Source organism: Kitasatospora sp. NPDC090308 (genome assembly GCF_044769485.1).
Taxonomy (GTDB): Bacteria; Actinomycetota; Actinomycetes; order Streptomycetales; family Streptomycetaceae; genus Kitasatospora; species Kitasatospora fiedleri.
Genome location: NZ_JBIVXY010000026.1, coordinates 1 through 55,140, shown reverse-complemented (window position 1 = coordinate 55,140; position 55,140 = coordinate 1). Strand labels below are relative to the sequence as shown.

48 protein-coding genes and 1 pseudogene (1 of these 49 only partly in view) are annotated in these 55,140 nt (G+C 74.2%); 19 read left to right on the top strand and 30 right to left on the bottom strand.

Features of this window, described 5'->3' with window-relative positions; translation table 11 throughout:
• Both ACIQVD_RS33090 and ACIQVD_RS33085 read right to left on the bottom strand, forming a co-directional pair.
• Positions 1–1,296, bottom strand: the 5' portion of a protein-coding gene (locus ACIQVD_RS33090; RefSeq protein WP_402292604.1) for a phosphomannomutase/phosphoglucomutase. It extends 93 nt beyond the left edge of the window; the window shows 1,296 of its 1,389 coding nt (coding positions 1–1,296); its start codon is at positions 1,294–1,296; the stop codon falls past the left edge of the window.
• Between the two features lie 112 nt (positions 1,297–1,408).
• Positions 1,409–1,771 carry a DUF3499 domain-containing protein gene (locus ACIQVD_RS33085; protein WP_030461916.1) on the bottom strand — a complete coding sequence of 121 codons (363 nt, stop codon included), beginning with the start codon at positions 1,769–1,771 and terminating at the stop codon, positions 1,409–1,411.
• A 130-nt stretch (positions 1,772–1,901) separates the two neighbouring features.
• Between ACIQVD_RS33085 and ACIQVD_RS33080 the strand changes: the two genes are divergently transcribed.
• Positions 1,902–2,348: a metallopeptidase family protein gene (locus ACIQVD_RS33080; RefSeq protein ID WP_100838009.1), complete on the top strand. Its 447-nt coding sequence runs from the start codon at positions 1,902–1,904 to the stop codon at positions 2,346–2,348.
• A 27-nt stretch (positions 2,349–2,375) separates the two neighbouring features.
• On the opposite strand, the gene ACIQVD_RS33075 is transcribed toward ACIQVD_RS33080, so the two are convergent.
• The 3 genes from ACIQVD_RS33075 to ACIQVD_RS33065 all read right to left on the bottom strand — a co-directional run bounded on the left by ACIQVD_RS33075 (position 2,376) and on the right by ACIQVD_RS33065 (position 8,353).
• Entirely contained in the window at positions 2,376–4,022 is a 1,647-nt protein-coding gene (locus ACIQVD_RS33075) for a DUF5719 family protein (RefSeq protein WP_400693513.1), read from the bottom strand.
• 5 nt (positions 4,023–4,027) lie between these two features.
• The gene (locus ACIQVD_RS33070; protein WP_402292597.1) at positions 4,028–7,855 is read right to left on the bottom strand and encodes a glycosyltransferase; all 3,828 of its coding nucleotides are present in this window, start codon (positions 7,853–7,855) and stop codon (positions 4,028–4,030) included.
• 225 nt (positions 7,856–8,080) lie between these two features.
• Positions 8,081–8,353: a WhiB family transcriptional regulator gene (locus ACIQVD_RS33065; RefSeq protein ID WP_014136066.1), complete on the bottom strand. Its 273-nt coding sequence runs from the start codon at positions 8,351–8,353 to the stop codon at positions 8,081–8,083.
• Positions 8,354–8,975: 622 nt separating this feature from the next.
• Here ACIQVD_RS33065 and ACIQVD_RS33060 point away from each other — a divergent pair.
• From ACIQVD_RS33060 to ACIQVD_RS33050, 3 genes are read left to right on the top strand one after another with little or no spacing between them, the layout of a single operon-like run.
• Positions 8,976–9,605, top strand: a complete 630-nt coding sequence (locus ACIQVD_RS33060) for a cysteine dioxygenase (protein WP_402292596.1) — start codon at positions 8,976–8,978, stop codon at positions 9,603–9,605.
• Positions 9,606–9,625: 20 nt separating this feature from the next.
• Positions 9,626–10,606, top strand: a complete 981-nt coding sequence (cofD, locus tag ACIQVD_RS33055; RefSeq protein ID WP_400693520.1) for a 2-phospho-L-lactate transferase — start codon at positions 9,626–9,628, stop codon at positions 10,604–10,606.
• Positions 10,603–11,916: a coenzyme F420-0:L-glutamate ligase gene (locus tag ACIQVD_RS33050; protein WP_400693523.1), complete on the top strand. Its 1,314-nt coding sequence runs from the start codon at positions 10,603–10,605 to the stop codon at positions 11,914–11,916. Before cofD ends, ACIQVD_RS33050 begins: the two co-directional genes overlap by 4 nt.
• Before the next feature lie 75 nt (positions 11,917–11,991).
• Here ACIQVD_RS33050 and ACIQVD_RS33045 read toward each other — a convergent pair whose 3' ends face one another.
• Positions 11,992–12,906 (bottom strand): DNA-3-methyladenine glycosylase family protein, encoded by a 915-nt coding sequence (locus ACIQVD_RS33045; protein ID WP_400693526.1) that lies wholly within the window; start codon positions 12,904–12,906, stop codon positions 11,992–11,994.
• 115 nt (positions 12,907–13,021) lie between these two features.
• Here ACIQVD_RS33045 and ACIQVD_RS33040 point away from each other — a divergent pair, with 115 nt between their 5' ends.
• Positions 13,022–13,810, top strand: a complete 789-nt coding sequence (locus tag ACIQVD_RS33040) for a TIGR03089 family protein (protein ID WP_400693528.1) — start codon at positions 13,022–13,024, stop codon at positions 13,808–13,810.
• 181 nt (positions 13,811–13,991) lie between these two features.
• Positions 13,992–15,716, top strand: a complete 1,725-nt coding sequence (locus ACIQVD_RS33035) for an LCP family protein (protein ID WP_402292595.1) — start codon at positions 13,992–13,994, stop codon at positions 15,714–15,716.
• 175 nt (positions 15,717–15,891) lie between these two features.
• On the opposite strand, the gene ACIQVD_RS33030 is transcribed toward ACIQVD_RS33035, so the two are convergent.
• On the bottom strand, positions 15,892–16,497 hold the full coding sequence (locus ACIQVD_RS33030) for an acyltransferase (RefSeq protein ID WP_400693534.1): 606 nt from the start codon (positions 16,495–16,497) through the stop codon (positions 15,892–15,894).
• Positions 16,498–16,562: 65 nt separating this feature from the next.
• Positions 16,563–17,603, bottom strand: a complete 1,041-nt coding sequence (locus ACIQVD_RS33025) for a glycosyltransferase family 2 protein (protein ID WP_400693536.1) — start codon at positions 17,601–17,603, stop codon at positions 16,563–16,565.
• 104 nt (positions 17,604–17,707) lie between these two features.
• Between ACIQVD_RS33025 and ACIQVD_RS33020 the strand changes: the two genes are divergently transcribed.
• Positions 17,708–19,288 (top strand): LCP family protein, encoded by a 1,581-nt coding sequence (locus ACIQVD_RS33020; protein WP_402292594.1) that lies wholly within the window; start codon positions 17,708–17,710, stop codon positions 19,286–19,288.
• Between the two features lie 78 nt (positions 19,289–19,366).
• Here ACIQVD_RS33020 and ACIQVD_RS33015 read toward each other — a convergent pair whose 3' ends face one another.
• The 3 genes from ACIQVD_RS33015 to ssuE all read right to left on the bottom strand — a co-directional run bounded on the left by ACIQVD_RS33015 (position 19,367) and on the right by ssuE (position 23,570).
• On the bottom strand, positions 19,367–21,925 hold the full coding sequence (locus ACIQVD_RS33015; protein WP_400693542.1) for an ABC transporter permease: 2,559 nt from the start codon (positions 21,923–21,925) through the stop codon (positions 19,367–19,369).
• 16 nt (positions 21,926–21,941) lie between these two features.
• Positions 21,942–22,727, bottom strand: a complete 786-nt coding sequence (locus tag ACIQVD_RS33010) for an ABC transporter ATP-binding protein (protein WP_400693545.1) — start codon at positions 22,725–22,727, stop codon at positions 21,942–21,944.
• A gap of 288 nt (positions 22,728–23,015) precedes the next feature.
• The gene (ssuE, locus tag ACIQVD_RS33005) at positions 23,016–23,570 is read right to left on the bottom strand and encodes an NADPH-dependent FMN reductase (RefSeq protein ID WP_100837995.1); all 555 of its coding nucleotides are present in this window, start codon (positions 23,568–23,570) and stop codon (positions 23,016–23,018) included.
• A 344-nt stretch (positions 23,571–23,914) separates the two neighbouring features.
• Here ssuE and ACIQVD_RS33000 point away from each other — a divergent pair, with 344 nt between their 5' ends.
• Both ACIQVD_RS33000 and ACIQVD_RS32995 read left to right on the top strand, forming a co-directional pair.
• On the top strand, positions 23,915–25,279 hold the full coding sequence (locus tag ACIQVD_RS33000; RefSeq protein WP_402292593.1) for an LCP family protein: 1,365 nt from the start codon (positions 23,915–23,917) through the stop codon (positions 25,277–25,279).
• A gap of 120 nt (positions 25,280–25,399) precedes the next feature.
• Entirely contained in the window at positions 25,400–25,870 is a 471-nt protein-coding gene (locus tag ACIQVD_RS32995) for a serine O-acetyltransferase (protein ID WP_111557088.1), read from the top strand.
• A gap of 33 nt (positions 25,871–25,903) precedes the next feature.
• Here ACIQVD_RS32995 and ACIQVD_RS32990 read toward each other — a convergent pair whose 3' ends face one another.
• On the bottom strand, positions 25,904–27,067 hold the full coding sequence (locus ACIQVD_RS32990; RefSeq protein WP_400693552.1) for an acyl-CoA dehydrogenase family protein: 1,164 nt from the start codon (positions 27,065–27,067) through the stop codon (positions 25,904–25,906).
• A 97-nt stretch (positions 27,068–27,164) separates the two neighbouring features.
• The gene (locus tag ACIQVD_RS32985) at positions 27,165–28,340 is read right to left on the bottom strand and encodes an LCP family protein (RefSeq protein ID WP_402292592.1); all 1,176 of its coding nucleotides are present in this window, start codon (positions 28,338–28,340) and stop codon (positions 27,165–27,167) included.
• A 141-nt stretch (positions 28,341–28,481) separates the two neighbouring features.
• On the opposite strand from ACIQVD_RS32985, the gene ACIQVD_RS32980 reads away from it, so the two are divergent.
• Both ACIQVD_RS32980 and ACIQVD_RS32975 read left to right on the top strand, forming a co-directional pair.
• Positions 28,482–29,825: a UDP-glucose dehydrogenase family protein gene (locus tag ACIQVD_RS32980; RefSeq protein WP_400693557.1), complete on the top strand. Its 1,344-nt coding sequence runs from the start codon at positions 28,482–28,484 to the stop codon at positions 29,823–29,825.
• Between the two features lie 64 nt (positions 29,826–29,889).
• Positions 29,890–30,297: a CoA-binding protein gene (locus ACIQVD_RS32975; protein ID WP_400693560.1), complete on the top strand. Its 408-nt coding sequence runs from the start codon at positions 29,890–29,892 to the stop codon at positions 30,295–30,297.
• Positions 30,298–30,304: 7 nt separating this feature from the next.
• On the opposite strand, the gene ACIQVD_RS32970 is transcribed toward ACIQVD_RS32975, so the two are convergent.
• On the bottom strand, positions 30,305–31,180 hold the full coding sequence (locus ACIQVD_RS32970) for a MerR family transcriptional regulator (protein ID WP_402292591.1): 876 nt from the start codon (positions 31,178–31,180) through the stop codon (positions 30,305–30,307).
• Complete coding sequence (locus tag ACIQVD_RS32965; RefSeq protein WP_400693564.1) at positions 31,177–32,370, bottom strand: dipeptidase; 1,194 nt, start codon at positions 32,368–32,370, stop codon at positions 31,177–31,179. The genes ACIQVD_RS32970 and ACIQVD_RS32965 overlap by 4 nt, the downstream gene beginning before the upstream one ends.
• A gap of 248 nt (positions 32,371–32,618) precedes the next feature.
• Here ACIQVD_RS32965 and ACIQVD_RS32960 point away from each other — a divergent pair, with 248 nt between their 5' ends.
• Together ACIQVD_RS32960 and ACIQVD_RS32955 are read left to right on the top strand one after the other, a co-directional pair.
• Positions 32,619–33,449, top strand: coding sequence for a Scr1 family TA system antitoxin-like transcriptional regulator (locus tag ACIQVD_RS32960; protein ID WP_402292590.1), 831 nt, complete (start codon positions 32,619–32,621; stop codon positions 33,447–33,449).
• Positions 33,439–33,654 (top strand): DUF397 domain-containing protein, encoded by a 216-nt coding sequence (locus ACIQVD_RS32955; RefSeq protein ID WP_402292589.1) that lies wholly within the window; start codon positions 33,439–33,441, stop codon positions 33,652–33,654. The genes ACIQVD_RS32960 and ACIQVD_RS32955 overlap by 11 nt, the downstream gene beginning before the upstream one ends.
• Positions 33,655–33,738: 84 nt before the next feature.
• On the opposite strand, the gene purE is transcribed toward ACIQVD_RS32955, so the two are convergent.
• Entirely contained in the window at positions 33,739–34,266 is a 528-nt protein-coding gene (gene purE / locus ACIQVD_RS32950; RefSeq protein WP_400693572.1) for a 5-(carboxyamino)imidazole ribonucleotide mutase, read from the bottom strand.
• 90 nt (positions 34,267–34,356) lie between these two features.
• On the opposite strand from purE, the pseudogene ACIQVD_RS32945 reads away from it, so the two are divergent.
• Positions 34,357–35,577 (top strand): annotated as a pseudogene (locus ACIQVD_RS32945) (RNA-guided endonuclease InsQ/TnpB family protein).
• A gap of 32 nt (positions 35,578–35,609) precedes the next feature.
• Here the strand turns inward: ACIQVD_RS32945 and ACIQVD_RS32940 are convergent.
• Positions 35,610–36,767, bottom strand: a complete 1,158-nt coding sequence (locus tag ACIQVD_RS32940; protein ID WP_100837983.1) for a 5-(carboxyamino)imidazole ribonucleotide synthase — start codon at positions 36,765–36,767, stop codon at positions 35,610–35,612.
• Positions 36,768–36,995: 228 nt separating this feature from the next.
• Here ACIQVD_RS32940 and ACIQVD_RS32935 point away from each other — a divergent pair, with 228 nt between their 5' ends.
• A complete protein-coding gene (locus tag ACIQVD_RS32935) occupies positions 36,996–37,517 on the top strand; it encodes a GtrA family protein (RefSeq protein ID WP_400693576.1) in 522 nt (173 codons plus the stop codon).
• Positions 37,518–37,550: 33 nt separating this feature from the next.
• Here ACIQVD_RS32935 and ACIQVD_RS32930 read toward each other — a convergent pair whose 3' ends face one another.
• Both ACIQVD_RS32930 and ACIQVD_RS32925 read right to left on the bottom strand, forming a co-directional pair.
• Positions 37,551–38,789, bottom strand: coding sequence for an ATP-binding protein (locus ACIQVD_RS32930; RefSeq protein ID WP_100837981.1), 1,239 nt, complete (start codon positions 38,787–38,789; stop codon positions 37,551–37,553).
• Between the two features lie 70 nt (positions 38,790–38,859).
• On the bottom strand, positions 38,860–39,534 hold the full coding sequence (locus ACIQVD_RS32925; RefSeq protein WP_014136090.1) for a response regulator transcription factor: 675 nt from the start codon (positions 39,532–39,534) through the stop codon (positions 38,860–38,862).
• Between the two features lie 315 nt (positions 39,535–39,849).
• Between ACIQVD_RS32925 and ACIQVD_RS32920 the strand changes: the two genes are divergently transcribed.
• Positions 39,850–41,358 carry a peptide MFS transporter gene (locus tag ACIQVD_RS32920; RefSeq protein WP_402292588.1) on the top strand — a complete coding sequence of 503 codons (1,509 nt, stop codon included), beginning with the start codon at positions 39,850–39,852 and terminating at the stop codon, positions 41,356–41,358.
• A 9-nt stretch (positions 41,359–41,367) separates the two neighbouring features.
• On the opposite strand, the gene hutI is transcribed toward ACIQVD_RS32920, so the two are convergent.
• From hutI to hutH, 8 genes are all read right to left on the bottom strand, one after another.
• On the bottom strand, positions 41,368–42,534 hold the full coding sequence (gene hutI, locus ACIQVD_RS32915; RefSeq protein ID WP_400693583.1) for an imidazolonepropionase: 1,167 nt from the start codon (positions 42,532–42,534) through the stop codon (positions 41,368–41,370).
• 43 nt (positions 42,535–42,577) lie between these two features.
• A complete protein-coding gene (locus ACIQVD_RS32910; RefSeq protein ID WP_400693586.1) occupies positions 42,578–43,930 on the bottom strand; it encodes a formimidoylglutamate deiminase in 1,353 nt (450 codons plus the stop codon).
• Entirely contained in the window at positions 43,915–45,102 is a 1,188-nt protein-coding gene (locus tag ACIQVD_RS32905) for an allantoate amidohydrolase (RefSeq protein WP_400693628.1), read from the bottom strand. Before ACIQVD_RS32905 ends, ACIQVD_RS32910 begins: the two co-directional genes overlap by 16 nt.
• Positions 45,103–45,113: 11 nt before the next feature.
• Complete coding sequence (hutU, locus tag ACIQVD_RS32900) at positions 45,114–46,781, bottom strand: urocanate hydratase (RefSeq protein WP_400693589.1); 1,668 nt, start codon at positions 46,779–46,781, stop codon at positions 45,114–45,116.
• 111 nt (positions 46,782–46,892) lie between these two features.
• On the bottom strand, positions 46,893–47,486 hold the full coding sequence (locus ACIQVD_RS32895; protein ID WP_402292587.1) for a hypothetical protein: 594 nt from the start codon (positions 47,484–47,486) through the stop codon (positions 46,893–46,895).
• A 546-nt stretch (positions 47,487–48,032) separates the two neighbouring features.
• Complete coding sequence (locus tag ACIQVD_RS32890) at positions 48,033–48,374, bottom strand: hypothetical protein (protein WP_100837976.1); 342 nt, start codon at positions 48,372–48,374, stop codon at positions 48,033–48,035.
• A gap of 104 nt (positions 48,375–48,478) precedes the next feature.
• Positions 48,479–49,351, bottom strand: a complete 873-nt coding sequence (locus ACIQVD_RS32885; RefSeq protein WP_400693601.1) for a MurR/RpiR family transcriptional regulator — start codon at positions 49,349–49,351, stop codon at positions 48,479–48,481.
• 178 nt (positions 49,352–49,529) lie between these two features.
• The gene (gene hutH, locus ACIQVD_RS32880) at positions 49,530–51,092 is read right to left on the bottom strand and encodes a histidine ammonia-lyase (RefSeq protein ID WP_402292603.1); all 1,563 of its coding nucleotides are present in this window, start codon (positions 51,090–51,092) and stop codon (positions 49,530–49,532) included.
• A 100-nt stretch (positions 51,093–51,192) separates the two neighbouring features.
• On the opposite strand from hutH, the gene ACIQVD_RS32875 reads away from it, so the two are divergent.
• Positions 51,193–51,588 carry a hypothetical protein gene (locus ACIQVD_RS32875; RefSeq protein ID WP_402292586.1) on the top strand — a complete coding sequence of 132 codons (396 nt, stop codon included), beginning with the start codon at positions 51,193–51,195 and terminating at the stop codon, positions 51,586–51,588.
• 35 nt (positions 51,589–51,623) lie between these two features.
• Complete coding sequence (gene fdhD, locus ACIQVD_RS32870) at positions 51,624–52,439, top strand: formate dehydrogenase accessory sulfurtransferase FdhD (protein WP_400693607.1); 816 nt, start codon at positions 51,624–51,626, stop codon at positions 52,437–52,439.
• A gap of 54 nt (positions 52,440–52,493) precedes the next feature.
• Here the strand turns inward: fdhD and ACIQVD_RS32865 are convergent, their stop codons facing one another.
• On the bottom strand, positions 52,494–52,943 hold the full coding sequence (locus ACIQVD_RS32865; RefSeq protein ID WP_400693610.1) for an anthrone oxygenase family protein: 450 nt from the start codon (positions 52,941–52,943) through the stop codon (positions 52,494–52,496).
• A 91-nt stretch (positions 52,944–53,034) separates the two neighbouring features.
• Between ACIQVD_RS32865 and ACIQVD_RS32860 the strand changes: the two genes are divergently transcribed.
• Positions 53,035–53,625: a TetR/AcrR family transcriptional regulator gene (locus ACIQVD_RS32860; protein WP_402292585.1), complete on the top strand. Its 591-nt coding sequence runs from the start codon at positions 53,035–53,037 to the stop codon at positions 53,623–53,625.
• A 179-nt stretch (positions 53,626–53,804) separates the two neighbouring features.
• On the opposite strand, the gene ACIQVD_RS32855 is transcribed toward ACIQVD_RS32860, so the two are convergent.
• Together ACIQVD_RS32855 and ACIQVD_RS32850 are read right to left on the bottom strand one after the other, a co-directional pair.
• Entirely contained in the window at positions 53,805–54,488 is a 684-nt protein-coding gene (locus ACIQVD_RS32855; protein ID WP_402292584.1) for an IS630 family transposase, read from the bottom strand.
• Positions 54,485–54,955, bottom strand: coding sequence for a helix-turn-helix domain-containing protein (locus ACIQVD_RS32850; RefSeq protein WP_402292583.1), 471 nt, complete (start codon positions 54,953–54,955; stop codon positions 54,485–54,487). Before ACIQVD_RS32850 ends, ACIQVD_RS32855 begins: the two co-directional genes overlap by 4 nt.
• Positions 54,956–55,140 lie beyond the last annotated feature (185 nt).

Genomic DNA, 55,140 nt, shown 5'->3' with positions numbered 1-55,140 from the left:
GTTGGAGGCGCGCAGGTTGAACCACCAGTCCGGGCCGGCCACGGTCAGGCCGTCCAGTTCGTCGGTGGTGACGCCCGGCAGGCCGGCGTAGGCGGCGCGCACCTCGGCGGTGACGGCGGCCTGGTCGGCGACGGTGGAGTTGATCTCGCCGGAGGCGGCGTACCGCTCGTACTGGGCGGTCAGCGCGGAGAGCGGGCCGTCCTGCCCGCCGAGCGCGGCCAGCACGTGCAGGGCGGCCAGCATGCCGGTGTCGGCGCGCCAGAAGTCGCGGAAGTAGTAGTGCGCGGAGTGCTCGCCGCCGAAGACCGCGTCGGTGACGGCCATCTCCTGCTTGATGAAGGAGTGGCCGACCCGGGTGCGGACCGGGACGCCGCCCAGGTCGCGGACCACCTCGGGCACCGTCCAGGAGGTGATCAGGTTGTGGATGACGGTCGGGCGGGCCTCGCCGCCGGCCTGGGCGCGGGCGATCTCGCGCTCGGCGACCAGGGCGGTGATCGCGGACGGGGAGACCGGGTCGCCGTTCTCGTCGATGACGAAGCAGCGGTCGGCGTCGCCGTCGAAGGCCAGGCCGAGGTCGGCGCCGACCTCGCGGACCTTGGCCTGGAGGTCGACCAGGTTGGCCGGGTCGAGCGGGTTGGCCTCGTGGTTCGGGAAGGTGCCGTCCAGCTCGAAGTACATCGGGACGACCTCCAGCGGCAGGCCGTCGAGGACGGTGGGCACGGTGTGGCCGCCCATGCCGTTGCCGGCGTCCACCGCGACCTTGAGCGGGCGGATCGCGGTCAGGTCGACCAGCTTGCGCAGGTGCTCGGCGTAGCCGCCCAGGGTCTCCCGGGCGGACAGCGCGCCGACGGCGGCGCCGGAGGCCGGGACGTGCACCGCGCCGTCCTCGTCCAGCCAGGACTCGACCAGTTCGCGGACGTCCGACAGGCCGGTGTCCTGGCCGACCGGGGCGGCGCCCGCGCGGCACAGCTTGATGCCGTTGTACCGGGCCGGGTTGTGCGAGGCGGTGAACATCGCGCCGGGCAGGTCCAGGCTGCCGCTGGCGTAGTACAGCTGGTCGGTGGAGCAGAGCCCGATCTCCACGACGTCGGCGCCGCGGGAGGCCGCGCCCTCGGCGAACGCCCGGGACAGTGCGGGCGAGGACGGCCGCATGTCGTGGCCCACGACCACCGCGCTGCCGCCGACCACCTCGACGAAGGCAGCGCCGAAGGCGTGCGCCAGCGACTCGTCCCACTGGTCCGGCACGACGCCCCGGACGTCGTACGCCTTCACAAGCTGCTTGAGGTCCCGCACCAGAATGCTCCCGTGTGTGTGCTGCGACGTGCTGCGGACGGCACCGGCGCCAGCCTGTCCGAGCCGCAGAGGGGCAGCGTACCGGGCCCCGGTGGAGCCGCCGCGACGCGCCGGGTCAGCTCTCCGGGGAGCGCAGCACCCGCAGGTGGCCGCGGCGGCCCGACTCGCCCTCGGGCGGGGGTCCCTGACGCGGCGTGCGCTCCTGCGGGCGGGCCGCCTCGCGGACCGCGTTGGCCAGCGCCTCCAGGTCGTCGCTGCTGCGCCGCAGCGGGCCGGTGTCGCCGGCCAGGCGGACCACGTCCCAGCCGCGGGGGGCGGTCAGGCGCTCGGCGTGCTCGGCGCACAGGTCGTAGCAGTGCGGCTCCGCGTAGGTCGCCAGCGGGCCGAGCACCGCGGTGGAGTCCGCGTAGACGTACGTCAGCGTCGCCACGGCCGGACGGCCGCACGCGGTGCGCGAACAACGACGTACAGAGCTCACGAGGGTGGACGGTACCGCAAGTGGGACCGGCCCGCGAAGACCCGCCCCCGGCTCGCGTGTCCGCTCGCCGTTACGCGCCGTGCTGGAGTGGTCCACTTCCGGGCATCCAGGGACTACGCTCGACACTGCTATGGACAGCTCGACACCCCCGTCCCCGCCCGGTTCCGGCCGCCGCAAGCACCGCGACCGGCACGGCCGCGGCATGCGCGGGCCGCTGGCCCCGCCGCAGGTGCCCATCTCGCTGACCCGCTCCGAGCTCTTCGACGACTACGTCCGGGAGTCGATGGAGCGCCTGGTGCGGCGCTGGCCCCAGCTGGAGGACGTGGAGTTCGCCGTGCTGGAGGTCCCGCTGCCCGCCAAGGGCGAGCCGGAGCCCGACACCGTGCCGCTGGGCCGGGCGGTTCCGGGCGCGGCGGGGCGGCGCAGCCGGATCATGGTCTACCGGCGGCCGGTGGAGATCCGGGCCAAGTCCAAGGAGGACCGGGCGGCGCTGGTCCACGAGATCCTGATCGAGCAGGTCGCGGAGCTGCTCGGGCTCTCGCCGGACGCGATCGATCCGCGCTACGGCGAGGAGTAGGGCCCCCGGGCGGGGGCCCCACCGGGCTCATCGCCCGAGCACGACCCCGGGGTCGGCGGCCACCTGCGGGACCTGCACGGTGGCGTGGTCGTCGCGGAACTGCTGGGTGGTGAAGGCGGGCACGTCCTTGGCCGGGACGGTGATCTGGCGGGCGGCGAGGACCGGGCCGCCGCCGAGGGTCTGCAGGGTCAGGGCGTAGGGGCCGTTCGCGCCGGCGGGGTCGATGCCGTCGACGCCGACCGTGGTGCCGGCGGGGACGTCGACGTCCTTGCTGACCGGGGTGCCGCCGCTCGCGCCGGCCGAGCTGGTGACCTTGACCTTGGCGTCGCTGTCGGTGGCGGTGAGGAACAGCTTGGTCTGGCCGGCCCGGTTGTCGGCGACGGAGGCGCGGGCGCCGATCGGGTTGCCGCCGGCCAGCCAGGCGGCCTCGGTCCTGCCCTTGTTCTCGCGGTCGACGCGCAGGCCGGCCACGATCGGGGTGGGGTGGCTGTCGCTGGTGGGGGTGAGCCGGACGGCGCTGGCGCCCTCGCGGGTCTGCTCGGTGAACTGGAAGTCGAGGGCGGCGGTCATGCCGGCCTTGACGTGCACGGTCTCGTTGCCCGCAGGGGTGAACCAGCCGTTCTTGCCGGAGAGCTGGACCTTGAGGTCGGCGTCGTCGGCGGAGTCGGTGGCGATCACCAGGTGGGCGGTGGTGACGTCGTCGGGGATGCCGGGGATGACGACGCTCGCGGCGGGGTCGGCGGAGGGTTCGAGCCAGTCGCTGCCCTTGCCGGTGTCGATGGCGTGGACGCCGGCGGCGATCCGACCGCTGCGGGTGACCACGTGCAGGGCGAGGTTGTCGACGGGGCCCTTGGTGAGGCTGGCGAGGCTCATCGTCTCGGTCTTGCCGGGGGCGATCGAGATGCCGGTGGCGAGTTCGTTGTCGATCGGGCCCTTGTCGCCGTACATCCGCAGGTCGACGACGGCGGGGAGGCTGTCGGCGTTGACCAGGGTGACGTAGTCGACCCGGTTGCTCGTGGTGCTGGCGCCGGAGAACCAGAAGCTGGTGCCGGAGGGCAGGCAGTCGGCGCCGGACAGGCCGGCGCCGCCCTGCTCGGAGCTGGTCAGCTGGGTGGCGGTGAAGCCGGGGGCGAGGTTGCCGGTGGCGATCGCGAAGCTGCCGGGGGCGGTGTCGCCGTTGGCGGCGGGGCCGGTGGCCGGGAGGCCGGGCTTGGCCAGCGAGATCCGGGCGTCGACGGCGGCGGCCGGGCTGCCGGAGGGCGGTCCGCCCGGGGCCGCCGCGGAGGCGGCGTCCGACGGGGCGGCCGGGGCGGACGGGGCGGGCTGCGCGGGGTTCTGCGCGGCGAGCACGTTGTCGGCGGTGGCGTCGGCGAGCAGGCCGGTGCCGGCGCTGCCGGTGCCGCCCTCCGGGCTGAACAGGGTGAGCGTGGTGGAGCCGGTGACGCCCTGCATCGGCGGCGGGCAGACCAGCGCGGCGCGCTCGACCTGGGCGGTGGTGCGCTTGCCGCCGCCGGTGGCGGCGGAGGTGGCCGGGGCGCGCAGTTCGGCGATGCCGAACACCAGGCCGAGCACGGCCACGCCGGCCAGCAGGGACTGGCCGGTGCGGCTGCCGCCGGCCACGGAGCTCAGGTCGGGTGCCTTGAGCTTGGGCGCCTTCAGGGTGGGCTTCTTCATCGCGGTCAGCTCCCCGCCCCGGGCTGCCGCGGTTGGCCGCCGTAGGGGTCGTTGGGGTCGTAGTAGGTGGTGGGCTGCTGCTGTTCGGGCAGCCAGGGCTGCTGCTGCTCGTCCTGCTGCGGGTAGCCGGCGGCGTACGGGTCGGTCCAGCCCTGGGCGGGCGGGGCGTCGTAGCCGTACGCCTGCTGCTGGCCGTACTGGTCGTGGCCGTCGCCCTGCGGGGGCGCGCCGACGGGCTGGTGCCGGGTGTAGTCGTAGCCGTAGCCGTCGGACGGGTAGCCCTGCTGCTGGTACGGGTCCGCCTGGTACGGGTCGGCCTGGTACGGGTCGGCGAACGGCTCGGGTTCGGGCCGGTAGGGCTCCGGGTCGGCTTCGGCGCTCTGCTGGGCCGGGACGCCGGGGGTGTAGACGCCGGGCTCGGCCTGCGGGTCCTCGCCCTCGCCGCGTTCGGCGAGGCGGCGGGCCCGGCGGCTGCCGGGGGCGGGCGCCTGGGCCTGGACCTGGGCGGCCAGCGCCTGGGCGGCGACGACCTCCTCGGGGATGTCGTCGTCGTTGGTGTTGCGGCGTCCGGGCAGGGCGAGGACCAGGACGACCGCGCCGAGCGCGAGCCGGCCCCAGACCCAGGCGGTGTGGGCGGCGGCGCCGGCGCGGGTGACGTCGAGCCGGCCGCCCTCGGCGGGGAGGGTGAAGCCCTGGGCCCAGCCGTCGACGGTGACGGCCTTGAGCGGCTTGCCGTTCAGGGTGGCCTGCCAGCCGCCGTCGGCCTGTTCGGCCAGCCGGAGCTGCCGGCCGGCCGGTCCGGCCGGGACGGTGGTCCAGATGTCGTGCGCGCCGGCCGGGACGACCACCGGGACGGTGCCGGGGCTGGTGATCTGCGCCCTGGTGCCGGGGACGCTGGTGATCTGCCACAGGCCGACGCCGTTGTCGAGGCTGAGCCGGGTGACGCCGGGGGTGGTGTCCAGCACGTCGCGGACCTTGGCGATCACCGGGTCCTTCACCTCGACGTAGCTGATGCCGTACCCGGCCAGGGTGCGGGCCAGGTCGCCGCCGGAGCCGGCCAGCAGCTTGGCGGTGAGCGGGGAGAGCTGTCCGTCGGCGGCGCTGTCCACGGTGCCCTCGGCCTGGCCGGTGGTCAGGCCGGCGCCGCGCACCAGCGCGTACCGGACGGCGGTGCCCTCGGCGTCGCCGGTGACGACCAGAGTGCGGGAGCGGTCGGTGGTGGTGCCGGACTCGGCGATGAACGCCGGGACCTGGGCGTCGCTGCCGCGCCGCAGCGGGCCGTCGGCGCCGGTGACGGCCCACCAGACGGCGGTGCCGACCGGGGCGAGCACGGCGGCGGCGAGCACCAGGGCGGCGACCGGCTGGCGCCAGCCGAAGGCGATGCCGGAGACCCGGGTGTTGGCGCCGTCGGCGCCGATCGCGGCGGCGGCGAGCAGCGCGACCCCGGCCAGCAGGGTGGCGGGGCCGGCCCAGGCGGCGGTCTGCGGGCCGCCGGAGGCGGGGGTGACGGCGGTGCCGGCCACCGCGACCGAGAACAGCAGCCCGGCGGCGGCGGCGCCCCAGGCGGCCAGCACGGCGCGGCGGCGGTCGGCGCGCAGCAGCGCGGCGAGGGCGGCGAGCACCACGCCGGCGGACAGCCAGACCGGGGGCGTGCCGGCGCCGCCGGGGTTGACCAGGACCAGGCCGAGCGGGTCGGCGGCGGGGCCGTTGAAGCCGGGGACGCCGGCCTCCAGCAGCAGCCGGGAGGGGTGGGCGAGGACCTGGAGCGACCAGGGGGCGAGCACCAGCAGCGGCACGCCGAGGATCACCACGACGCGCAGGCCGAGCAGCCGCACCGCCTGCGCGCCGGAGCCGAACGCGCCGCCGCGGAGCACCGCGTGCAGCAGCGCGGCCAGGCAGAGCGGGACGGCGATGGCCCAGGTGAGCGGGACGAAGGCGGTGCTGACGGTGAGCATCAGCACGGTCATCCAGGCGGACCGCCAGCCGGGGCGGGCGCCCTTGGCGGCGGTCTCCTTGCGGATGCCGAGGCCGGCGGTGATCGCGGCGGCGCGGGCCAGCGGGGGCAGCAGCACGGCGAGCACCGCGGTGCCGATCCGGCCCTGGGCGAGCGCGCCGGTGGCGGCGGGCAGCACGGCGTAGGTGGCGCTGGCCCAGGCGCGGACGGCCTTGGAGGCGATCAGCGGGCGGGAGACCAGGTAGGCGCTGACCGCGGCGAGCGGGACCGAGAGCACCACGAGCAGGGTGAGCGCGAGGTCGGCGTGGTCGAACAGCGCCCAGGAGAGGATCGCGAGCACCGCGAGGTAGGGCGGGCCGTCGGCGGTGGAGCCGGTGCCGATGCCGTGCCAGGGCGCGGCGTACACGTCCCACAGGCCGGCCGCGCCGTCCGAGGCGGGCAGCAGGGCGCCGCCCTGGAGGAGGCCGGAGCCGATCAGGTTGCGGCAGGCGGCGAGCGCGAACAGCAGCAGCGCGGCGAACAGCACCGGGGCCGGGCGGCGCACCAGCTTCTTGAGCAGGGCGAACTGTTCGACCACCAGGTCGTCGGTGTCGTCGTCGCCGGGGCCGGACTCGACCGAGCCGTGCCGGCCGGCGCCGGCCTCGTCGGGGCCGCCGATGCCGAGCGAGCCGACGACGTTCTCGACGGCGAGCCGGACGGTGGCGCCGGGGGCGGGGAACAGCGTGCGGTCGTCCAGCGAGTCCACCGAGCGGGTCCGGCGGCGGCGCGCCCGGGCGGCCATCAGCCGTGGCAGGCGCAGCAGTTCGTGGCCGAGGCCGGCGATCTCGTCGTAGGCCTGCCGGGGGTCCTTGCCGACCAGGTTGACGACCACCCGGAGCAGGGTGCCGAGGACCAGCCGGAGCAGGACGTACGGGAAGAGCAGGCCCTTGGAGTTGGCGAGCAGGGTGTAGACGGCGCCGGACTTGTCGACCCGGTGCGGGTGGGCGGAGGCGCAGTCGATGGCGCGGCGTTCGCGGCTGGCGGCCTCGGCGTGCCGGAGCACCGCGTCGGGGGCGACCACCACCCGGTGGCCGGCCGCGTTGACCCGCCAGCAGAAGTCGGTGTCGTCCCGCATCAGCGGCAACGCCCGGTCGAATCCGCCGAGTTCCTCGAACACGTCGCGGCGGACCAGCATGCCGGCGGTGGAGACGGCGAGCACCGGGCGGACCTGGTCGTGCTGGCCCTGGTCCTGCTCGCGGCGGTCGAGGCCGGTCCAGCGCCGCCCGGAGCGGGCGATGGTGACGCCGACCTCGAGCAGCTGCCTGCGGTCGTACCAGGAGCGGAGCTTGGGGCCGACCACGGCGGCGGTCGGGGTGGAGTCGGCGACCTGGAGCAGGCGGCGCAGGGCGTCGGTCTGCGGTTCGCAGTCGTCGTGCAGCAGCCAGAGCCACTCGACCGGCTGGGTCTCGCGCGGTCCGCCGCGGCCGAGGTCGTCCTCGCCGCCGAGCGGGTCGCCGAAGTCGTCCCAGCCGCCGGTGACCGGGTCGTAGCCGGACGGGTCGAGGCTGTAGGAGAGGTCCTCGGGGCGCAGCGGGTGGCTGCCGGCGACGGCTTCGCCGACGGCGCGGCCGAAGCCGACCCGGCGGCCGAGGATCTGCGGGCCGCTCCCGGGGAGCCAGTCGCCGAGGGTGTCGGCGAGCAGCTGGGGCGAGTTGTCGGTGGAGCCGGTGTCCACCGCGAGGATCCGCTGGACCTGCCGGTCCTGGCCGAGCAGTCCGGCGAGCGCCTGCGGCAGCCAGCGGGCGCCGTCGTGCGAGACGATCACGGCGGTGACCAAGTGGCGCGGGTAGGCGGGCGGCCTGGCAGCGGAGAAGCCGCTCTGGTGGCTGTAGACAGTCATCGGGTGCGCGGACCACCGGTTCGGGTTTGACGGCAGATGACGCACCACACTAACGGCTCCGGGTGGCGCGATCCTCCCCGGCGGGTGTGAAGAGACGGTGCAGCGGGTACCGCGTCCGGTCGCCGCGGGGGCCCGGGAACGCGAAAGCGCCCCACCTGACCGGTGAGGCGCCGACACGGGCCGGGACGGGCCCGGGTGTCCGGATGCCCGGACGTGCTGCGGGGGTCAGACCGCGCTCTTCTTGAGGCGGCGGCGCTCGCGCTCGGAGAGGCCCCCCCAGATGCCGAACCGCTCGTCGTTGGCGAGGGCGTACTCCAGGCACTCGGCCCGGACCTCGCACGCCAGGCAGACCTTCTTGGCCTCCCGGGTGGAGCCGCCCTTCTCGGGGAAGAAGGACTCCGGGTCGGTCTGGGCGCACAACGCGCGCTCCTGCCAGCCGAGTTCCTCTTCGTCTTCCTCGATGCCCTCACCGATCAACAGCTCAAAGAGCTCGCTCATTCTGGCGCGCCTCCTCTGCCCCTCTTGGCGTCCCCGTGGTGTTGCCGTTGCCGGTGCGGCGGAACGACACGAGAGAAATTACAGTTGCGTCACTCTGGCCCAGTCAAGCCGAGCTCTGGTATTGGGCCGAGGATTCACTCCCCGGAACCAAGCCACTACGAATAGTGTACATATCCGGACAACCCGGACATCACGCCTGGTTCCTGACCAGCCATCAGGCCGCACGCCGCTCCCGACCGGGACGGTCCGGGGCGATCTCAGGGCGTCCCTTCCCGGAGTCTTTAGCTTCGAAACCTTAATGGGCGCTTATCACCCCATCCGGTGGTTCAGGGCCGATGTGACCCGAATGTCCGTCAGTCCGCCTTGACACTGGAGGGTCGCTTGCGGTGTGCTTGCCCGCATGTCAGAGTTCCCGGCCACCTCCACCGACCGGCGCCGCCAGGCGCTCCTCGGTGCTGCCGCGAACTCCTCGTGTTGTCGCCGCTGTCTCCGCTGTATCTAGGCGCTCGCGTCCCACCGCGCGCCGCCCCGGAACAGAGGCCGACCGCGCGACAGTCCCCCCTTGAACGTCCTCGCGGCCCCGGCTGATCCCAAGTCCGCAGCCGAACCCGAGGACGTCACCGTGCGAATGCCCCGACTCCGCAAGCGCAACCGCGACCGCAGGCGTTTTCCCGCGCCCGCCGCTCCCGCCACCCTCTCCCCCGCCGCTCCCGCCGCTCCCCGCTGGGCCGACGGCCTGAGCGACGTGTCCATCGCGGGCGACCCGCTGGCCTTCCCGCACCTGGCCCGCACCGACCTGCCCGCGCACCCCACCACGCTCGGCGGCTACGCCCGGCTGGTGCGCGAGATCGCCGCCGACCGGGCCCGCTGGGAGCCGCTGGTCCGCTACGACGCGCTGACCCGCTGGTACGCCCGGCTGGAGACCGGCCCCGGCTACGAGGTGTGGCTGCTCAGCTGGCTGCCCGGCCAGTCCAGCGGCTTCCACGACCACGGCCGCTCCTCCGGCGTGATGACCGTCGTCCAGGGCGAACTCTCCGAGCGCTCGTTGACGGCCGGCGGCGAGGGCTCGCGCGCCCTGGCCCCCGGCGGCCTGCGGGTGTTCTCCACCGGCTACCTGCACGAGATGGTCAACGCCTCGCTGGAGCCCGCGGTCTCCGTCCACCTCTACACGCCCGGCCTGGTCGAGATGAACCGGTACCCGGCCGCCGCGGAGCAGGCCGCCGCGCACCAGGAGCGTCACCGGGTGCACTGACGCGCTGGCAGGATGAGGCCATGCGAATCACTGCGTTGGCGGGTGGGATCGGCGGGGCCAGGTTCCTGCGCGGACTGCGGGCGGCCCTGACCCCCGAGGACCGGATCACCGTGATCGGGAACACCGGGGACGACATCCACCTCTACGGCCTGAAGGTCTGCCCCGACCTGGACACCGTGATGTACACCCTCGGCGGCGGCATCCACGAGGAACAGGGCTGGGGCCGCACCGACGAGACCTGGTCGATCAAGGAGGAGATGAAGGCGTACGGCGTCGGGCCCGAGTGGTTCGGGCTCGGCGACCGGGACTTCGCCACCCACATCGTCCGCACCCAGATGCTGGCCGCCGGGTACCCGCTGTCCGCCGTCACCGAGGCGCTGTGCGACCGCTGGCAGCCCGGCGTGCGGCTGCTGCCGATGAGCGACGACCGGGTCGAGACCCACGTCCGGATCACCGACGCGGACGGGCCGCGGGTGGTGCACTTCCAGGAGTACTGGGTCCGGCTGCACGCCGCCGTCGCCGCCGAGGCGATCGTCCCGGTCGGCGCCGAGAGCGCGAAGCCCGCGCCCGGCGTGCTGGAGGCGATCGCCGAGGCCGACCTGGTGCTGCTGCCGCCGTCCAACCCGGTGGTCTCGATCGGCACCATCCTGGCCGTCCCCGGCATCCGCGAGGCGGTCGCCGGCGCGAGCGCCCCCGTGGTCGGCCTCTCCCCCGTCATCGGCGGCGCGCCGGTGCGCGGCATGGCCGACAAGGTGCTCGCCGCCATCGGCGTGCAGACCACCGCGGCGGCCGTCGCCCGGCACTACGGCGCGCGCCGCGACGGCGGGCTGCTGGACGGCTGGCTGGTGGACACCTCCGACGCCGCCGCCGTGGACGAGGTGGCGACCGCCGGGATCGCCTGCCGGGCCGTGCCGCTGCTGATGAGCTCGGTCGAGGCCACCGCCGAGATGGCGCGCGCCGCGCTGGCGCTGGCCGCCGAGGTCGCCGGGGCCGCCGGATGAGCGGGGGCGTCGGCGGCGGGGGGCTGCGGGTGCTGCCGGTCGCCGGGCTGCCGGAGATCGCGGCGGGCGACGACCTCGCCGAACTGATCGCCAAGGCGGGCCGGTTCGAGGACGGCGACGTCGTGGTGGTCACCTCCAAGGTGGTCTCCAAGGCCGAGGGCCGGCTGGTGCGCGCCGACGACCGGGAGGCCGCGATCGACGCCGAGACCGTCCGGGTGGTGGCCCGGCGCGGCCCGGCCCGGATCGTCGAGAACCGCAACGGCCTGGTGATGGCCGCGGCCGGTGTCGACGCGTCCAACACCGCGCCCGGGACGGTCCTGCTGCTGCCGGTCGACCCGGACGGCTCGGCCCGCCGGCTGCGCGCCCGGCTCCAGGAGCTGACCGGGCGGCGGCTGGCCGTGCTGGTCACCGACACCTTCGGCCGGCCCTGGCGCAACGGGCTCACCGACGTCGCGATCGGCGCCGCCGGGCTGCCCGTGCTGGAGGACCACCGCGGCCGGGTCGACAGCCACGGCAACGAGCTGCGGCTGACCGTCACCGCCACCGCCGACGAACTCGCCGCCGCCGCCGACCTGGTCAAGGGCAAGGCCACCGGCACCCCGGTGGCGGTCGTCCGCGGCCTGGACGGCCTGGTCACCGCGGCGGACGGGGAGGGCACCCGCCCGCTGATCCGCCCCGCCGAGCAGGACATGTTCCGCCTCGGCACCTCGGAGGCCGTCCGCGCGGCGGTCACCCTCCGGCGGACGGTGCGCGCCTTCACCGACGAGCCGGTCGACGGCGGCGCGGTGCGCCGGGCCGTCGCCGCCGCGATCACCGCCCCCGCCCCGCACCACACCACGCCCTGGCGGTTCGTCCTGCTCGAATCGGCGGACGCCCGCACCCGGCTGCTGGACGCCATGCTCGGTGCCTGGCAGCGCGACCTGCGGGAGCTCGACGGCTGGAGCGAGGAGCGCGTCGCGCGGCGCACCGCGCGCGGGGAAGTGCTGCGCGGCGCACCGTACTTGATCGTCCCGTGCCTGGTGACGGACGGCTCCCACGACTACCCGGACGAGCGGCGGGCCGCCGCCGAGCGGGAGATGTTCGTGGTGGCGGCCGGCGCGGCCGTCCAGAACCTGCTGGTCGCCCTGACCGGTGAGGGGTACGGCTCGGCCTGGGTGTCCTCCACGATGTTCTGCCGCGACACCGTCCGCGGCGCGCTCGACCTCCCGCCGAGCTGGGACCCGATGGGCGCGGTCGCGGTCGGCCGGGCGGCGGAGGCCCCGAGGGGGCGTCAGGAGCGGGACGCGGAGGCGTTCCTGACCGTGCGCTAGGCGTTCCTGACCGTGCGCTAGGCGGTCCGGGCGGGCTCTCCGGCGGCCCGGGCCACCGCCCCCGGAGGAGCCGCCCTACCGTCCGCGGTGGTCGTTGGGGGCCAGCCGGGGGCCGTACTTCGGGGGGCGGGCGCCGGTGAGCGGGAGGATGCGGCACAGGCGGTGGCGGTGCGGGCGGTAGGGCTCCAGCAGGGCGAGCATCTGGGCGTCGTCGCTGCGGGGGCGGCCGGCCAGCGCCCAGCCGACGGTGTGCGGGAGGTGGAAGTCGCCGACCGAGACCGCGTCGGCGTCGCCGTTGCTGCGCTGGAGCGTCTCGGCGGCGGTCCACGGGCCGACGCCGGGGACGGCGGTGAGCCGGGCGAAGGCGTCCGCCGGGGGCATCGCCGCGGCCTGTTCGAGGCGGGCGGCGAGGCGGGCGGCGCGCAGCACGGTGGCCGAGCGCTTGGGGTCGACCCCGGCCCGGTGCCAGGCCCAGCTGGGGACGAGGGTCCAGTCGCGGGCCGAGGGGACGGTCCGCATGCCGAGGTCGGCGGCGGGGCCGGGGGCCGGGGTGCCGTGGTCGTGGAGCAGGGTGCGCCAGGCGCGGTAGGCCTCCACGGTGGTGACCTTCTGCTCCAGGATCGCCGGGACGAGGGACTCCATGACCAGGCCGGTGCGGGTCAACCGGAGCCCGGGGCAGGAGCGTTGGGCCTCGCGCAGCGGCCCGGGCGGGAGGGCGAGCCCGGCCGGGTCGTCGTCGGCCCCGAGCAGGGCGGGGAGCTGTTCGAGCAGCCAGCCGCCGCCGGGGCCCCAGCCGGTGGCGTCGACGCCGTCGGCGCGCTGGAGGACGCGCAGGGTGCCGGGCCCGTCCGGGGTGCGGGAGGCGCGCCAGACGGCGCCGTCGGGGGTGCGCCGGAAGGCCGGGTCGCCGGTGCCGCGCTGGAGCGGGAAGAGGGTCCGGCCGAGGTCGAGGGGGTAGCCGGGCCGCCACTGCCGGGTCTGGGCGGGCATCGGTACGTCCTCGGGGTCGGGTGCGGGGCAGGGGCGAGCGTAACGCGACGCGGCGGTCCGACGGGCCGGACACCCTCCCGTCCGGCGGGGGGCAGGACGTAGGCTGGGGTGCACCATGACTGCGCCTTTCGCTGCCGACGCCCGCACCCCCGCCGAGCTGCTGCAGGCCTTCCTGCGCCCGGGGTCCGCTGCCGACCCGTCCCGCCCGTTGGTGACCTTCTACGACGACTCGACCGGGGAACGGGTGGAGCTGTCGGCGAAGACCTTCGACAACTGGGTGGCGAAGACGGCCAACCTGTTGCAGGACGAGTTGAACGCCTCGCCGGACGACCGGGCGGCGCTGCTGCTGCCGGCGCACTGGCAGAGCGCGGTGTGGCTGCTGGCGTGCTGGTCGGTGGGCGTGGTGGCGGTGCCGCGGGGCGAGCCGAAGGACGCCGAGCTGGTGGTCTCCGGGCCGGACGGGCTGGCGGCGGCGCAGGAGTGCTCGGGCGAGCGGGTGGCGCTGGCGCTGCGCCCGCTGGGCGGGCGGTTCCCGCAGCGGCCGGACGGGTTCCTGGACTACGCGGCGGAGGTCCCCGGGCAGGGCGACCGGTTCGCCCCGTACTCGCCGGTGGACCCGCAGGCGGTGGCGCTGGAGACGGTGGTGGACGGGCTGCCGCTGAAACTGACCGGCGAGCAGGCCGTGGCCCTGGCCCGGGAGGGCGCGGCCCGGCTGGGCCTGGACAGCGGCAGCCGGGTGCTGTCCACGCTGTCGTTCGACGACTGGACGGGCCTGGAGGCGGGCCTGCTGGCGCCGCTGGCGGCGGGCGCGTCGGTCGTCCTGTGCCGCAACTCCGAGCAGTTGACGGAGGATCAGTGGCAGAGCCGGATCGACTCCGAACGGGTGACTCTGCGCCTCGGGTGAGGTCCCCGGCCCGCCGGGGCGGGTAGTCCTGGGGCGATGGCAGTGGAGTGCGGCGACGGCGCGCTCCGCCCGGCGGAACCGGCCGGACGGGGCGCGCCGCCGCCGTTTTCCACCCTTTCGCCGGGTGACGGGCATCACACCGCGGACGGTTCGGCGGCCGGGCTCGTCTAGGGTGTCCGGGATGAACAGCGGACACCGGAACCGGGGCGACTCGGCGGACTCGACCCCGCCCGGCGTCGACCCCGCCGACCAGTGGGTGCTCGACCCGGCGACCGGCGAGTTCCGGCTCGACCTGGACGCGGGCCGGCCGGCCGGCGCCGAACGCGGCGGCGCGGCCCGCCCGCCGGGCGCCCGCCGGAGCGCGGCGGCGGGGGGCGGCGCGGCAGCAAAGGGCAGCGCGGCGGCAAAGGGCGGCGCGACGGCCCGTGGCGCGACGGCGGTGCCCGGCGGGCGGGCGGCCCGGCGCAAGGGCCGCTCCTCGCGCGGGCGGCGGGTCCTGAAGTGGACCGCGGGCTCGCTGGGCCTGGTGCTGGTCGCGGGCTGCGGCGGCGCGTACTACGTCTACCAGCACTTCAACGACAACATCTCCTCGGTGAAGGTCCAGGTCGGCGAGGAGTCGGAGCGCCCGCAGGCGACCGACGCGCTGAACATCCTGGTGATCGGCACCGACAGCCGGGTCGGCCTCGGCCGGGAGTACGGCGACGAGGGCTCGGCCGGGCACGCGGACACCACGCTGCTGTTCCACATCTCCAAGGACCGCTCGAACGCGACGGTGCTGTCCATCCCGCGCGACCTGATGGTCTCCGTCCCGGACTGCAAGGCGGGCGACAAGAGCATCCCCGGCGAGGCCCGGGCGATGTTCAACACCAGCCTGGGCCAGGACGGCCGCGACCCCGGCTGCACCTGGAAGACCGTCGAGAAGCTGACCGGCGTCCGGATCAACCACTTCATGATGGTCAACTTCGAGGCGGTGAAGACGCTTTCGACCGCCGTCGGCGGCGTCGAGGTGTGCGCCTCGACCGACATCGACGACCCGTACTCGCACCTGAAGATGACCGCGGGCCGGCACGTGGTGCAGGGCGAGGAGGCGCTGGCCTTCGTCCGCACCCGGCACGCGGTGGGGCTGGGCGGCGACCTGACCCGCATCCCGCTGCAGCAGCAGTTCATCTCCTCGATGATCCGCAAGATGAAGAGCAGCGACACCCTGACCAACCCCGGCAAGCTGTGGGACCTGGCCGACGCCGCCACCAAGGCGCTGACCGTCGACGACGGGATCGGCAGCGTCAACAAGCTGAAGGACCTGGCGCTCGACATCTCCCGGGTCGACACCAAGAACATCACCTTCACCACGGTGCCGGTGCTCGACGACCCGACGGACAGCAACCGGCTGGTCCTCAAGCCGAACGACGCCCAGCAGCTGTTCGGCATGATCGCCGCCGACCGCTCGCTGACCGACGTCCCGCAGCAGAGCGCCGCCCCCGAGCCCACCGCCCCGGCCTCCTCCGCCCCCGCCGCGCCCCGGGTCGACGCGGCGGGCGTCAAGGTCACCGTCCGCAACGGCAGCGGCACCGCCGGCCAGGCGAGCAAGGCCGCCAGCGCGCTCCAGGCCGGGGGCTTCGAGCTGGCCGTCGCGGGCAGCAACGCGGACGCGGCGGCGAGCAGCGCGGTCACCTACCCGGCCGGGCAGGAGGACGAGGCCCGGGCGGTGGCCGCGGCCCTCGGGCTGCCCGCGACGGCGGTGCAGGCCGGCAGCAGGCTCGGCGCGAAGGACGGCGTCGTCGTGGTGCTCGGCAAGGACTTCACCGGCGCGGGCAGCACGGCGTCGGCGGCGCCGACCGAGGCGCCCAAGGACATCCAGCGGGTGCAGGCGGACGACACCAACGTCTGCGCCGCGAAGGCGAAGTGACGCGAGGTCGGGGAGAGCGGCGGGCCCGGGGTCGCCGCGGGTGCCGGGGCGTTCCGCTGCTGCGGGTTCCCGTTCGCACCGGCCCTCGGCGGCCCGGGCTCTCCGGTGGCGTCCGGCGCGCGGCGGCACCGACCCGCCGTTCCCCGGGCCCCTGGCGGAGCCGGGTGGCGGGGCGCTACGCGTCCGGGGCGAGGGTGTCGGGGGCGGTCTCGGTGTAGGTCTCGCCGGTGCGCGGGCAGCGCCAGCGGCCGGGGGCGGTGGGGGTGAGCGGTTCGCCGGCCCGGCCGACCCATTTGATCCGGCGGGCGGGGACGCCGGCCACCAGGGCGAAGTCGGGGACGTCGCGGTGGACCACGGCTCCGGCGGCGACCAGGGCCCAGCGGCCGACGGTGACGCCGGCGACCAGGACGGCGCGTCCGCCGACCGAGCAGCCCTCGCGGAGGGTGACGCCGCGGGCGTGCCAGTCGTCGCCGCGCTTGAGCCGGCCGTCGGGGTCGACGGAGCGCGGGTAGAGGTCGTTGGTGAGGACGGCGGCGGGGCCGACGAAGACGCCGTCCTCCAGCACCGCGGGCTCGTACACCAGGGCGTGGTTCTGCAGTTTGACCCGGTCCCCGAGCTTCACGCCGGGGCCGACGTACGCGCCGCGGCCGATGATGCACTCGGCGCCGATCTCGGCGTCCTCGCGGACCTGGGCGAGGTGCCAGACGGTGCTGCCGGGGCCGATCACGGCGCGCGGGTCGACGTCGGCGGTGGCCTCGATCCGGGGGGCGCTGCTCGTCATGGCGCGACCCTAGCGCGGGCGGACGGCCCCCGTCCGGTGTTCCGGGGACCGTCCGGCGCCGGGCGTCACGGGCCCGGGGCGGTGACCGGGTCGATCGGGGCGGGCGGGGTGGAGGCGATCACCCGGCGGGCCAGTTTGCGCGGGGAGGTGAGGAAGCCGAAGCCCCAGCTCATGTGCATGGTGGCGAGGGCGAACGGGTGGAGCAGGCGGGCCTTGAGCGGCATCCGGGGGCCGCGCAGGCAGCCGTAGGCGATCACCGCGAGGTAGCCGACCGGGAGGGCCAGGAACGCCGGGTGCAGCGCGATGCCGAGCAGCAGGCCGGCCAGCACGCCGAGCAGGGCGGCCGGCGGGGCCAGGTAGCGCAGGTTGACCGAGCCGCGGTGGTAGCGGGTGACCACCCGGCGCCAGCGGCCGTAGTCCCGGTACTGCTTGGCCAGGGCGCGCATGGTCGGCCGGGGCCGGTAGGTGACCCGGAGCTGGGGGGTGAACCAGACCAGGCCGCCGGACTGCCGGATGCGGTAGTTGAGCTCCCAGTCCTGGGCGCGGACGAACTCCTCGTTGTAGCCGCCCTGCCGCTCCAGCACCGAGCGGCGGAACACCCCGAGGTAGACGGTGTCGGCCGGGCCGGCCAGGCCGCCGGTGTGGAAGGCCGCGTTGCCGACGCCGATCCTGGAGGTCATCGCGGCGGCGACGGCGTGCTCCCAGTCGGTCTCGCCCTCGGCGTGCATGACGCCGCCGACGTTGGCGGCGTCCATCTCGTCGAGCAGCCGGACGGCGGTGGCGATGTAACCCGGCGTCAGCAGGCCGTGGCCGTCCACCCGGACGACCACCGGGTGGCGGCTGGCCCGGATCGCCGCGTTCAGGCCCGCCGGGGTGCGGCCGGTGGGGTTGGGGACGGTGCGCACCCGCGGGTCGGCCGCGGCGAGTTCGGCGGCGATCTCGTCGGTCCGGTCCCCGGACGGGCCCAGCGCGATCACCACCTCCAGCTCACCGCCGTACTCCTGTTCCAGGATGCGGCGGACGGCGGTGCGCAGGTGACGTTCCTCGTTGAGCACCGGCATGATCACGGAGACCGCCGGCAGCTCCTCAGCAGCCTTGGTGTTCATCGTGCCCGAGCGTACCGGCGCGGCCCCGTGCCTGTCAGACGGGGTCCTCCCCCGTCCGGCGCGCCGTCCGGGCGCACCCGTCCGACCCGCCTAGCATGCGGAAGATGCCCCACCAGCGCCCGCCCGTCCGCCTGCCCGCACCGACCGGGGAGCGGCGGTCCGGGCGCCGGAGACGGGGGCGCTGGGCGGCGGGCGCCCTCTCCTTCGCGGTGCTGGCCACCTCGTGCGGCGGGTGGGCGGTGCTGAACGGCGTCGGCTCCTCGCTGGACCGGGTGGACGCGATCGGCGGCGGCCCGGGCCGGCCCTCGGACGACGGCGCCGCGACCTTCCTGGTGGTGGGCACCGACGAGCGCGCGGGCATCCCGGAGGCCACCCTCAAGGACGTGCTGCACGCGGGCGGCGAGTCCTGCCACTGCACCGACACCATGATGGTGGTGCAGCTGTCCGCGGACGGCGGCCGGGCCACCGTGGTCTCCGTCCCGCGCGACTCCTACGTGGACATCCCGGCGCACCAGGACCCCGCCACCGGCCGGCAGGTGGCCGCCTCCAAGGGCAAGATCAACGCGGCGTACGGGATGGGCGGGGCGCCGCTGGCGGTGCGCACCGTCGAGCAGAACACCGGGCTGCGGATCGACCACTACGTCGAGGTGAACTTCCTCGCCTTCGTCTCCACCGTGGACGCCCTGGGCGGCGTCGAGGTGTGCACCGCCAAGCCGCTGCGGGACGACTACTCGGGGCTGGACCTGCCGGCCGGCACCACCCGGCTGGACGGCGCGGGGGCGCTGCGCTACGTCCGGGCCCGGCACGTGGACGGCTCCGCCGACCTGGGGCGGATGCGCCGCCAGCAGGAGTTCCTGGCGCAGTTGCTGCACCGGGCCGCCGGGGGCGCCCTGCTCGACCCGGCGAAGCTCTCCGGGGTGCTGGACACCGTGCTGCGCTCGGTGAAGGTCGACAAGGGCTTGGGCAACGCCGAACTGCTGGACTTCGCGGGCCGGTTGAAGGACCTGTCGGCCTCGAACGCGGACTTCGCCACGGTGCCGCTGTCCGAGGTGGACCACCAGGTGCCGGGCTGGGGCTCCACCGTGCTGTGGGACGAGAAGGGCGCGGCGGCGCTGTTCGAGGCGGTCCGGGCCGGGCGGCCGCTGACCGGGGCCGCCGCCTCCGCCGCCCCGGCCGCCGCGCCCGCCGCCGTCCCGCCGCCGGTGACGGCGGCGGGTGCCCCGCCGGTTGCCGGAACGATTCCGCCGGAGCAGGTCCGGGTGCAGGTGCTCAACGGGACGGGCGTCCAGGGCCTGGGCTCCCGGGTGGACGCCGAGCTGCGCAGGGCGGGCTTCGCCACCACCGGCACGCCGTCCAACGCCCCCGGCGGCGGGTCGGCCGCCACCCGGACGGTGATCCGCTACGACCCGCGCTGGGACGAGTCGGTGAAGACCCTGGCCGCCGCGCTGCCCGACGCCGAACTCGTCCCCGTCCCGAACCTGGGGCCGACCTTCCAGGTGGTCGCGGGCAGCGCGTACCGCGCCCCGGCGGACCCGGCCGCCACCGGGGCCTCCGCTGCCGCCTCCGCCCCGGCCGCCTCGGCCGTCCCGGTCGCCGAGCAGCCCGGCCCCACGGCGGCAGCGACGCCGACGGCCGCGGCGGTGGCCGGGGCGGCGAACGGCAGCGCGATCAGCTGCCCGTCCTGAGCCGGCCGACCGGCCGGAGCGCGCCGCCGCCCGCCCCCGGGGAGCCGGGGGCGGGCGGCGGCGGCGGCGGGCCGGGGGTCAGTCCGAGGCGATGGCGGCCAGCACGTTCATCCGGGCGGCGCGGAAGGCCGGGACGAGGGCGGCGACCAGGCCGATGACCACCGAGCCGACCAGGACGAAGGCCACGGTGCCGACCGGGACCGTCAGGGTGGTCAGGCCCTGGTCGGCCAGGACGGAGCGGGCGGTGACGCCCCAGGAGAGGCCGAGCGCGGTGCCGAGGACGGCGCCGAACAGGGCGATGACCACGGATTCGAGCCGGACCACCCGGCGCAGTTGGCGGCGGGAGAGGCCGATGGCGCGCAGCAGGCCGATCTCCCGGGTGCGCTCGATCACCGACAGGGCCAGGGTGTTGACCACGCCGAGCACGGCGACCACGATCGTCAGGCCGAGCAGGCCGTAGACCATGTACAGCAGTTGGTCGACCTGGGACCTGATCATGTCCTTGTAGCCGGCCTGGTCCTTGACCGTCAGCTGCGGGTAGGACTCCAGCGACTTCTGCAGGCCGGCGAGCACCGCGCCCTTGTCGGCCCCGGCCGCGGCCCCGGCGAACACCGCGGAGTCCGCGGGCAGTCGGCCGTCCAGCGCGGCGGAGACGGTGGGGATGCCGGTGAAGAAGTTCCCGTCGAAGAGCTGGTTGCCGGTCTTCAGGACGGCGGCGACCGGGAGGGCTCGGGTGCGGCCCTCGCCGTAGTCGACGGTGATCGTGTCGCCCGCACTCAGGTGGTGCGCGTCGGCGAACTTCTGGTCGACCGAGAGGCCGCCGGTGAAGACGCCCTCGGCGCTGCCGGAGGCGAGCGGCATCCGGAAGTCCCGGGTGAAGCTCGGGTCGGCGGCGATCAGGACCGTCTCGGTGCGGGTGCCGTCGGGGGTGGTGAGGTCCGCCGGGACGGCCTTCTGCCGGGTGACGTGGTCGATGCCCGCGGTGTGGCCGACCGCGTCGACCATGGCCGGGGTGAGGCCGGAGCGGCCGCCGTCCACGATGTAGTCGGCGCCGACGGACCTGTCGATCTGGGCGGTGGCCGAGCTGACCATGGAGGAGGTGACCACGGAGGCGCCGATCACCACGGCCAGGCCGATCATCAGGGCGGCGGCGGTGGAGCCGGTGCGCCGCGGGTTGCGCATCACGTTCCGCTGGGCGAGGCGGCCGGCCGGGCCGAACAGGGCGGGCAGCGCGCCGCCGAGCAGCCGGAGCAGGCCGGAGACCAGCAGCGGGCCGAGCACCACGGCGCCGATCAGGGTGGCGAGCACGCCCAGGCCGATCAGCAGCCCGCCGGTGGCGCCGGCGGCGGAGGCGGCGGCCACCAGGGCGGCGGCGCCGAGCAGCGTGACCAGGGCGCCGACGGCGATCCGGACCCGGGCGGCCCGGGGCTCGGCCGGGGCGGCGTGGTCGAGCAGCGCGGCCATCGGGGTGATCCGGGAGGCGCGGCGGGCCGGGACGAACGCCGCGAACAGCGTCACCAGCACGCCGACCGCGTAGGACACGGCGGGCACCGTCCAGGTGACCTCCAGCGCGCCGGCGTCCAGGTTCATCCCGGCGGCCTTCATCAGCTGGATCAGGCCGAGCGCCAGGCCGAGGCCGGCGCCGATGCCGAGGGTGGAGCCGAGCACGCCGAGGATCAGGCCCTCGGTCAGCACCGAGCGGTTGACCTGGGAGCGGCTGCCGCCGATGGCGCGCAGCAGGCCGATCTCCCGGGTCCGCTGGGTGACCAGCATGGAGAAGGTGTTGACGATCAGGAAGCCGCCGACGCCGGCCGCCAGGACGGCGAAGCCGAGCATCGCGTACTTCATGAAGTCGAGGAAGGAGCCGACGTCCGCCGCGTTCTCCGCCCGCTGCTCGGCGGCGGTCCTGGCCTGGAAGCCGCTGCCGAGGTCGGCCAGTGCGGCGGTCTTCAGCTGGTCGTCGCTGCGGCTGCCGTCGCCGAACACCTCGACGGAGGTGTACGCCTCGGTGCCGAGCAGGACCTGCTGGGCGGTGGGCGTGTCCAGGAAGGCGAGGGCGGCGCCGGGGTTGGTGGTGCGGAAGGTGGCGATGCCGGAGATGGTGAAGTCGTGGTCGCCGCGGTCGGAGACGATCCGCAGCCGGGAGCCGAGGCCGAGGCCGGACTTCCGGGCGGTGTCGGCGTCCAGCACGATCTGGTCGGGGCCCTGCGGGACGTGGCCCGAGGTGACGTCGACCGAGTTGCGCGGGGTGTCCGTCCAGTTGCCGGTGAGGGTGGGGGCGCCGGTGGTCGGGCCGACGACCTTGTGGGTGGCCGGGTCGACCAGGGTGGCGGTGGAGGTCATGACCTGGCCGAGGGCGGCCTTGACGCCGGGCTCGGCGGCGATCTTCGCCCGGGTCTCGACCGGGACGGTGGGGATCGCGGCGGGGCCGCCGCGCTCGGCCATCCTGTCCTCCGCCCGGGAGACCGAGAGGTCGGAGGCGGTGGAGGCGAACAGCCGGTCGAAGGTGCCGGTGGCGGTGTGGTAGAAGACCAGGGTGCCGGCCACGAAGGCGACCGAGAGCACCACGGCGAGCAGGGAGAGCACCAGGCGCCACTTGTGGGCGAAGAAGCTCCGCAGCGAGGTCTTGAGCAGCATGTCGTCCGGCCCCGGCTCAGCTCGTCCGCTTGCCGTCGAAACGGCGCATGCGGGTCAGGACGGTGTCGGCGGTGGGGTTGTGCATCTCGTCGACGATCCGGCCGTCGGCGAGGAACAGCACCCGGTCCGCGTGGCCGGCGGCGACCGGGTCGTGCGTCACCATCACGATGGTCTGGCCGAGTTCGTCGACCGAGCGGCGCAGGAAGCCGAGCACCTCGGCGCCGGAGCGGGAGTCCAGGTTGCCCGTGGGCTCGTCGCCGAAGATGATCTCGGGGCGGGCGGCCAGCGCGCGGGCCACCGCGACGCGCTGCTGCTGGCCGCCGGAGAGCTGGCCGGGGCGGTGCTTGAGCCGGCCGGACAGGCCGACGGTGTCGATCACCTGCTCCAGCCAGGCCCGGTCGGGCTTGCGGCCCGCGATGTCCATCGGCAGCGTGATGTTCTCCACCGCGTTCAGCGTGGGGAGCAGGTTGAACGCCTGGAAGACGAAGCCGATCTTGTCCCGGCGGAGCTTGGTCAGCTGCTTGTCCTTCAGCCCGGTGATCTCGGTGTCGCCGATCCAGATCCGCCCCTCGGAGACGGTGTCCAGCCCGGCCAGGCAGTGCATCAGCGTGGACTTGCCGGACCCCGAGGGGCCCATGATCGCGGTGAAGCGAGCGCGCTGGATGTCCACGTCGACCGCGTCCAGTGCCGTCACCCGGGTCTCCCCCGCGCCGTACGCCTTGGTGACCTGCCGGGCCTGGGCGGCCGTGGCGGCCTGCTCCGGCAGGTGTGAGAGATGAGCGGCGTTCGCTGCCGTGGTCACTGAATGCTCCTCGTTCTGGGGTCCACCCGTCGTCCCCCAGCCTTCCGGTCGCCGCACCGGTCGCGGAATCCAGCAGGCATCCGTCTTCGGGGTGGGGCCAGCCCTACCTCCGGAGGTGGGGCTGGGGGGTGGGTCCACGCTAGGAGCCGGGGGCGGGGCCGGTCGTCCTCCACCGGGCTGAGCCGCGTCCCGGGAAAGCGTCCGGGGCCCGGGCCCTCTCCCCTAAGGGTCGCCGCGGTGCGGTCTGAGGGTCCGGGCCCCGGGCGGGGGACGTGGGTTGACGGGGAGTCAGCCGGCGGCGGCGAACTCCACCCGGGGGGCGAGCGCGGCGGAGAAGGCGTCCACCACCGGGGTCAGCAGCGTCTCGGTCTCGCGCTCCAGCTCGGTGCCGCCGTCCTCGCGCACCCCGATGTGCCGGTCCAGCACGAACCAGCCCTGGGTGATGTGCCCGGCGCCCATCGAGTTCAGCACCGGCCGCAGCGCGTAGTCCACCGCCAGCACGTGCGCGGTGGAGCCGCCGGTGGCCAGCGGCAGCACCGTCTTGCCGCGCAGCGCGTACTGCGGCAGCAGGTCGAGCAGGGCCTTCAGCAGGCCCGAGTAGGCGGCCTTGTAGACCGGGGTGCCGACCACCACGCCGTCGGCCTGCTCGAACAGCTCGACGGCCCGGGCTATCGCCGGGTCCGAGGTGTCCGCGGCGAGCAGCGCGGCGGCGGGCAGCGAGCGGACGTCCAGGGCGCGCACCCGGTGGCCGTGCGAGGTGAGCCGGCGGTCGACGTGGCGCAGCAGCCGGGTGGTGCGGGAGGTCGCAGACGGGGAACCGGAGACGGACAGGATCACGGCCATGGAGTCACCTCGGGGCGTACGGCCGCGGGCAGGGCGCGGCCGGAGAAGGGGGGGAAGAGGGGCGGCGGGGGCGCGGGTCGCCTGGGGTGAGTGCGCGCGGCGGGAGCGTCAGCCGCGACACAGCGAGCAGGACACCCGGCCGTGGTCGACGTGCCGCCGACGGGTGAGGACCTGAAGCTGCTCCATGCCGTCATGCAAACACGCCCGGTTTCGGCGGGTCAAGGCCGTGCCCGCCTGGTGAACACTGCCCGGAACGGTCCGCGCCCTGCATCAAAACGGCCACAACGGGGCCCGCGGGGGCTCCTCGACCACTGCGCGGCCCCCGGTTCGGGCATCCTTCCCCCATGAACACGTGGCAGGAGCGCCCGGGGGGCGGCGCACACGGGCAGGGCGACGCGGCGCGGGGCCGGAGCGGACCGGCGGCCGAGCCGCCGCTGCCGCCGGAGCTGAATCCGCGCGGCGCGGGCGTCCCGCTCTCCCGCCCCGCCCAGCAGGACCGTCCGAGCACCGGCCGCCCGCCGGGCCCGGGCCGGTACCCCGCCGAGGGGCGGCAGCCGCACGGCGGGCAGCAGCCCTACGGCGGGCAGCCCCCGCACGGCGGTGACCAGCCCCCGTACGGGCAGCAGCCGCCCGGGCAGCAGCCGCCCGGCCCCGGCACGAACCGGCCCGGCGGGAACCGGCCCGGCGGGGCCGCGCCCGCGCCCGGGGCCCGGCCGCGCCGCTCGCGCAAGAAGGTCGTCGGCTACTCGGTGCTGGGCCTGGTCCTCGCCCTGCTGGTCACCATGATCGGCACCTACTTCTGGGCGGACGGCAAGCTGCACCACGAGAACGTGCTGGCCGACTACCCGGGCCGGCCGGCGGCCGGCAAGGGCACCAACTGGCTGATCGTCGGCTCGGACAGCCGGGCCGGCCTGACCGACGCCGACGAGCAGGACCTGCACACCGGCTCCGCCGAGGGCAAGCGCAGCGACTCGATGATGATCCTGCACATCGGGGACAACGGGAACACCCTGATGTCGATCCCGCGCGACTCCTGGGTGCAGATCCCGGCCCACCAGGACACCTCCGGCAGCGGCAAGACCGTCCCGGCCGCCACCCGCAAGATCAACGCGGCCTTCGCGGCGGGCGGCGGGCGGCTGCTGGTGCAGACCGTCGAGACCAGCATGGACCTGCGGATCGACCACTACGCGGAGATCGGCTTCGCCGGGTTCGTCGGCCTGGTGGACGCCGTCGGCGGCGTGGAGATGACCATCGACCAGCCGGTCAAGGACAAGGACTCCGGCCTCGACCTCCAGGCCGGCACCCAGACCCTGAACGGCAAGCAGGCCCTGGCCTTCGTCCGGCAGCGCCACCAGATGGCCGACCAGGACCTCGGCCGGATGCGCAACCAGCAGAAGTTCCTCGGCGCCCTCGCCAAGCAGGCCGCCTCGCCGACCACCCTGCTCAACCCGTTCACCTTCTACCCGCTGGTCTCGGCCGGGCTGGACACCGTGATCGTGGACGACGACGCCGGGCTGAGCGACCTCGGCTCGATGTTCCTCGCCATGAAGGGCGTCACCGGCGGCGAGGGCAGGACCATCACCGTCCCGATCGGCAACGCCGACTACCACACCCCCACCGGCGAGTCCGCGGTGAAGTGGGACGCGGCGAAGTCCAAGGCGGTCTTCGACGCGATGAGGAACGACACCCCCGTCCCCGACACCAAGTGACCGCCCGCTGAGCGGGAGCGCCCCGGGGCGGCGTCCGGAATTCGCACGGCGAATCCGAACTGCCGTCGCGGGGCGCGTCGTTGGCGGCGCACCGGGGCGGTCGGCGGGACAATGTCCGCCATGTCGCTGGTGACCTCCCTCATCTACCGCCGCCGCAGCCGGCTGGTCGGCCGCCTGGTCCAGGAGGCCCTGGCCCTCTACGGGGTGGAGGTCCCGGCCGCCGCCGAGATCGGCCCCGGCCTGGTGGTCTTCCACCGCGGCTTCGGCACCGTCCTGCACCCGTACACCACCCTGGGCGCGAACGTCACGCTCTACAACGGCGTCACCATCGGCCGGGCCGACCCGTGGGTCCCGCAGGAGCTCTCCGCGATGCGGCGGGTGGTGCTGGAGGACGGCGTGGTGGTCTGCGCCGGCGCGAAGATCGTCTGCAAGAGCGGCACCCTGACCGTCGGGGCCGACACCGTCGTCGGCGCCAACGCCGTCCTCACCCGATCGACCGGGCCCGGGGAGATCTGGGCCGGCGCCCCCGCCCGGAAGGTCGGCGAGCGGCAGCGGGTGCACGAGCAGGCCGGCGCGGACCCGCGGTCCTGAGGCCGCGGGTCCGCGCCGGGTGGAACCCTGCCGCTAGGGGAGGTTGCGGGCCATCACGATGCGCTGGACCTGGTTGGTGCCCTCGTAGATCTGGGTGATCTTCGCGTCCCGCATCATCCGCTCCACCGGGTAGTCCCGGGTGTACCCGTAACCCCCCAGCAACTGCACCGCGTCCACCGTGATCTCCATCGCCGCGTCCGACGCGTAACACTTGGCCGCCGCCCCGAAGAACGTCAGGTCCCCGTCCGAGCGCTGCGACTTCGCCGCCGCCGCGTACGTGAGCTGCCGGGCCGCCTCCAGCTTCATCGCCATGTCCGCCAGCATGAACTGCACGCCCTGGAAGTCGCCGATCGGCTTGCCGAACTGCCGCCGCTCCTTCACGTAGCCCTTGGCGTAGTCCAGCGCGCCCTGCGCGATGCCCAGCGCCTGCGCCGCGATGGTCACCCGGGTGTGGTCCAGCGTGCGCATCGCGGTGGCGAAGCCCGTGCCCTCCGCGCCGATCATCCGCTCCGCCGGGACGCGCACGTCGTCGAAGTACACCTCGCGGGTCGGCGAGCCCTTGATGCCCAGCTTCCTCTCGGGCGCACCGAACGACACCCCCGCGTCGCCCTTCTCCACCACGAACGCCGAGATGCCCTTGGAGCGCTTCTCGGGGTCGGTCACGGCCATCACCGTGTAGAACTCGGAGACGCCCGCGTTGGTGATCCAGCGCTTGACGCCGTTGAGCACCCAGAAGTCCCCGTCCCGCACCGCCCGCGTCCGCATCCCCGCCGCGTCCGAACCCGCCTCCGGCTCCGACAGGCAGTACGAGAACATGCCCTCCCCACGGGCCAGCGCCCCCAGGTACTTCGCCTTCAACTCCTCCGAACCCGACAACTGCACCGGCAGCGAGCCCAGCTTGTTCACCGCCGGGATCAACGACGACGACGCGCACACCCGCGCCACCTCCTCGATCACCAGCACCGTCGCCAGCGCGTCCGCCCCCGCACCCCCGTACTCCTCCGGCACGTGCACCGCGTGCAGGTCCGCCGCCCGCAACGCGTCCAACGCCTCCTGCGGGAAACGCCCCTCCTCGTCCACCGCCGCCGCGAACGGAGCGATCTTCGCCTCCGCCAGCGCACGCACCGACTCCCGGAGCATCTCGTGCTCCTCGCCGAGCCGGTAGAGGTCGAAGTCCGCCCCGGAGTTGCCCGCCATGTTGCTCGCCCCTCGCGTTAATTACCGTTAAGTAGTGCTCATCCTAGGGTCGCCGCCGCCCGGGCGGCAGGTGACCGGGGCAACAGGGGCGGGCGGGTCAGCTGACGTCCTCGCCGAGGGTGTCGGCGCTGGTGCGGTGCTGGGCGAGGTAGTCGTCCATCCGGTCGGTGCGCATGGCGTTCCACAGCACGCCCGCGGCGCCGTCGTCCATCAGGACCACCGCCTGGCCGTCGATGGTGTCGAAGCCGCCGAAGGGGGCGTTCATGAAGTGGACGCCGTCGGGGCGGACGTCGCGCAGGCTCCAGGCCAGGTCGTAGAGGTCGGTGTTGCTGAGGCGGTCGTCGACGCTGGCGACGTCGCCGATGGTGCCGAGCAGGCCGGTGAGCTTGGCCGGGCTGGAGAGGGTGCCGGAGTCCATGGTCCGGAGCATCAGGGCGCGCAGGAAGTTCTGCTGGCGCTTGGTGCGGTCGAGGTCTCCGTTGGGCAGGCCGTGGCGCTCGCGGACGTAGAGCAGCGCCTCGGCGCCGTCCATGTGGTGGGTGCCGGCCAGCCACTCGCGGGCGTCGCCCTTGGCCTCGATGGTGCGCGGGACGGTGATGTCGACGCCGCCGACCGCGTCGGTGAGGGCCCGGAAGCCGTTCCAGTCGATCACCGCGAGGTGGTCGATCTTGATCTTGGTGAGGTCCTGGACGGTCTGGACCGTCAGCGCCGGGCCGCCCCAGGAGTAGGCGGCGTTGATCTTCGCCTTGCCGTGGCCGGGGACGGGCACCCAGGTGTCGCGCGGGATGGAGACCAGCGAGACGGACTTCCGGTCCGCCGAGATGTGCATCAGCATCATGGTGTCGCTGCGCTGGGCCCCCGCCTGCCAGGCCGGGGCCTTGGCGTCCCTGCCGGTGGTCGGCTGGTCGGAGCGGGCGTCCAGGCCGACCAGCAGGAAGGTCTGGCCGGTGTGCGGGACGGCCGGGGGCTGCTCGGCGGCCGGTACGGTCGGGAAGGCGTCCGGGATGCGCCGCACCGAGGAGGCGTAGTGGTCGGCCGCCCACAGCAGCCCGCCGAACGCCCCGCCCGCCAGCACCAGCAGCACCGCCAGCGTCCACACCAGCAGCCGCCGCCCCCGCCGCCGACGGCGCGGTCCGTCCGCCGCGGCGCCGGACTCCCCGCCGTCGTGGTTCCCGTCACCGTCGTCGCCGCCGCCCCCGTGCTCGTCGCGGCCGAAGATGCTCAGCGGACCGGGGTCCTCGTCCGGCCCGCCGCCCCGCCCCTTGGAAGTCATGGCGGCATTGTGAACCTTCCGTACAGACCTTCGAGCGAAAACCGCGAAACCGGGGCATCCGCGGCGCCCGGCGGTGCGGCTACCATCAGTGGCTGCGGCCGTCGCTCACCCCTGGTACGGCCCGGATCGAAGGGAACGCGCGTGGCTCCCCGCATCACGGTGATCGGCACCGGCTACCTGGGCGCGACGCATGCCGCGTGCATGGCGGAGCTCGGGTTCGAGGTCCTGGGGCTGGACGTGGACCGGGACAAGCTCACGGCGCTGGCCGCGGGCCGGGTGCCGATGTACGAGCCGGGGCTGTCCGAGCTGCTGCTGAAGCACGTGGCGGGCCACGAGGGCTCCAGCGGCCGGCTGCGGTTCACCGACTCCTGGGAGGAGGTCGCGGCCTTCGGCGACGTGCACTTCCTCTGCGTGAACACCCCGCAGCGCAAGGGCGAGTTCGCGGCCGACATGAGCTACGTGGACTCCGCGCTGGAGTCGCTGGCCCCGCTGCTGGAGCGGCCGGTGCTGGTGGTCGGCAAGTCGACCGTGCCGGTGGGCTCGGCGAACCGGCTGGCGGACCGGCTGGCCGAGCTGGCCCCGGTCGGGGCGGGGGCCGAGCTGGCCTGGAACCCGGAGTTCCTGCGCGAGGGCTTCGCGGTCGGCGACACCCTGCACCCGGACCGGCTGGTGGTCGGCGTGCGCAGCGAGCACGCCGAGCGGGTGCTGCGCGAGGTGTACGCGGGGCCGATCTCGGACGGGGTGCCGTTCGTGGTGACCGACTTCCCGACCGCCGAGCTGGTGAAGGCCGCCGCGAACTCCTTCCTGGCCACCAAGATCTCGTTCATCAACGCGATGGCGGAGGTCTGCGAGAGCGCCGGCGCCGACGTGGTGCAGCTCTCCAAGGCGCTCTCGTACGACGACCGGATCGGCCGGAAGTTCCTGAACGCGGGCCTGGGCTTCGGCGGCGGCTGCCTGCCCAAGGACATCCGGGCGTTCATGGCGCGGGCCGGGGAGCTGGGCGCGGACCAGGCGCTGACCTTCCTGCGCGAGGTCGACTCGATCAACATGCGGCGCCGCTCCCGGATGGTGGAGCTGGCCCGCGAGCAGTGCGGCGGCGGCTTCCTGGGCCGCCGGGTCGCGGTGCTGGGCGCGGCGTTCAAGCCGAACTCGGACGACATCCGGGACTCGCCCGCGCTGAACGTGGCCGGGCAGATCCAGCTCCAGGGCGCCCAGGTCACGGTCTACGACCCGAAGGCGATGGACAACGCCCGCAAGATGTTCCCCGGCCTGTCCTACGCGGCCACCCCGCTGGAGGCCGCCGAGGGCGCGCACGTGGTGCTGCACCTGACGGAGTGGCAGGAGTTCCGCGAGCTGGACCCGGCGGAGGTCGGCGCGGTGGTCGCCGAGCGCCACCTGGTGGACGGCCGCAACGTGCTGGACGGCGAGGCCTGGCGGGCCGCCGGCTGGACGTACCGGGCGATGGGCCGCCCGCCCGTGGAGTAGCCCCCGGGCGCACCCGGACGGCCGGGCCCGGAATGCCCGGGCCCGGCCGTCCGTTCTCAGCGGCATGAGCTACGGAGACGACGCCACCGTCCGGAAGATCCTCACCTCCTCCGGCGACACCTGGGCCGTGGTCGGCCTGTCGAACAACACCGCGCGCGCCGCGTACGGCGTGGCCCGGGTGCTCCAGCGGGCCGGGAAGCGGATCGTGCCGGTGCACCCGAAGGCCGAGACGGTGCTCGGCGAGCCGGGCTACGCCTCGCTCGCCGAGGTCCCCTTCCCGGTGGACGTGGTGGACGTGTTCGTGAACTCCGCGCTGGCCGGTCCGGTCGCCGACCAGGCGGTGGCGGCGGGCGCGAAGGCCGTCTGGTTCCAGCTCGGCGTCGTCGACGAGGACGCCTTCGCCCGCACCCGCGCGGCCGGGCTGGACATGGTGATGGACCGCTGCCCGGCGATCGAGCTGCCGAGGCTCTGACGCCGGCTCAGCCCCCGATCGGGAAGGCGATGTCGCAGACCTGGTCGGACGGCGCGGCGGCGGCCCAGTCGGCGAAGTAGACCTCCCGGCCCGCGCCGGTGCGCGGGCTGCCGTTCCGTTCCGTCCAGGCGCAGACCGCGTCGTAGGCGCTGAGGATCTGCGGGTACTCGACCTGCGCCTTGGTGATCCTGGTGTACGCCTCCCGGTGCGCGGGTTCGACGCGGTGCGCGGCGGTCAGGCCCGCGGCGCGGGCCGGGTCGACCGGGACGCAGACCTCGACCGGGCCGTCGTTGTCCTCGTCGACCTGCCCGTGGTAGATCACGAACGGGGCGGCCGCGACGCCGCCGTGGGCCGCCGCGACGGCCGCCAGCCGGGCGGTGGCCTCCGGGATGAAGCAGTCCAGCTCCTCCGGCTTGGCGCGGCGCTGCTCGGTGAGCAACAGCTGCTCGGGCACGTCCCGCTGTTCGATCCGGTACATCTCGTCGATCCCTTCGAGTCCGCTCAGTTGGACGCGGAGGTGGTCGGCCAGCGTCCGCTGCGAGGCGGTCCGCCGTTCGACGGCGGCCCAGTACGCGGCGACCCGCTCCGCCGCCGCGGGGCCCGGCAGGGCGAGCACCTCGGCGACGGCGGCCAGCGGCATGTCCAGGCCGCGCAGCCGGACGATCAGCCGCGCGGTGGCCAGCCGCTCCGGCCGGTAGTAGCGGTAGCCGCTGTCCGGGTCGATCCGGTCCGGCGGCAGCAGCCCCTGCCGGTCGTACAGCCGCAGCGCCTTCGGCGACAGCAGGCCGCGTCGGGCGAACTCACCGGTGGTGAGCAGCCGTTCCTCCTCCGCACCGGCCACGTTCGGGCCTGCCCCAGGGGCGAGGTCAAGTCCGTCGCTCATGCGCCGTCCAGCTGCTCCCGGGTGGCGATCGAGGGGCGGCGCTCGGCCCGCAGCCGGCTGGCGGCCGTCTCGGCGCCGCGCAGCGCCCGGACGGCGTTGTGCCAGGTCAGTTTGGCGAGGTCGGCCTCGGACCAGCCGCGGCGCAGCAGTTCGGCGACCAGCACCGGGTAGCCGGAGACGTCCTCCAGGCCGGACGGGGTGAACGCGGTGCCGTCGTAGTCGCCGCCGAGGCCGACGTGGTCGATGCCGGCCACCTCCCGCAGGTGGTCGAGGTGGTCGGCGACGGTCGCGGCGGTGGCGGTCGGGCGGGGGTGCTCGGCCTCGTAGGCGCGCTGCACGGCCATCGCCTCGGGGGTGGTCTCCAGCGGGTGCAGTCCCTTGGCGCGCATGTTGGCGTCGGCGGCGAGCGTCCACTCGATGGCGGCGGGCAGCACGAACTTGGGCACGAAGGTGGCCATCACGACGCCGCCGTTGGCGGCCAGCGCGGTCAGCACGTCGTCCGGGACGTTGCGCGGGTGGTCGCAGACGGCGCGGGCGGAGGAGTGCGAGAAGACCACCGGGGCCTCGGAGACCCGCAGCGCGTCGCGCATGGTGTCGGCCGAGACGTGCGAGAGGTCGACCAGCATGCCGAGCCGGTTCATCTCCCGGACCACCTCCTCGCCGAACGCGGTGAGCCCGCCGTGCGCGGGCTCGTCGGTGGCGGAGTCGGCCCAGGGCACGTTGGAGTTGTGGGTGAGGGTCAGGTAGCGCACGCCCAGCTCGTACAGCGCGCGCAGGGTGGCCAGCGAGGAGTTGATGGAGTGGCCGCCCTCGGCGCCCATCAGCGAGGCGATCCGGCCCTCGGCGCGGGCGGTCTCCAGGTCGTCGGCGGTCAGCGCGAGCCGCAGGTGCCCGGGGTGGCGCTCGGTCATCGCCCGGACGAAGTCGATCTGCTCCAGCGTCGCGCTGACCGCGCTGTCGCCCGCCAGTTCGGCGGGCACGTACACCGACCAGAACTGCGCGCCGACCCCGCCCGCCCGCAGGCGGCCGAAGTCGGTGTGCAGCCGGTGGCTCTGGTCGGCCGTCAGGTCGACGGCGTCGAGGTCGTACCCGGCCTGGGCGCGCATCGCCCACGGCAGGTCGTTGTGGCCGTCCACCACCGGCGTGGTGCGCAGGACGGCCCGGGCGCGGTCGAGCAGTTCGGGGGTCATGCCCCCGTTCTACCGCCGAGCCGGGGGAAAGGTCATCCCCGGCGCGTCGACCGGTCGGGGCGCCGGGGCCCGCGGGGTCCGACCCTCGCTCAGCGGGGTTTCCCACCAAGGGAATTGCCACGTTCCGTACTCGTCGCGTCACGCTTCGCCGCTAAGCTGAACGGCGCAGACGCCCGGTGGACGGGACGCCGGACGGCGGGTTCCCGGGGGCCGTGGCGTGCGGATCGCCCAACAGGGAGGGGAAGGCCATGAGCTTCCCGGAGCGAGAAGTCGACCCGTCTCGGAGTGCGCGGCACTTCTACGGGGCCGAGATCCGACGGCGGCGCGCGGAACTCGGCTGGTCCCTCGTCAAGCTCGCCGAGGGGGTGCACTTCTCCGTCAGCACGCTGTCCCGGGTCGAGAACGGGGACGTCAGGGTGCCCCGGGGGCTGTCGGAGATGCTGGACCAGGTCTTCCGGACCGACGGCCTCTTCGTCCGGCTGCTCCCGCTGGCGCTGCGGGAGGACCACCCGGCGAAGTACCAGGAGTTCCTGGCGATCGCGGACCAGGCACTCGTCCACGAGTCCTACAGCCCCAATATGCCGGGCCTGCTCCAGACCGAGGCGTTCGCCCGGCACGCGCTGCGCGCGGGCCTCCCCTACGCGCCGGAGGAGGAGGTGGAGGAGCGGGTCCGGGCCCGGATGGGCCGACAGCTCCGGCTACGCGGCTCGGGGTGCCGGTACTGGTTCATCCTGGACGAGTACGCGTTCCACCGGGCCTACGGCGGCCCTGCGGTGATGGCCGAGCAGCTGCGGGCGATCCTCGACGCGGCCACGCTGCCCAACGTGGTCGTGCAGGTGCTCCCGTTCAAGTCCGGCGGGCACTCCGAGACTTCCTCGATGACGCTGCTCACGCTGCCGGGCGGCGACCGGCTCGCGTACGAGGAGAGCAGCCGGACCGGGACGATCTACGAGACGACGGCGGACATCGCGGAGCGGCAGTGGCTCTACGATCTACTACGGGCTCAGGCACTGCCCCCGCAGGACTCCGAGCTCACGATCAGATCGATGCTGGAAGGACTGGCTTCTGATGCACCCTGACCTGAACGCCCCCGCCGAGGAGCGCCGTTGGCGCAAGAGCAGCTACAGCAACAACGACGGCGGTGAGTGCATCGAGGTGGACGACGCCCACCCCGGCCACGTCCGCGACTCCAAGGACCCCGACGGCCCGGTCCTGCACTTCCCCGCCACCGTCTGGCACACCTTCGTCACCGCGGTCGCCAGCGGCGGGTTCGGCACCGGCTGAGCGGCCCGGCCCCCTCCCTCGGGAGGGGGCCGGGAGGGGCCACCCGGCCCGCTCGCCCACGTGCTTACTTACGTGCCTACGCGCCTACTTGCCGAAGCCGAAGGAGTCGTTGCCCGCCACCTTGGCGCGCAGCTTGCGGCCCTTCTCGGTGGCCTGGTTGTTCAGCTCGGCCTGGAACTCGACCATTTTCTCGGCGAGTTCGGGGTCGAACGCGGCCAGCATCCGGACCGCGAGCAGGCCCGCGTTGCGCGCGCCCGCCACCGAGACGGTCGCCACCGGCACCCCGGCCGGCATCTGGACGATCGACAGCAGGCTGTCCATCCCGTCCAGGTAGCGCAGCGGCACCGGGACGCCGATCACCGGCAGCGGCGTCACCGAGGCCAGCATCCCCGGCAGGTGCGCGGCCCCGCCCGCCCCGGCGATGATCGCCTTCAGCCCGCGCCCGTGCGCCCGCTCGCCGTAGGCGACCATCTCGCGCGGCATCCGGTGCGCGGAGACCACGTCGACCTCGTACGGGATCTCGAACTCGTCCAGCGCCTGCGCGGCGGCCTCCATCACGGGCCAGTCGGAGTCGGAGCCCATCACGATGCCGACAAGGGGGGACTTGGTCATGGCGGTCCTTTCGTGGGTGCCCCGGCTTCGGCCCGGGGCGACGTGCGGTACGACGTGGTGTCAGTGGGGGGTTCTAACGTGTCAGCCGTGGTGACGGTGCACGTGAAGCGGGCGTTCAAGTACCGCTGCTATCCGAACGGGGAGCAGGCGGCGGAGTTGTCGCGGACGTTCGGTTGCGTGCGGCTGGTGTGGAACAGGGCGTTGGCGGCCCGCGTGGAGGCGTGGGAGCGGCGGCAGGAGCGGGTGGGGTACGGAGCGACGTCGGCGATGCTGACGGGTTGGAAGCGGACAGAGGAGCTGGCGTTCCTCAACGAGGTGTCGTGCGTGCCCCTGCAGCAGGCACTGCGTCACCTGCAGGCGGCGTTCACGAACTTCCTCACCCGACGGGCCGGGCACCCGCGGTTCAAGGCGAGGAAGAGGTCGCGGGACGCCGCCGAGTACACCCGTTCGGCGTTCCGCTACCGGGAGGGGTGATTGACACTGGCGAAGATGGCCGAGCCGCTGGACATCCGCTGGTCGCGACCGCTGCCCGAGGGGGCGGTTCCGTCCACGGTGACCGTTTCGCGTGATGCTGCAGGGCGCTGGTTCGTCTCGGTGCTGTGCGAGGACCCGACGGTTCGACACCTGCCCGTCCTCGACCGTGCTGTGGGTGTGGACCTGGGCGTCAGCGATCTGGTCGCGCTCTCCACCGGGGAGAAGGTCCGCAACCCCGGGCACGAGCGGCGCGAGCGCACACGCCTGGTCCGGGCACAACGGGAGCTGTCGCGGAAAGCCGCGGGTTCGGCGAACCGGGAGAAGGCCCGACGTAAGGTCGCCCGTGTTCATGCCCGGATCGCCGACCGGCGCCGGGACTTCCTGCACAAGCTGACCACTCGGCTCGTCCGTGAGAACCAAACGGTCGTGGTCGAGGGACTGTCGGTCCGCGATCTGCTCGGAAATCGCAGGCTCTCCCGGTCGATCGCCGACGCGGGCTGGGCCGAACTGCGGGCGATGCTCGCCTACAAGTGCGTCTGGTACGGCCGCGAACTGGTCACCGTCGACCGGTGGTTCCCCAGCTCGAAGCTCTGCTCGTCCTGTGGCGCCCGCCGCACCTGCCTGCCGCTGCACGTGCGCACGTGGGAGTGCGCCTGCGGCGCCGTCCACGACCGGGACGTCAACGCGGCACGCAACATCCTGGCCGCCGGACTGGCGGTTGCAGCCTGTGGAGACGGCGTAGGACCTCAACGGAGCACTCCGGGCGGGCAGTCGTCGGTGAAGCAGGAAGTCGTCCCACCGCCGCGCTCACGCGCGACGGCTCGGCCGCGAGGCTGAGGGGAACCCCCTCCGGCAGGAGGGGAGGGAAGTCACTCGGTGATCGTTCCTCGCAGGTAGGCGGCCGCGTGGCGGGCGCGCTCGCGGACGTCTTCGAGGTCGTCCCCGAAGACGTTGACGTGGCCGACCTTGCGGCCGGGCTTCACGTCCTTTCCGTACATGTGGATCTTGAGGCCGGGGTCGCGGGCCATGCAGTGCAGGAACGCCCGGTACATGTCGGGGTAGTCGCCGCCGAGGACGTTGACCATGACGGTCCACCTGGCGCGGGGGCGCGGGTCGCCGAGCGGGAGGTCGAGGACGGCCCGCAGGTGGTTCTCGAACTGGGAGGTGACGGCGCCGTCCTGGGACCAGTGGCCGGAGTTGTGCGGGCGCATGGCGAGTTCGTTGACCAGGATGCGGCCGTCGCGGGTCTGGAACAGCTCGACGGCGAGGTGGCCGGTGATGTCGAGCTCGCCGGCGATCCGCAGGGCGAGCTGCTGGGCCTCGTCGGAGAGGGCCGGGTCGAGGTCGGGCGCGGGGGCGGTGACCTCGGCGCAGATGCCGTTCTCCTGGACGGACTCGACCACCGGGTAGGCGACGGCCTGGCCGCTGGGCGAGCGCACCACGTTGGCGGCGAGTTCGCGCAGGAAGTCGACCTTCTCCTCGGCCAGCACGGGGACGCCGGCCAGGAAGGGGGCGGCGGCCTCGGTCTCGTCGGCGACGACCCAGACGCCCTTGCCGTCGTAGCCGCCGCGGACGGTCTTCAGCACGACGGGGTAGCCCTCGCCCTCTTCCGCGAAGGCGGTGACGTCGGCCGGGTCGGCGACCAGCCGGTGCCGGGGGCAGGGGACGCCGATGGAGTCGAGCCTGGCCCGCATGACGCCCTTGTCCTGGGCGTTGACCAGCGCGTCCGGGCCGGGGCGGACGGCGACGCCCTCGGCCTGGAGGGTGCGCAGGTGCTCGGTGGGCACGTGCTCGTGGTCGAAGGTGATCACGTCGCAGTCGGCGGCGAAGGCCCGCAGCGTGTCGAGGTCGCGGTAGTCGCCGAGCACGGTGGTGCCGACCACCTGCGCGGCCGACTCCTGGGGGGTGTCGGCGAGGAGTTTGAAGCGGATGCCCAGCGGGATGCCCGCCTGGTGCATCATGCGGGCGAGCTGCCCGCCGCCGATGACTCCGACCACTGGAAAGTTCGCATTGCCCGCTACAGTCACGCGCTCCAGGATATCCGGGCCGGTCGGAGGGCTCGGCACCGGCGGGCGCCGGAGCGCGCCGGGGGTGCCCCGGCGGGCGGCGGACGGGGTGCGGCGGCGTGCGCCGGAGCGCGGCGGACGGGGTGCTCCGGGGGCGGGGGCGTGCTCTCAGGGATTGCCGGTAGCCTGGTGGGCCGGATCGTAGAACACCACTTATCCGATCATGTGAAGCATACGGAGACAGCCCGGATGACGAGCAGCACCGAGACGCGTCCCCCGTTCACCCAGCGGATGCGCGGCCTGTCCCTGGAGGCGATCGGCTTCGCCGTGATCGGCGCCACCGGCGTGGTGGTCAACTTCGGGCTGTTCTGGGTCCTCACCAACGGCTTCGGCCTGGCCTCGCTGCGCTCCAACATCGCCGCGACGCTGGTGGCGATCGCCACCAACTACCTGGGCTACCGGTACTGGCTGTACCGGGACCGCGACGCCGCCTCCCGCAAGCGGGAGATCACCCTCTTCCTGGTGTTCAGCGGCATCGGCATGCTGATCGAGACCGGCACCCTGGGCTTCACCCAGTACGTGCTGGGCCTGGACACCCCGTTCGAGAAGCTGGGCGGCAAGCTGCTGGGCCTGGTGGTGGCCACCGTGTTCCGCTTCGTCTCCTACCGGACCTGGGTGTTCAAGGCGATGCCGGAGCTGGAGGAGCCCGCCGTGGTGCAGGAGGCCGAGCTGCTGCTGGCCGCCCCGCCGAGCCGCACCCTGGCGAACTGAGCCCGCCCGCCCTCCGTCCCCGCCGCCCCGCCCTCACTCGCCCCCGTGGGCGAGGAACAGCGCGAACACCGGCGGTCGCAGCGACAGCAGTTCGAGGCGGCCGCCGTCGGCCTCGGCGAGGTCCCGAGCGACGGCCAGCCCGATGCCGGTGGAGTTGCGGCCGCTGACCGCCCGCTCGAAGACCCGGTTGCCCAGTTCGCGCGGGACGCCCGCGCCCTCGTCCTGGACCTCGGCGACCACCGAGCTGCCGGAGCGGCGCACCCGCAGGGTGATGGTGCCGGCGCCGTGCATCAGCGAGTTCTCGATCAGGGTGGCGAGCACCTGGGCGACGGTGCCGGGGGTGCCGATCACCCGGGCGTCGCGCAGGCCCTCGATGACCAGCCGCCGCCCGCCGTCGCGCAGGGTGGGCCCCCACTCCTCGACCTGCTGCTTGATCACCTCGTCGAGCCCGAAGGTCACCGCGGTGGGGCTGTTGGGGTCGCGCTGGTTGGTGAGCAGCCGCTGCACCACGTCGGTGAGCCGCTCGACCTGCTGGAGGCCGATCGCGGCCTCCTCCCGGACGGTGCCGGGGTCCTCGGCGAGCGCGGTGATCTCCTCCAGCCGCATCGAGAGCGCGGTGAGGGGGGTGCGCAGCTGGTGCGAGGCGTCGGCGGCGAGGCGGCGCTCGGCGGTGAGCATCCGGGCGATCCGCTCGGCGCTGGTGTCCAGCACCTCGGCGATCCGGTCGAGTTCGGGCACGCCGTAGCGGCGGCCCTGCGGGCGGGGGTCGCCGGAGCCCAGCCGCTCGGCGGTCTCGGCGAGCTCGGTGAGCGGCCGGGCCAGCCGCTTGGCCTGCCAGACGGCGAGCGCCACGGCGGCCTGCACGGCGAGCAGCGCGACCACGCCGAGCAGCAGCAGCATGTTGCCGATCTCGTGGTCGAGCGCGGTGCGGGACTGCGCGGCGGTGACGGTCTCCCCGCTGCCGCCGGTCTCGGTGGCGGTCAGCGCGTCGCCCTCGACGGGACGGCCGAGGGCGATCTGCCGCTGTCCCGGGATGTCCACGGTGACGTAGTACTCGTCGGTGACGACGGCGGCGAACTTCTCGCCGCTGACCGGCTCGCCCGCGGCGAGCCGGCTCTCGACCAGCCCGAGCACCCGGACCGCCACCGCGTCCACCCGGTCGTTGGCGGCGTTGACGATCGACTGCTTCTCGATCAGGGCCAGCGGCACGCAGAACACCGCGACCACCACCAGGACCACGCCCAGCAGCGAGTTGATCATCCTGCGCTTCACGCCGGGCGGTCCTTCGGTCGGTCCTTCTCGGACTCTTCTCGGAAGTCTTCTCGGAAGCCTTCCCGGGCGGTCAGTTCTTCTCGAAGCGGAAGCCCACGCCCCGCACGGTGGCGATGTAGCGCGGGTTCGCGGCGTCGTCGCCGAGCTTCTTGCGCAGCCAGGAGATGTGCATGTCCAGGGTCTTGGTGGAGGTCCACCAGGTGGTGTCCCAGACCTGGCGCATGATCTCCTCGCGGGTGACGACCCGTCCGGCGTCCCGCACCAGCACCCGCAGCAGCTCGAACTCCTTGGCGGAGAGCGTGAGTTCCTCCTCGCCGAGCCAGGCGCGGTGCGACTCGATGTCGATCTTCACGCCGTGCGCGCCGGTGGTCAGCTGGTCCACGTTGCCGCGCCGGAGCAGGGCCCGGACCCGGGCCAGCAGTTCGGCCAGCCGGAACGGCTTGGTGACGTAGTCGTCGGCGCCGGCGTCCAGGCCGACCACGGTGTCCACCTCGTCGGCGCGGGCGGTGAGCACCAGGACCGGGAAGCTCTTGCCGTCGGCGCGCAGCCGTCGGCACACCTCCAGGCCGTCCATCTCGGGGAGCCCGAGGTCGAGCACGATCAGGTCGACGTCCTCGCTGAGGCCGGCGCCCAGCGCGGCCGGTCCGTCCTCGCGGACGAGCACCTCGTAGCCCTCGCGGCGCAGGGCGCGGGCCAGCGGTTCGGAGATTGCCGGGTCGTCCTCGGCCAGCAGCACACAGGTCATAGGGGGATGGTAGACCGCGCGGAGGCCGCCGATCAGAGGGTCTCCGGCCGTCCCGGCACGCCCGGGCCGGGCGCTGTGAACACTGTCACAGCCGGTGATCACCGGCATTCCACGGGCCCCTCCGGCGACAACTGCGCTTTAACGGACATTCTTCGCACGACCCTTGAGATCACAGGCAATTCTTCGCCCGAGGCATCAAAATGCACGGTGCACGGCCGCCAGACTTTACCTTCCGCATACCATTCACGCTCCGCAGTCACCCGAACTCGCGACTTACTGTGGTGGGGAACCCGAGAAAACAGGCAAGGAATCAGCATGGCTTCGACCACCCTGGAGACCGAGGCACGGCCCTCTCCCCCCTCGGGGCGGACCTTCCTCGGCCACCCCCGCGGCCTGGCCACCCTCTTCATGACCGAGACCTGGGAGCGCTTCAGCTTCTACGGCATGCGCGCGCTGCTGCTGGTCTACATGACCGCGACCCACGCCGACGGCGGCCTGGAGAAGGGCATCGCCCTCAGCACCGCGGTGGTCTCGGTCTACAGCGCCATGGTCTACCTGCTCGCGGTGCCCGGCGGCTGGATCGCCGACCGGCTGCTCGGCGCCCGGCGCACCGTCGCCCTCGGCGGACTGATCATCATGGTCGGGCACTTCATGCTCGCCGTGCCCAGCGAGGTGTTCTTCTTCGCCGGCCTGGTCCCGATCGCGATCGGTTCCGGCCTGCTGAAGGCCAACATCTCCACGATGGTCGGCCAGCTCTACGACAAGGACGACGACGCGCGCCGCGACGGCGGCTTCACCATCTTCTACATGGGCATCAACCTCGGCAGCTTCCTGGCGCCGCTGGTGATCGGCACCGTGGGCCAGCAGGTGAACTGGCACCTGGGCTTCGCGCTCGCGGGCGTCGGCATGGCGCTCGGCCTGATCCAGTACCTGCTGGGCACCCGCCACCTCAGCCCGCGCTCGGACGTCGTCGCCTCGCCGCTGCCCCGCACCGAGGGCCTGGCGCTGCTGCGCAAGGCGGCGCTCTGGCTGGCCGCCGCCGCCGTGTTCTACGGCGTGGTCGCGGTCAGCGGGCACTTCACCGTCTCCTGGGTGCTCTGGCCGCTGTCGCTGATCGGCCTGGCCGCCCCCGTCCTGGTGTTCGCCCGGATCCGCCGCGACCCGGAGCTGACCCGGCCGGAGCGGTCCCGGGTGGGCGGCTACCTGTGGTTCTTCCTGGCCGCCGCCGTGTTCTGGATGATCTACGACCAGTCCGGCTCGACCCTGAGCGTGTTCGCCGACCGGAACACCGCCGGGAGCCTGTTCGGCTTCTCCTTCCCCTCCAGCTGGTTCCAGTCGCTGAACCCGCTGTACATCATGGCGCTGGCCCCGGTCTTCGCCTGGCTGTGGAACGCCGCCGCCCGGCGCGGGCGCAACCCCTCCACCACCGCGAAGTTCGCCTTCGGCCTGCTGATGATCGGCGCGTCCTTCCTGGTGATGATGCTGGCGATGGCCGCGGCCTCCGGCGGCGTCAAGGTCTCCCCGCTCTGGCTGGCCGTGGTCTACCTGGTCCAGACCGTCGGCGAGCTGACCCTCTCCCCGGTCGGCCTGTCCGTCACCACCAAGCTGGCGCCCGCCAAGTACGCCAGCCAGATGATGGGCGTCTGGTTCCTCGCCGTCACCGCGGGCGACTGCGTGGCCGCCCTGGCCCAGCTGCTGCTGGGTGACGACGTGGTCGGCTCGACCTGGTACTTCGCCGTCCAGGGCCTGCTGGCGATCGCGGCGGGCGCCGGCCTGTTCGCCGCCCGCCGCCGGATCGGCACGCTGCTGGGCGACGGGCGCTGACGCCGCGCGTCAGACCTTCCTGACCCCGCCCTGCCACACCGCGGCGGTCAGCGGGACGCCCGGCCGGTACGCCAGGTGGACGTGCGAGGGCGCGTCCAGCAGGTGCAGGTCGGCCCGGGCCCCGGGGGCGATCCGGCCCACGTCGGGGCGGCGCAGCGCGAGCGCGCCGCCCGCGGTGGCGGCGTGCACCGCCTCGTCGGGGGTCAGGCCCATCTCGCGGACGGCGACGGCCACGCAGAACGGCATCGAGCTGGTGAAGCTGGAGCCCGGGTTGCAGTCGGTGGACAGCGCGACGGCGGCGCCCGCGTCCAGCAGCCGCCGGGCGTCCGGGTAGGGCGCCCGGGTGGAGAACTCGGCGCCCGGCAGCAGCGTGGCGACGGTCTCGCTCCCGGCCAGCGCGGCGACGTCCGCGTCGGTCAGGTGGGTGCAGTGGTCGGCGGAGGCGGCGCCCAGCTCCACCGCCAGCTGCACGCCGGGGCCGTGGCCCAGCTGGTTGGCGTGCACCCTGGGCCGCAGTCCCTGCGCCATCCCGGCGGTCAGCACCGCCCGGGCCTGGTCGCCGTCGAACGCGCCGCGCTCGCAGAACACGTCGACCCAGCGGGCGTACGGCGCGCAGGCGGCCAGCATCTCGCCGGTCACCAGCTCGACGTACCCGGCCGGGTCGTCGGCGTACTCGGGGGCCACCACGTGCGCCCCCAGGTAGGTGGTCTCGGCGGTGTGCCCGGCGGCGATCCGCAGGGCCCGCGCCTCGTCCTCGGTGCTCAGCCCGTAGCCGGACTTCACCTCGACGGTGGTGGTGCCCTGGCGCAGCATCTCCGCCAGGTAGCGGGTCAGGTTGGCGTTCAGCTCGGCGTCCGAGGCGGCCCGGGTCGCGGCGACGGTGGTCCGGATGCCGCCCGCGCCGTACGGCAGGCCCGACATCCGGGCGCTGAACTCGGCGGTGCGGTCGCCCGCGAACAGCAGGTGCGCGTGGCTGTCCACGAACCCGGGCAGCAGCGCCCGTCCGCCCGCGTCGGTGTGCTCGTCGGCGGCGGGCGCGTCCGCGTCCGGGCCCACCCAGGCGACGCGGTCGCCGTCCACCACCACGGCGGCGTCGGCCAGCAGTCCGAGCGGGCCCGCGCCGAGGGCGGGGTCGTTGGTGACCAGCGAACCGATGTTGCTGATGAGCAGGCTCATGGGGGTCCGTTCCTTGATCGGTCGTGCTTCCGGGGGCGGGCCGTCACCGCAGGGCGCCGACGGCCGCCGCGAGGGCGCGCCCGGTCTCCGGGACGAGCTGGTGCACCCCGTCCCTGACCACGTGCCGGCCGCCGACCACCAGGTGGCGGACGTCGGCCGCGCCCGCCGCGAAGACCGCGGTCTCGGCGCCGAGCAGGGGCGGCGGCCCGGCGGTGCGGACCGAGTCGAGGGCGATCACGCAGAAGTCGGCGAGCGCACCGGCCTCCAGGCGCCCGGCCTCGGGCCAGCCGAGCGAGGCGTGGCCGTCCGCGCCGCCCGCCCGGAGCAGGTCGGCCGCCGTCCAGTGGCCGCGGGTGCGGGTGCGCAGGCGCTCGTCGAGCTCCAGGGCGCGGGCCTCCTCGAACGGGTCGATCACGGCGTGGCTGTCGGAGCCGAGCGTGACCGGGCAGCCGGCCGAGGCGAGCCGCCGGGCGGGACCGATGCCGTCGGCGAGGTCCCGTTCGGTGGTGGGGCACATGCAGATCGTGGTGCCGGACTCGGCGAGCAGCCGGACGTCCTGGTCGGTGAGGTGGGTGGCGTGCACGGCGGAGGTGCGCGGGCCGAGGACGCCGTGGTCGGCGAGCAGCCGGGTGGGGGTGACGCCGTGGGCGGCCAGGCAGGCGTCGTTCTCGGCGGTCTGCTCGGAGAGGTGGACGTGCAGCGGGGCGCCGCGGGTCGCGGCCCACCGCGCGACGGTGCCCAACTGCTCGGCGGGCACCGCCCGGACGCTGTGCACGGCGGCGCCGATCCGGGCGTGCCCGGCGCCCTTCAGCGCGTCGGCGCGCTCGGCCCAGGCGTCGGCGTCCCCGTCGGAGAAGCGCAGTTGGGGACCGGTCGGCGCGGCGCCGAAGCCGGACGACAGGTAGCAGGTGTCGAGCAGGGTGATCCGGATGCCGGCCCGGGCGGCGGCCTCGACCAGCGCCGCGCCCATCGCGTTCGGGTCGGCGTACCGGGCGCCGCCGGGCGCGTGGTGCAGGTAGTGGAACTCGCCGACGGCGGTGATCCCGGCGAGCGCCATCTCGGCGTACACGGCGGTGGCGAGCGCCAGGTAGCGGTCGGGGTCGAGCGCGGCGGCGACCCGGTACATGGTGTCGCGCCAGGTCCAGAACGTCCCGGAGCCGACCTGGACGGTGGAGCGCAGCGCCCGGTGGAAGGCGTGCGAGTGGGCGTTGGCCTGCCCGGGCAGCGCGAGCCCGGCCAGCCGGACCGCCCCGGCCGGGCAGGGGCCGCTGCCGTGGACGACCTCGGCGATCCGGCCGTCCGCGCCGACGGTGATCAGCACCTCCGGCTGGACGGCCGGGCCGCCGGGGTGCGGCAGCCAGGCGTGCTCGGCCCAGTACGTCACGACGGCCGGCATGCGAGGTCCTCCAGTACGTCGGCCAGGGCGGCGACCCCGGCGTGGCAGTCGGCGCGCTCGGCGTGCTCGGCCGGGGAGTGCGAGACACCGCTGGGGTTGCGCACGAACAGCATGGCGGTCGGGACGGCGGACGCCAGGATTCCGGCGTCGTGTCCCGCGCCGGTCGGCAGCACCGGGGCGTCCAGGCGGGCGGCGAGGCGGTCGCGCAGCGGGGCGTCGAAGTCCACCACGGGGGTGTACGACTCGCGGGTCAGCTCGACCCGGACGCCGTCGCGGGCGCCGCGTTCGGCGGCGGCCTGCTCGATCGCCCCGACCACCTGGTGCAGGGTGCGCTCGTCGGGGGCCCGGGAGTCCAGCCAGCCGCGGACCAGCGAGGCGATCGCGTTGGTGCCGTTGGGTTCGACGGCGACCTTGCCGAAGGTGGCGAGCGCCCCGGCGAGCCGGGCCTTCTTGCGGGCGGCGAGCACGGTGGTGGCGTAGGTGAGCATCGGGTCGCGGCGGTCGGCGAGCAGGGTGGTGCCGGCGTGGTTGGCCTCGCCGTGGAAGTCGAACCGCCACCGCCCGTGCGGCCAGATCGCCCCGGCCACCCCGACCGGCCGCCGCTCGGTCAGGCAGCGGCCCTGCTCGACGTGGAGTTCGACGAACGCGCCGATCCGGCCCAGCAGTTCGGGGTCGGCGCCGATCAGCGCCGGGTCGTGCCCGGCCCGCTCCATGGCGTCGGGCAGCCGCACCCCGTCGGCGTCGCGCAGCGCGTACGCGGCCTCCCGGTCGAGCAGGCCGGTGGCCAGCCGGGAGCCGACGCAGGCGACGCCGAACCGGGCGCCCTCCTCGTCCGCGAAGTTGGCGATGCCCAGCGGGCGGGTCAACTCCCTCCCCTTCTCGACCAGTCGGTCGAACGCGGCGAAGGCGGAGACCACCCCGAGCGGGCCGTCGTAGGCGCCGCCGTCGGGGACGGAGTCCAGGTGCGAGCCGGTGACCACGGCGTTCCCGGCGGCCGGGTCCCCGTGCCAGGCCCACTGGTTGCCGTTGCGGTCGGTCCCGTACGCCAGGCCGCGGGTCCGGGCCTGCTGCTCGAACCAGGCCCGGCACTCGGCGTCGGCGGAGTTCCAGGCGTGCCGCCGGTAGCCGCCGGTGGCGGCGGAGCGGCCCACCGGGAGCAGCTCCGCCCACATCGCGTCGAAGCTCACAGCTCGTTCATGGGGACGCGCACCCCGCGCTCCGCCGCGACCTCGTCCGCCCGGTCGTAGCCCGCGTCGACGTGCCGGATGACGCCCATGCCGGGGTCGTTGGTCAGCACCCGGCGGATCTTCTCGCCGGCCAGCGCGGTGCCGTCGGCGACGGTGACCTGCCCGGCGTGGATCGAGCGGCCGATGCCGACGCCGCCGCCGTGGTGGACGGAGACCCAGGAGGCGCCGGAGGCGACGTTGACCATGGCGTTGAGCAGCGGCCAGTCGGCGATCGCGTCCGAGCCGTCGAGCATCGCCTCGGTCTCCCGGTAGGGGGAGGCCACCGAGCCGCAGTCCAGGTGGTCGCGGCCGATCACGATCGGCGCGGACAGCTCGCCGGAGGCCACCATGTCGTTGAACCGCTCGCCGGCCTTGTCGCGCTCGCCGTAGCCGAGCCAGCAGATCCGCGCGGGCAGGCCCTGGAAGTGGACCTTCTCCTGGGCCATGGTGATCCAGCGGTGCAGCGACTCGTTCTCCGGGAACAGGTCGAGGACGGCCCGGTCGGTCTTGTGGATGTCCTGCGGGTCGCCGGAGAGCGCGGCCCAGCGGAACGGGCCCTTCCCCTCGCAGAACAGCGGCCGGATGTACGCGGGGACGAAGCCGGGGAAGGCGAACGCCCGGTCGTACCCGGCGAGTTGGGCCTCGCCGCGGATCGAGTTGCCGTAGTCGAAGACCTCCGCGCCGCGGTCCTGGAAGCCGACCATCGCCTCCACGTGCCGGGCCATCGACTCCCGGGCCCGGGTGGTGAACTCGGCGGGCTTCTCGGCCGCGTAGGCCGCCATGTCCTCGAAGGCGACGCCGGTGGGCAGGTAGGCGAGCGGGTCGTGGGCACTGGTCTGGTCGGTGACGATGTCGATCGGGGCGTCCGCGGCGAGCAGCTGCGGCAGCAGGTCGGCGGCGTTGCCGAGCAGGCCGATCGAGAGCGGCTGCCGCCTGTCGCGGGCCTCGACGGCCAGCTGGAGCGCGTGGTCGACGCCGGTCGCCTCGACGTCGAGGTAGCGGTGCTCGATCCGGCGGGCGATCCGGGACGGGTCGCAGTCGATGCAGATCGCCACGCCGCCGTTCATGGTGACGGCCAGCGGCTGGGCGCCGCCCATGCCGCCGAGCCCGGCGGTGAGGGTGACGGTGCCCGCCAGGGTGCCGCCGAAGCGCTTGTTCGCCACCGCGGCGAAGGTCTCGTAGGTGCCCTGGAGGATGCCCTGGGTGCCGATGTAGATCCACGAACCGGCGGTCATCTGGCCGTACATGGTGAGGCCGAGCGACTCCAGGCGGCGGAACTCCTCCCAGTTCGCCCAGTCGCCGACCAGGTTGGAGTTGGCGATCAGCACCCGCGGCGCCCACTCGTGGGTCTGCATCACGCCGACCGGGCGGCCGGACTGCACCAGCATGGTCTCGTCCTGCTTGAGGTCCCGCAGGGTCCGCACCATCGCGTCGAAGGAGCGCCAGTCCCGGGCCGCCTTGCCGGTGCCGCCGTAGACCACCAGCTTGGACGGGTGCTCGGCGACCTCCGGGTCCAGGTTGTTCATCAGCATCCGCAGGGCGGCCTCCTGCTGCCAGCCCCGCGTGCTCAGCCCGGTGCCCCGCGCCGCGCGGACCTCGCGCGGGCCGTTCGCCTGCTCTGCCATGGACCAGCCTCCTTGCCGGATGGAATTCATTCACCATGAACGCGACTGAATATATCCAAACAGCACCGGCCCGACCAGAGTCCCGCGCCCTCGCCGACGCGGACGGTCCGGTCAGGCCGGGACCGGGACGGGCCGGCCGGTGGAGAAGTCGTAGACCCTGGCCTCCAGGTCGGTGGCGACAGTGACCCGGTCGGGGCCGTTCCAGTCCGCGGCGGTGAGGGCGCCGCCGCCCTCGAACTCGCCGACCACGGTGAGCAGCGTCCAGCGGCGGCCGGACCAGCCGGAGCCGGTCTCCACCTGGACGTCCCGGACCTGGGCCCGGGTCTCGGTGGTGTTCGTGCCGTGGTGGATCACCGTCAGGACCCGGTCGGCGCGGCCCGGCGCGGCGGTGCGGACCTTCCGCTCCGGGTAGCTGACCGGGTCCTCCCCCATCAGCAGCACCACCGTGCCCAGCAGCACCGACAGCGCGGCGGCCGGCACCAGGCCGGCCCTCGCCAGCTGCCGCACCGCCCGGCTGCCGAGCAGCAGGCCCGCCACCAGGGCCGCCAACAGCAGGACGACGCCCAGCCAGTCGGCCCGCCCCAGACTGTCGGCGACCACCATCCACCCGCCGGAGCGGGTCTCGCGGTCGCCCCAGACCATGGCACCCGCCGCGAGCAGCGCGACCCCGGCGCACCCCCACCCGGCGATCGATCGAACGTCCATCACTCTCCCCCTCCCCCGGCGGACACTCCAGTTCGACCCCGCCGGGGATCTCGGGGATTCCCGACGGAGCCGGACCGAGCAGTGGTTCGACGTCGGGTCCCTCCTCCGCCCGCCGGACTCCGGGGTCCCGCTCGGCGCGCTCAAGGTGGGTGGCGCCCCTGGCGATCGCGTGTCCGGGTACCGGGGTTCTCCGACGCGCCCCGCCTCCGCGACGCCTTCGCCCACCCGGAGCCGGCGGATGCGCCGATCGCCGCCGACAGCGGCACGCGGGCCCTGGACGGCTTCACCGGGACAGCCGGGCGACAGGTGCCGGACGCCTCGGTGCACGAGGGCACCCGGCGGGCACGCTCCCGGCGGTGACCGCCTTCCTCCACGACGGCCTGCCCCGCGTGCTGTCCGCCGACCCGGCCCGGGCCGCGGCCGTCCCGCCCCCCGCGCCAGACGGTGCGAGATACCTCGGCTGAAGTCCTGGCGGGCCCCGGGCACCTGACCTCGGCGACTTCGGGGTTCCCGGCAGAGTCAAGCCGGGCGCCCGCCGGACGGCCGTCAGGCGGCCTCGTCGCCGTCCCAGTCGATGCCGATCTCGGCCAGCCAGCGGCGGTCGGCCGCGTCGGGTTCGGGGTTCGGCTGGCCGGGGCGGGTCGGGGGGCGCGGGATGTGCTGGACCGGGCCGACGCCGTAGCGGGCGGCGGCGGCCTCGGCGGCGGGGTCACCGGGTTCCAGGACGCCGATGTGGACGGCCTCCTCGTCGCCGGGGTCGAGGACGGTCAGTTCGGGGTGCGGCGGGCGGCGCAGGGCGATGCGGCGGCCGCAGAGCGGGCAGGACCATTCGTCGGCCCCGGAACCGAGCCGTCCGGTGAGTCTCATCTGGTGGATCGGCGGTGGCATTGGACTTCCCCCGTCCAAGCTGTCTTTCTCCCTGTCCGGAGAGATGCCCGCCCACCACCCCTCGTCAACCCGACGAGAAGGTGTCATTCGGCAAACAAAGGGTGTCAGTCCAGGAAGAGTTGACGGGCCGTCGCGGACTGCTCGATGGCCTCCAGCCGGGCTTCGGCGCCCGGCAGTTCGTCGCACATGGCCTGGAGCAGGACCCGGCCGAGCATCATCGGCGCGCACGCGGTGTCGAAGACCAGGCCGGTGCCGACGGCGGCGGGCAGCAGCGCGTCGGAGAGCTTGGCGACCGGCGCGAACGCCGAGTCGGCGACGGTGAGCACGGTCAGGCCGCACTCCCGGGCCACCGCGAGGGCGTCCATCAGCTCGCGCGGGTAGCGCGGCAGGGCGAAGCAGAGCAGCGCGGTGGCCCCCGCGGCGGCGGCCTGCTCCAGCCGGTCGGCGAGCATCGAGCCGCCCTCGTCGAGCAGCCGGACGTCGGGGTGCACCTTGCCGGCGAAGTACGCGAAGCCGCGGGCCTGCGCGGAGGCGGCCCGCAGGCCGAGCACCGGCAGCGGGCGGGAGGCGGCCAGCACCCGGGCGGCCCGGACGATCGGGGCCGGGTCGGCGAGCAGTTCGGCGAGGTGGCGCAGGTGCTCGATCTCGGCCAGGACGGCCTGCTGGTGCTCGTTGCGCACCACGTCGTGGTGGCTCTCGGGGGTGCCCGGTTCGCCGACGCCGAGTTCGCGCAGCTGCTTGCGCAGCGCCGGGTAGCCGTCGTAGCCGAGCGCGACCGCGAACCTGGTCACCGACGGCTGGCTGACCCCGGCGAGTTCGGCGACCTCGACGCTGGACAGGAACGGCGCCTCGGCGGCGTGCCGGACCAGCGAGTGGGCGATCCGGCGCTGGGTGGGGGTCAGCCGGTGGCCCTCGAAGAGGTGGAGCAGCCGGGCGGAGGGGCCGGCGGCGGTGCCGGTCTCGTCCAGGGCGGTCATGTGCGGTACCTCCACGCTCGGTCGGGCGGTCGCCGGTGGCTTCGACGGTGGGACGACTGTGGCGCAGTCCCGGCAGGTGGGCAATCGCGTTTCGACTGGCGGGACGGGCGGGTCCGGAGGCCGGTGGGCCGGTTCCGGTGGGTGCGCCCGCCCGTCCCGCCAGGGGTCGGGGCAGGGGTCAGGCGAGCGGTCCGGTGACCCGTTCGACCGCCGCCAGCAGCGCGCCGGAGGCGACCAGGTCGGCGGCGGCCTCCAGGTCCGGCGAGAGGAAGCGGTCCCGGCCCGGGCCGCCGACCCCGGCCGCACGGGCGGCGGCGACCGCGGCGGCGGTCGCCGGGGCGAGCACGCCCGACTGCTCGGCGGCCTGCTCCCGGATCTCCAACGCCCGTGCGGCGGCGACGAGTTCCACCGCCAGGACGCGGCCGAGGTTGGCCACCGACCGGCGCAGCTTGCGGGCCGCGGACCAGCCCATCGAGACGTGGTCCTCCTGCATCGCCGAGGACGGGATGGAGTCCACCGAGGCGGGCACCGCGAGCCGCTTGTTCTCGCTGACCAGCGCGGCCTGGGTGTACTGGGCGATCATCAGGCCGGAGTCGACGCCGGGGTCGTCGGCCAGGAAGGCGGGCAGGCCGTGCGAGCGGGCCTTGTCCAGCAGCCGGTCGGTGCGCCGCTCGGCGATCGAGGCCAGGTCGGCGGCGGCGATCGCCAGGAAGTCGAGCACGTAGCCGACCGGCGCGCCGTGGAAGTTGCCGTTCGACTCGACCCGGCCGTCCGGGAGCACCACCGGGTTGTCCACCGAGGCGGCCAGCTCCCGTTCGGCGACCAGCGCGGCGTGCGCCAGGGTGTCCCGGCCGGCGCCGGCCACCTGGGGGGCGCAGCGGATCGAGTACGCGTCCTGGACCCGCGGCGCGTCGTCCTGGTGGTGGCCGGTCAGCCCGGAGCCGCGCAGCACCGCCAGCATGTTGGCGGCGGAGGCGGCCTGCCCGGGGTGCGGGCGGATCGGGGCGTGCAGCTCGGGGGCGAGCACCTTGTCGGTGCCCAGCAGCGCCTCCAGCGACATCGCGGCGGTGACGTCGGCGGTGGTGTAGAGGCGGCGCAGGTCGGCCAGCGCCATCACCAGCATGCCGAGCATGCCGTCGGTGCCGTTGATGAGGGCCAGGCCCTCCTTCTCCAGCAGTTCGACGGGGGTGATCCCGGCGGCGGCCAGCAGCTCGGCGGCGGGGCGCTCCACCCCGTCCGGGCCGAACGCGGTGCCCTCGCCCATCAGCACCAGCGCGCAGTGCGAGAGCGGCGCGAGGTCGCCGGAGCAGCCCAGCGAGCCGAACTCGCGCACCACCGGGGTGATGCCCGCGTTCAGCAGCGCGGCCATCGTCTCGGCGACCAGCGGGCGCACGCCCGTCCGGCCGGAGGCCAGCGTCTTCATCCGCAGGAACACCAGCGCCCGGACCACCTCGGTCTCCACCACCGGTCCCATGCCCGCCGCGTGCGAGCGCACCAGCGAACGCTGCAACTGGGCCCGCAGCTCGGGGCTGATGTGCCGCACCGCCAGCGCGCCGAAGCCGGTCGAGACCCCGTACACCGGACGCGGCTCGGCGGCCAGCGCGTCGATCCGGGCCCGGGCCCCGGCCATCTCGGCGAGCGCGTCCGGCCCGATCTCCACCCGGGCCCCGCCGCGGGCGACGGCGAGGACGTCCTCGGCGCTGACGTCGGCCTTGCCGACCCGGACGACGACACTGTGCATATCCATATGCACAATCTCATCAGGTGAATGGAGATGTGACAAGCACGGTCGCGGGCCGCCTCGCTATCCTTCGCACACACGGGCGACCGGAGGGGCGGCGATGGGCACCGACAACGGCAGGCTGATGGTCAGGGTGCCGAAGCAGGGCCGCGGGAAGTTCCGGGTCCACACCGGCCGCACCGTCCTCGACTGGGCCCGGCCCGGCGGCAACACCCCGTTCGTGCTGCCGCCCGGCACCCACCGCGTCCAGGTCCGGCGGGGGCTCGACCGCTCCAATACCGTGACCGTGGACGTCCCGGCCGCCGGGCGGGTGCAGGTGGAGGTCCGCGGCACCTGGGCCGGACCGGCCGTCCTGCTGGCGGGGCCGGCGGCCCTGCCGCTCACGAGCCGCCTCGGGTTCGACGGTTCGCCCTGGTCGTTGCTCGCCTGGCTCCCGCTGCTCCTCGCCCTCCTCCTCCCCGGCACCGGACTCAGGCTGCGTGTCGTCGAACCCTGACGGGTGGTTGACTGGCCCGCGGAGGTGCGAGACGGATGGCACGGGCGACGGAACGACGGCGGGTGGTGCGGCTGCGCGGGGACGAGCGCTCCGCGCGGCCGGACAGCCTGGCGGCGGAGGAGCCGCTGGAGATCCGGATCGGCGGCGAGGCGCTCACCGTCACGATGCGCACCCCGGGGCACGACTTCGACCTGGTCGCCGGGTTCCTGGTCGGCGAGGGCCTGGTCGGGGCCACCGAGGAGCTGGCCGCCCTGCGCTACTGCGCCGGGACGGACGCGGACGGCGCCAACACGTACAACGTCGTCGACGCCGCCGTCCGCGGCGCCCGCCCCGCGCTCTCCGCCCACCGCAACCTGCTCACCACCAGCGCCTGCGGCCTGTGCGGCCGGGACACCGTGGACGCCGTCCGGACCCGCTCGCGCTGGGACGTCTCCACCGACCCGCTCCGGGTGCCCGCGGCGCTGCTCTACGACCTGCCCGAGCGGCTGCGCGCCGCCCAGCGCGCCTTCGACAGCACCGGCGGGCTGCACGCCGCGGGCCTGTTCGCCCCGGACGGGACGCTGCTGTGCGTGCGTGAGGACGTCGGCCGGCACAACGCCGTGGACAAGGTGGTCGGCTGGGCGCTGCGCGAGGGGCGGCTCCCGCTGACCGGCCACCTGCTGCTGGTCTCCGGCCGGGCCTCCTTCGAGCTGACCCAGAAGGCCGCGCTGGCCGGCCTCCCGCTGCTGGCCGCCGTCTCGGCCCCCTCCTCGCTCGCCGTCGACCTGGCCGAGGAGCTCGGCCTCACCCTGGTCGGCTTCCTGCGCGAGCGCACCGCGAACGTCTACACCCGCCCCGACCGGATCGGGTAGCGGCACCGGGTCGGCGCGCCCGTCGGCGCGGGGCGACCGCCGGGCCGGGGCCGTTCACCGGGTCAGGGCGGTGACCAGCAGGGTGAGGCCGGCGATCAGGACCGCGACCCGGGCGTAGTGGTAGCGGTCCCAGCGGTCGCTCTGCTCCCGCCAGTCCGCGGGGCGGTTCTCCGGGGTCCAGCTCTTGCTCCGGTTGTTGATCGGGACGAGCAGCAGGATCGACATGACCACGCTCAGGGCCAGCAGGGCGGCGCCGGTGACGACCAGCCCGGTGCCGGGGTGGTGCCGCCCGGCGACGGCCCAGCCGACCGCGAGGACGAGCGAGCCGATGTACCAGAACGGCATCAGGGCCCCGAGCATCCGGCCGCCGTGGGCGCGGCCGAGCTGGTAGCCGTCCTCGGGCAGCGCGCCGAGGATGCGGTTGACCACGAAGGCGACCGAGAACTCCACCCCCACCAACAGGCCGACGACCACGACGGTGAAGACCTCGAGTGCGTTGAGCATGATGACCCCTCCTGGAATCTAGCGCCGCTAGCTGATGAAGTGATGCTAGTACTGCTGCCGCTTGCTTGTCTAGCAGTGCTAGAATCGGGTCATGTCGGTACAGGAACGCAAGGAACGCGAACGGGCCGGGCGCGAGCGCCTCATCGTGGCCACCGCCCGCGAACTCGCCGAGCAGCAGGGCTGGGACGCCGTCACCACCCGCCGGCTCGCCGAACGCATCGAGTACAGCCAGCCCGTCCTCTACAGCCACTTCCGCGGCAAGCGCGAGATCATCGGCGCCGTCGCCCTCCAGGGCTCCACCGAGCTGGCCGCCGCGCTACGGGCCGCCACCGCCGCCGCGGACGGCCCCCGGGCCCGGGTGCGCGCCCTGGCCCGCGCCTACCTGGGCTTCGCCGCGGACAACCCGGCGGTCTACGACGCCGTCTTCCAGCTCGACGGCGGCCTCGCCTACGCGCGGGAGGACACCCCGGAGCCGCTCAAGGACGCCTTCGCCGCCCTGGTGGAGACCCTCGCCGAGGTCGCCGGGGAGGGCGTCCACCCGGGGCTGTTCACCGAGACCTTCTGGGCCGCCCTGCACGGGCTGGCCACCCTCTCCCGGGCCGGCCGGCTCCCCGCGCCGGACGCCGAGCAGCGGCTGGAGCTGCTGGTGGACCGGCTGGCCGTCGTCCGGGAGGACGTCTAGTGCCGCGTCAGGCAACCTTCGCCCGTCAAGGAGCGGTGTCCGGTGCGTGCTCTCGGCGTGCCGGCCGGAAGCCCTCGTCCTGGGTGTACTCGGGTTTTCGGCCGGTGCGGCGAGAGGGCGTGTCGGGTGCCGCGACGGGGCGAAGGTTGCCTGACGCGGCACTAGTAGACTGTCGCATCTTATTTTCTCCGTGTGCTCGGGTAGAGGTGGCGTAGTTTCACGCGTGCGTCGTGGGTGGTGAAGTGCCAGTCGACTTGGCGCTGGTTGTTGTTGGTGTGCTGCTGCCAGGCGGCGAGTTCGGCGTTGAGCACTGTGAGGTCGTCGATGCGGCGGTCCAGGCACTGGCGGGTGAGCGCGGAGAGTTCGATCTCGGCGATGTTGAGCCGGGAGCCGTGTTTGGGGGTGTGGTGGATCTCCAGGCGCTGGGCCAGGGCGAAGGCCTTCGCCGGGTCGAACGCCTCGTAGAGCGAGGCGGTGTCGTGGGTGTTGAGGTTGTCCATCACCAGCACGACCGTGGCTGCGTCGGGATAGTCCACGCTCAGCAGGCGCTCGACCTGGTGCGCCCAGTCGACCCTGGTGCGGCGGGACTGGGCATCCACCCGCCGCCATCCGCGCAGCGGCTCGACCCAGCAGAAGGTCGAGCAGGTCCCCGAGCGGACGTACTCGTTGTCCTCGCGCCGGTCGCGGCCCGGCCGCGCGGGAAGCGGATCGCGGACGTGGCCGAGCAGCTGGTACGGCTTCTCGTCCGTGCAGACCACCGGGCGGGCCGGATCGAAGGGCCGGTGGTAGACCGCCAGGACGTCCTCCATCGCCGCGGCGAAAGCCGCGTTCGCCGCTGGCGGGATGGTCCAGCACTTCTTCACGTGAGGACGCAGTTCCGTTTTTTCAAGACCCGGCCGATGGTGGAGTGGTCCAGGTCGGGGATGTCCTCGACCAGCGCGACGTGCTTCTCCAGCAGGCGCAGAGACCATCGGGCGTGTCCCTGGGGCGGCGTCGAGCAGGCCGGCGCGATCAGCCTGACTTCGACGCCGCCGGTCACCGCCGAGGACACCGGCGGGAGAGCGCGCTCCTTGCGGCCGACCGTGGCCCACACATCGCCGCCGGTCTCCGCGTACCGCTTCGAGATCAGGCGGACCGAGTCGCACGAGACCCCGGTCCGCTCCGCGATCACCGCCCGCGGAGCGACCTCGCCGATCGAGGTGTCCAGGGCGAGCAGCACCCGCACCCGCCTGATCATCGACGCGCCGCGGACCCCCGTCGTCGTCACCCGCTCCAACGCCAGACGGTCCTCGGCGCTCAACGCGACCGGATACTTCTTCTGCGAGGACACGGCACCCCTGCCCGGCCGAACGAAAACGACAAGGGAGGCTCGCTCGACCCAACTCCATCAACCAGGAAGACACTTAGCCGCGACAGTCTACTAGTAGTGCTTCGTTACGTTGGGTGATCTTGCCTGTTGGTGGGCATTCTTCGGGTGTGAAGCTGGGGGATGTGGAGCGGCTCCGTGGTGAGTTG

Coding starts and splice junctions, on each gene's coding strand:
- ACIQVD_RS33080 (WP_100838009.1), top strand. CDS start 1,902: ATGGACAGCTCGACACCCCCGTCCCCGCCCGGTTCCGGCCGCCGCAAG.
- ACIQVD_RS33075 (WP_400693513.1), bottom strand. CDS start 4,022: ATGAAGAAGCCCACCCTGAAGGCGCCCAAGCTCAAGGCACCCGACCTG.
- ACIQVD_RS33070 (WP_402292597.1), bottom strand. CDS start 7,855: ATGACTGTCTACAGCCACCAGAGCGGCTTCTCCGCTGCCAGGCCGCCC.
- ACIQVD_RS33065 (WP_014136066.1), bottom strand. CDS start 8,353: ATGAGCGAGCTCTTTGAGCTGTTGATCGGTGAGGGCATCGAGGAAGAC.
- cofD (WP_400693520.1), top strand. CDS start 9,626: ATGCGAATCACTGCGTTGGCGGGTGGGATCGGCGGGGCCAGGTTCCTG.
- ACIQVD_RS33050 (WP_400693523.1), top strand. CDS start 10,603: ATGAGCGGGGGCGTCGGCGGCGGGGGGCTGCGGGTGCTGCCGGTCGCC.
- ACIQVD_RS33045 (WP_400693526.1), bottom strand. CDS start 12,906: ATGCCCGCCCAGACCCGGCAGTGGCGGCCCGGCTACCCCCTCGACCTC.
- ACIQVD_RS33040 (WP_400693528.1), top strand. CDS start 13,022: ATGACTGCGCCTTTCGCTGCCGACGCCCGCACCCCCGCCGAGCTGCTG.
- ACIQVD_RS33035 (WP_402292595.1), top strand. CDS start 13,992: ATGAACAGCGGACACCGGAACCGGGGCGACTCGGCGGACTCGACCCCG.
- ACIQVD_RS33030 (WP_400693534.1), bottom strand. CDS start 16,497: ATGACGAGCAGCGCCCCCCGGATCGAGGCCACCGCCGACGTCGACCCG.
- ACIQVD_RS33025 (WP_400693536.1), bottom strand. CDS start 17,603: ATGAACACCAAGGCTGCTGAGGAGCTGCCGGCGGTCTCCGTGATCATG.
- ACIQVD_RS33020 (WP_402292594.1), top strand. CDS start 17,708: ATGCCCCACCAGCGCCCGCCCGTCCGCCTGCCCGCACCGACCGGGGAG.
- ACIQVD_RS33015 (WP_400693542.1), bottom strand. CDS start 21,925: ATGCTGCTCAAGACCTCGCTGCGGAGCTTCTTCGCCCACAAGTGGCGC.
- ssuE (WP_100837995.1), bottom strand. CDS start 23,570: ATGGCCGTGATCCTGTCCGTCTCCGGTTCCCCGTCTGCGACCTCCCGC.
- ACIQVD_RS33000 (WP_402292593.1), top strand. CDS start 23,915: ATGAACACGTGGCAGGAGCGCCCGGGGGGCGGCGCACACGGGCAGGGC.
- ACIQVD_RS32995 (WP_111557088.1), top strand. CDS start 25,400: ATGTCGCTGGTGACCTCCCTCATCTACCGCCGCCGCAGCCGGCTGGTC.
- ACIQVD_RS32990 (WP_400693552.1), bottom strand. CDS start 27,067: ATGGCGGGCAACTCCGGGGCGGACTTCGACCTCTACCGGCTCGGCGAG.
- ACIQVD_RS32985 (WP_402292592.1), bottom strand. CDS start 28,340: ATGACTTCCAAGGGGCGGGGCGGCGGGCCGGACGAGGACCCCGGTCCG.
- ACIQVD_RS32975 (WP_400693560.1), top strand. CDS start 29,890: ATGAGCTACGGAGACGACGCCACCGTCCGGAAGATCCTCACCTCCTCC.
- ACIQVD_RS32970 (WP_402292591.1), bottom strand. CDS start 31,180: ATGAGCGACGGACTTGACCTCGCCCCTGGGGCAGGCCCGAACGTGGCC.
- ACIQVD_RS32965 (WP_400693564.1), bottom strand. CDS start 32,370: ATGACCCCCGAACTGCTCGACCGCGCCCGGGCCGTCCTGCGCACCACG.
- ACIQVD_RS32960 (WP_402292590.1), top strand. CDS start 32,619: ATGAGCTTCCCGGAGCGAGAAGTCGACCCGTCTCGGAGTGCGCGGCAC.
- ACIQVD_RS32955 (WP_402292589.1), top strand. CDS start 33,439: ATGCACCCTGACCTGAACGCCCCCGCCGAGGAGCGCCGTTGGCGCAAG.
- purE (WP_400693572.1), bottom strand. CDS start 34,266: ATGACCAAGTCCCCCCTTGTCGGCATCGTGATGGGCTCCGACTCCGAC.
- ACIQVD_RS32935 (WP_400693576.1), top strand. CDS start 36,996: ATGACGAGCAGCACCGAGACGCGTCCCCCGTTCACCCAGCGGATGCGC.
- ACIQVD_RS32925 (WP_014136090.1), bottom strand. CDS start 39,534: ATGACCTGTGTGCTGCTGGCCGAGGACGACCCGGCAATCTCCGAACCG.
- ACIQVD_RS32920 (WP_402292588.1), top strand. CDS start 39,850: ATGGCTTCGACCACCCTGGAGACCGAGGCACGGCCCTCTCCCCCCTCG.
- hutI (WP_400693583.1), bottom strand. CDS start 42,534: ATGAGCCTGCTCATCAGCAACATCGGTTCGCTGGTCACCAACGACCCC.
- ACIQVD_RS32910 (WP_400693586.1), bottom strand. CDS start 43,930: ATGCCGGCCGTCGTGACGTACTGGGCCGAGCACGCCTGGCTGCCGCAC.
- ACIQVD_RS32905 (WP_400693628.1), bottom strand. CDS start 45,102: ATGTGGGCGGAGCTGCTCCCGGTGGGCCGCTCCGCCGCCACCGGCGGC.
- hutU (WP_400693589.1), bottom strand. CDS start 46,781: ATGGCAGAGCAGGCGAACGGCCCGCGCGAGGTCCGCGCGGCGCGGGGC.
- ACIQVD_RS32895 (WP_402292587.1), bottom strand. CDS start 47,486: ATGGACGTTCGATCGATCGCCGGGTGGGGGTGCGCCGGGGTCGCGCTG.
- ACIQVD_RS32890 (WP_100837976.1), bottom strand. CDS start 48,374: ATGCCACCGCCGATCCACCAGATGAGACTCACCGGACGGCTCGGTTCC.
- ACIQVD_RS32885 (WP_400693601.1), bottom strand. CDS start 49,351: ATGACCGCCCTGGACGAGACCGGCACCGCCGCCGGCCCCTCCGCCCGG.
- hutH (WP_402292603.1), bottom strand. CDS start 51,092: ATGCACAGTGTCGTCGTCCGGGTCGGCAAGGCCGACGTCAGCGCCGAG.
- ACIQVD_RS32875 (WP_402292586.1), top strand. CDS start 51,193: ATGGGCACCGACAACGGCAGGCTGATGGTCAGGGTGCCGAAGCAGGGC.
- fdhD (WP_400693607.1), top strand. CDS start 51,624: ATGGCACGGGCGACGGAACGACGGCGGGTGGTGCGGCTGCGCGGGGAC.
- ACIQVD_RS32865 (WP_400693610.1), bottom strand. CDS start 52,943: ATGCTCAACGCACTCGAGGTCTTCACCGTCGTGGTCGTCGGCCTGTTG.
- ACIQVD_RS32860 (WP_402292585.1), top strand. CDS start 53,035: ATGTCGGTACAGGAACGCAAGGAACGCGAACGGGCCGGGCGCGAGCGC.